52 protein-coding genes, 1 pseudogene and 1 riboswitch (2 of these 54 cut by a window edge) are annotated in these 57,671 nt (G+C 42.3%); of the genes and pseudogenes, 40 read left to right on the top strand and 13 right to left on the bottom strand.

Annotated elements, in window-relative coordinates:
- The 13 genes and pseudogenes from QMF37_RS09215 to QMF37_RS09155 form a co-directional block, all read left to right on the top strand.
- A protein-coding gene (locus QMF37_RS09215) for an SDR family NAD(P)-dependent oxidoreductase (RefSeq protein WP_283478029.1) crosses the window boundary here: on the top strand, positions 1 to 498 show its 3' portion. It extends 264 nt beyond the left edge of the window; the window shows 498 of its 762 coding nt (coding positions 265-762); its start codon lies beyond the left edge, outside the window; it ends in the stop codon at positions 496 to 498.
- Between the two features lie 194 nt (positions 499 to 692).
- Positions 693 to 1,268 (top strand): TetR/AcrR family transcriptional regulator, encoded by a 576-nt coding sequence (locus QMF37_RS09210; protein ID WP_078080131.1) that lies wholly within the window; start codon positions 693 to 695, stop codon positions 1,266 to 1,268.
- Between the two features lie 57 nt (positions 1,269 to 1,325).
- A complete protein-coding gene (locus QMF37_RS09205; protein WP_078080812.1) occupies positions 1,326 to 2,654 on the top strand; it encodes an MATE family efflux transporter in 1,329 nt (442 codons plus the stop codon).
- A 361-nt stretch (positions 2,655 to 3,015) separates the two neighbouring features.
- Positions 3,016 to 4,734 carry a hypothetical protein gene (locus QMF37_RS09200; protein ID WP_071154638.1) on the top strand — a complete coding sequence of 573 codons (1,719 nt, stop codon included), beginning with the start codon at positions 3,016 to 3,018 and terminating at the stop codon, positions 4,732 to 4,734.
- Entirely contained in the window at positions 4,731 to 5,753 is a 1,023-nt protein-coding gene (locus QMF37_RS09195; protein WP_071154637.1) for a membrane dipeptidase, read from the top strand. The genes QMF37_RS09200 and QMF37_RS09195 overlap by 4 nt, the downstream gene beginning before the upstream one ends.
- Positions 5,735 to 6,526: a DUF3726 domain-containing protein gene (locus QMF37_RS09190; protein WP_058386347.1), complete on the top strand. Its 792-nt coding sequence runs from the start codon at positions 5,735 to 5,737 to the stop codon at positions 6,524 to 6,526. Before QMF37_RS09195 ends, QMF37_RS09190 begins: the two co-directional genes overlap by 19 nt.
- 28 nt (positions 6,527 to 6,554) lie before the next feature.
- Positions 6,555 to 8,027 carry an aldehyde dehydrogenase family protein gene (locus QMF37_RS09185; protein ID WP_237150185.1) on the top strand — a complete coding sequence of 491 codons (1,473 nt, stop codon included), beginning with the start codon at positions 6,555 to 6,557 and terminating at the stop codon, positions 8,025 to 8,027.
- A 95-nt stretch (positions 8,028 to 8,122) separates the two neighbouring features.
- Complete coding sequence (locus QMF37_RS09180) at positions 8,123 to 8,863, top strand: IclR family transcriptional regulator (RefSeq protein WP_071154636.1); 741 nt, start codon at positions 8,123 to 8,125, stop codon at positions 8,861 to 8,863.
- Positions 8,864 to 8,882: 19 nt separating this feature from the next.
- The gene (locus QMF37_RS09175) at positions 8,883 to 9,326 is read left to right on the top strand and encodes a RidA family protein (RefSeq protein ID WP_071154635.1); all 444 of its coding nucleotides are present in this window, start codon (positions 8,883 to 8,885) and stop codon (positions 9,324 to 9,326) included.
- A gap of 60 nt (positions 9,327 to 9,386) precedes the next feature.
- A pseudogene (locus QMF37_RS09170) lies at positions 9,387 to 10,880 on the top strand (BCCT family transporter); the annotation flags it as partial.
- Positions 10,881 to 11,255: 375 nt separating this feature from the next.
- Positions 11,256 to 11,762, top strand: coding sequence for a GNAT family N-acetyltransferase (locus QMF37_RS09165; RefSeq protein ID WP_169835255.1), 507 nt, complete (start codon positions 11,256 to 11,258; stop codon positions 11,760 to 11,762).
- A 550-nt stretch (positions 11,763 to 12,312) separates the two neighbouring features.
- Positions 12,313 to 13,902 (top strand): BCCT family transporter, encoded by a 1,590-nt coding sequence (locus tag QMF37_RS09160; RefSeq protein ID WP_283478002.1) that lies wholly within the window; start codon positions 12,313 to 12,315, stop codon positions 13,900 to 13,902.
- 265 nt (positions 13,903 to 14,167) lie between these two features.
- Positions 14,168 to 15,013: a DegV family protein gene (locus QMF37_RS09155; protein ID WP_058386341.1), complete on the top strand. Its 846-nt coding sequence runs from the start codon at positions 14,168 to 14,170 to the stop codon at positions 15,011 to 15,013.
- A 69-nt stretch (positions 15,014 to 15,082) separates the two neighbouring features.
- Here QMF37_RS09155 and QMF37_RS09150 read toward each other — a convergent pair whose 3' ends face one another.
- From QMF37_RS09150 to QMF37_RS09135, 4 genes are all read right to left on the bottom strand, one after another.
- A complete protein-coding gene (locus QMF37_RS09150; RefSeq protein WP_149457086.1) occupies positions 15,083 to 15,430 on the bottom strand; it encodes a DUF6568 family protein in 348 nt (115 codons plus the stop codon).
- A gap of 163 nt (positions 15,431 to 15,593) precedes the next feature.
- Complete coding sequence (locus QMF37_RS09145; protein ID WP_078080138.1) at positions 15,594 to 16,688, bottom strand: NAD/NADP-dependent octopine/nopaline dehydrogenase family protein; 1,095 nt, start codon at positions 16,686 to 16,688, stop codon at positions 15,594 to 15,596.
- Positions 16,689 to 16,732: 44 nt separating this feature from the next.
- The gene (locus tag QMF37_RS09140) at positions 16,733 to 18,160 is read right to left on the bottom strand and encodes a YfcC family protein (RefSeq protein WP_169835256.1); all 1,428 of its coding nucleotides are present in this window, start codon (positions 18,158 to 18,160) and stop codon (positions 16,733 to 16,735) included.
- Positions 18,161 to 18,328: 168 nt separating this feature from the next.
- The gene (locus QMF37_RS09135) at positions 18,329 to 19,051 is read right to left on the bottom strand and encodes a GntR family transcriptional regulator (protein ID WP_078080140.1); all 723 of its coding nucleotides are present in this window, start codon (positions 19,049 to 19,051) and stop codon (positions 18,329 to 18,331) included.
- A 379-nt stretch (positions 19,052 to 19,430) separates the two neighbouring features.
- Between QMF37_RS09135 and QMF37_RS09130 the strand changes: the two genes are divergently transcribed.
- The 3 genes from QMF37_RS09130 to QMF37_RS09120 all read left to right on the top strand — a co-directional run bounded on the left by QMF37_RS09130 (position 19,431) and on the right by QMF37_RS09120 (position 22,316).
- Positions 19,431 to 20,387: a sensor domain-containing protein gene (locus QMF37_RS09130; RefSeq protein WP_071153000.1), complete on the top strand. Its 957-nt coding sequence runs from the start codon at positions 19,431 to 19,433 to the stop codon at positions 20,385 to 20,387.
- Between the two features lie 286 nt (positions 20,388 to 20,673).
- Complete coding sequence (locus QMF37_RS09125; protein ID WP_071153001.1) at positions 20,674 to 21,657, top strand: tRNA dihydrouridine synthase; 984 nt, start codon at positions 20,674 to 20,676, stop codon at positions 21,655 to 21,657.
- Between the two features lie 194 nt (positions 21,658 to 21,851).
- Positions 21,852 to 22,316, top strand: a complete 465-nt coding sequence (locus QMF37_RS09120) for a MarR family winged helix-turn-helix transcriptional regulator (RefSeq protein WP_078080141.1) — start codon at positions 21,852 to 21,854, stop codon at positions 22,314 to 22,316.
- A gap of 62 nt (positions 22,317 to 22,378) precedes the next feature.
- Here QMF37_RS09120 and QMF37_RS09115 read toward each other — a convergent pair whose 3' ends face one another.
- Complete coding sequence (locus QMF37_RS09115; RefSeq protein ID WP_058386334.1) at positions 22,379 to 22,891, bottom strand: CarD family transcriptional regulator; 513 nt, start codon at positions 22,889 to 22,891, stop codon at positions 22,379 to 22,381.
- A gap of 240 nt (positions 22,892 to 23,131) precedes the next feature.
- On the opposite strand from QMF37_RS09115, the gene QMF37_RS09110 reads away from it, so the two are divergent.
- The 5 genes from QMF37_RS09110 (at position 23,132) to metH (ending at position 30,703) form a co-directional block, all read left to right on the top strand.
- Positions 23,132 to 23,344: a hypothetical protein gene (locus tag QMF37_RS09110; protein WP_071153002.1), complete on the top strand. Its 213-nt coding sequence runs from the start codon at positions 23,132 to 23,134 to the stop codon at positions 23,342 to 23,344.
- Positions 23,345 to 23,462: 118 nt separating this feature from the next.
- Positions 23,463 to 23,981 carry a YehS family protein gene (locus QMF37_RS09105; protein ID WP_071153003.1) on the top strand — a complete coding sequence of 173 codons (519 nt, stop codon included), beginning with the start codon at positions 23,463 to 23,465 and terminating at the stop codon, positions 23,979 to 23,981.
- 174 nt (positions 23,982 to 24,155) lie between these two features.
- A complete protein-coding gene (locus QMF37_RS09100; protein ID WP_283477991.1) occupies positions 24,156 to 24,743 on the top strand; it encodes a hypothetical protein in 588 nt (195 codons plus the stop codon).
- A gap of 506 nt (positions 24,744 to 25,249) precedes the next feature.
- Positions 25,250 to 25,354: riboswitch (SAM riboswitch) on the top strand.
- Positions 25,355 to 25,425: 71 nt separating this feature from the next.
- Entirely contained in the window at positions 25,426 to 27,285 is a 1,860-nt protein-coding gene (locus tag QMF37_RS09095) for a bifunctional homocysteine S-methyltransferase/methylenetetrahydrofolate reductase (RefSeq protein ID WP_283477989.1), read from the top strand.
- Entirely contained in the window at positions 27,266 to 30,703 is a 3,438-nt protein-coding gene (gene metH / locus QMF37_RS09090) for a methionine synthase (RefSeq protein WP_283477987.1), read from the top strand. Before QMF37_RS09095 ends, metH begins: the two co-directional genes overlap by 20 nt.
- A 611-nt stretch (positions 30,704 to 31,314) precedes the next feature.
- Here metH and msrA read toward each other — a convergent pair.
- Positions 31,315 to 32,454 carry a peptide-methionine (S)-S-oxide reductase MsrA gene (msrA, locus tag QMF37_RS09085; protein WP_078080144.1) on the bottom strand — a complete coding sequence of 380 codons (1,140 nt, stop codon included), beginning with the start codon at positions 32,452 to 32,454 and terminating at the stop codon, positions 31,315 to 31,317.
- Positions 32,455 to 32,703: 249 nt separating this feature from the next.
- On the opposite strand from msrA, the gene QMF37_RS09080 reads away from it, so the two are divergent.
- Both QMF37_RS09080 and QMF37_RS09075 read left to right on the top strand, forming a co-directional pair.
- Positions 32,704 to 33,711, top strand: a complete 1,008-nt coding sequence (locus QMF37_RS09080; RefSeq protein WP_071153998.1) for an LLM class flavin-dependent oxidoreductase — start codon at positions 32,704 to 32,706, stop codon at positions 33,709 to 33,711.
- 56 nt (positions 33,712 to 33,767) lie between these two features.
- Positions 33,768 to 33,899 carry a hypothetical protein gene (locus tag QMF37_RS09075; RefSeq protein ID WP_256204315.1) on the top strand — a complete coding sequence of 44 codons (132 nt, stop codon included), beginning with the start codon at positions 33,768 to 33,770 and terminating at the stop codon, positions 33,897 to 33,899.
- A 159-nt stretch (positions 33,900 to 34,058) separates the two neighbouring features.
- On the opposite strand, the gene QMF37_RS09070 is transcribed toward QMF37_RS09075, so the two are convergent.
- Positions 34,059 to 35,087 (bottom strand): NADP-dependent oxidoreductase, encoded by a 1,029-nt coding sequence (locus QMF37_RS09070; protein WP_071153997.1) that lies wholly within the window; start codon positions 35,085 to 35,087, stop codon positions 34,059 to 34,061.
- A gap of 182 nt (positions 35,088 to 35,269) precedes the next feature.
- On the opposite strand from QMF37_RS09070, the gene QMF37_RS09065 reads away from it, so the two are divergent.
- A complete protein-coding gene (locus QMF37_RS09065; protein ID WP_058386326.1) occupies positions 35,270 to 36,391 on the top strand; it encodes an NADH-dependent flavin oxidoreductase in 1,122 nt (373 codons plus the stop codon).
- Positions 36,392 to 36,502: 111 nt separating this feature from the next.
- On the opposite strand, the gene QMF37_RS09060 is transcribed toward QMF37_RS09065, so the two are convergent.
- Complete coding sequence (locus tag QMF37_RS09060) at positions 36,503 to 37,831, bottom strand: TrkH family potassium uptake protein (protein ID WP_078080145.1); 1,329 nt, start codon at positions 37,829 to 37,831, stop codon at positions 36,503 to 36,505.
- 178 nt (positions 37,832 to 38,009) lie between these two features.
- Between QMF37_RS09060 and QMF37_RS09055 the strand changes: the two genes are divergently transcribed.
- The 10 genes from QMF37_RS09055 (at position 38,010) to QMF37_RS09010 (ending at position 49,053) form a co-directional block, all read left to right on the top strand.
- A complete protein-coding gene (locus QMF37_RS09055) occupies positions 38,010 to 38,858 on the top strand; it encodes a MurR/RpiR family transcriptional regulator (protein ID WP_058386324.1) in 849 nt (282 codons plus the stop codon).
- A gap of 133 nt (positions 38,859 to 38,991) precedes the next feature.
- Positions 38,992 to 39,876 carry an N-acetylmuramic acid 6-phosphate etherase gene (gene murQ, locus QMF37_RS09050; protein ID WP_071153995.1) on the top strand — a complete coding sequence of 295 codons (885 nt, stop codon included), beginning with the start codon at positions 38,992 to 38,994 and terminating at the stop codon, positions 39,874 to 39,876.
- Positions 39,877 to 39,900: 24 nt separating this feature from the next.
- Positions 39,901 to 41,280, top strand: a complete 1,380-nt coding sequence (locus QMF37_RS09045; RefSeq protein ID WP_283477980.1) for a PTS transporter subunit EIIC — start codon at positions 39,901 to 39,903, stop codon at positions 41,278 to 41,280.
- A 47-nt stretch (positions 41,281 to 41,327) separates the two neighbouring features.
- On the top strand, positions 41,328 to 42,380 hold the full coding sequence (locus tag QMF37_RS09040) for a DUF871 domain-containing protein (protein WP_071153993.1): 1,053 nt from the start codon (positions 41,328 to 41,330) through the stop codon (positions 42,378 to 42,380).
- A 1,009-nt stretch (positions 42,381 to 43,389) separates the two neighbouring features.
- Complete coding sequence (nagE, locus tag QMF37_RS09035) at positions 43,390 to 45,306, top strand: N-acetylglucosamine-specific PTS transporter subunit IIBC (protein WP_283477977.1); 1,917 nt, start codon at positions 43,390 to 43,392, stop codon at positions 45,304 to 45,306.
- A gap of 64 nt (positions 45,307 to 45,370) precedes the next feature.
- Positions 45,371 to 46,540, top strand: a complete 1,170-nt coding sequence (nagA, locus tag QMF37_RS09030) for an N-acetylglucosamine-6-phosphate deacetylase (RefSeq protein WP_283477975.1) — start codon at positions 45,371 to 45,373, stop codon at positions 46,538 to 46,540.
- Positions 46,537 to 47,277 (top strand): glucosamine-6-phosphate deaminase, encoded by a 741-nt coding sequence (gene nagB / locus QMF37_RS09025; protein ID WP_071153989.1) that lies wholly within the window; start codon positions 46,537 to 46,539, stop codon positions 47,275 to 47,277. Before nagA ends, nagB begins: the two co-directional genes overlap by 4 nt.
- 5 nt (positions 47,278 to 47,282) lie before the next feature.
- Positions 47,283 to 48,005 (top strand): GntR family transcriptional regulator, encoded by a 723-nt coding sequence (locus QMF37_RS09020; protein WP_058386316.1) that lies wholly within the window; start codon positions 47,283 to 47,285, stop codon positions 48,003 to 48,005.
- Positions 48,006 to 48,023: 18 nt separating this feature from the next.
- On the top strand, positions 48,024 to 48,293 hold the full coding sequence (locus tag QMF37_RS09015) for a phosphocarrier protein HPr (protein WP_006828617.1): 270 nt from the start codon (positions 48,024 to 48,026) through the stop codon (positions 48,291 to 48,293).
- Between the two features lie 25 nt (positions 48,294 to 48,318).
- Positions 48,319 to 49,053 (top strand): SIS domain-containing protein, encoded by a 735-nt coding sequence (locus QMF37_RS09010; protein ID WP_149457074.1) that lies wholly within the window; start codon positions 48,319 to 48,321, stop codon positions 49,051 to 49,053.
- 420 nt (positions 49,054 to 49,473) lie between these two features.
- On the opposite strand, the gene QMF37_RS09005 is transcribed toward QMF37_RS09010, so the two are convergent.
- Positions 49,474 to 50,079: a YdhK family protein gene (locus tag QMF37_RS09005; protein WP_071153986.1), complete on the bottom strand. Its 606-nt coding sequence runs from the start codon at positions 50,077 to 50,079 to the stop codon at positions 49,474 to 49,476.
- Positions 50,080 to 50,212: 133 nt separating this feature from the next.
- Between QMF37_RS09005 and QMF37_RS09000 the strand changes: the two genes are divergently transcribed.
- The 3 genes from QMF37_RS09000 to QMF37_RS08990 are packed head-to-tail and all read left to right on the top strand — an operon-like array spanning position 50,213 to position 53,223.
- Positions 50,213 to 51,139 carry a F510_1955 family glycosylhydrolase gene (locus QMF37_RS09000; protein WP_283477970.1) on the top strand — a complete coding sequence of 309 codons (927 nt, stop codon included), beginning with the start codon at positions 50,213 to 50,215 and terminating at the stop codon, positions 51,137 to 51,139.
- A 34-nt stretch (positions 51,140 to 51,173) separates the two neighbouring features.
- Positions 51,174 to 52,562 carry a sensor histidine kinase gene (locus QMF37_RS08995; RefSeq protein WP_071153984.1) on the top strand — a complete coding sequence of 463 codons (1,389 nt, stop codon included), beginning with the start codon at positions 51,174 to 51,176 and terminating at the stop codon, positions 52,560 to 52,562.
- Positions 52,555 to 53,223: a response regulator transcription factor gene (locus tag QMF37_RS08990; RefSeq protein WP_177167588.1), complete on the top strand. Its 669-nt coding sequence runs from the start codon at positions 52,555 to 52,557 to the stop codon at positions 53,221 to 53,223. The genes QMF37_RS08995 and QMF37_RS08990 overlap by 8 nt, the downstream gene beginning before the upstream one ends.
- A gap of 34 nt (positions 53,224 to 53,257) precedes the next feature.
- Here the strand turns inward: QMF37_RS08990 and QMF37_RS08985 are convergent, their stop codons facing one another.
- From QMF37_RS08985 to QMF37_RS08970, 4 genes are all read right to left on the bottom strand, one after another.
- Positions 53,258 to 54,736 carry a phytoene desaturase family protein gene (locus QMF37_RS08985; protein WP_071153983.1) on the bottom strand — a complete coding sequence of 493 codons (1,479 nt, stop codon included), beginning with the start codon at positions 54,734 to 54,736 and terminating at the stop codon, positions 53,258 to 53,260.
- Positions 54,737 to 54,843: 107 nt separating this feature from the next.
- Complete coding sequence (locus QMF37_RS08980; RefSeq protein ID WP_283477967.1) at positions 54,844 to 55,170, bottom strand: four-helix bundle copper-binding protein; 327 nt, start codon at positions 55,168 to 55,170, stop codon at positions 54,844 to 54,846.
- Positions 55,171 to 55,269: 99 nt separating this feature from the next.
- The gene (locus QMF37_RS08975; RefSeq protein WP_071154006.1) at positions 55,270 to 55,524 is read right to left on the bottom strand and encodes an SHOCT domain-containing protein; all 255 of its coding nucleotides are present in this window, start codon (positions 55,522 to 55,524) and stop codon (positions 55,270 to 55,272) included.
- A 31-nt stretch (positions 55,525 to 55,555) separates the two neighbouring features.
- Complete coding sequence (locus QMF37_RS08970) at positions 55,556 to 55,795, bottom strand: hypothetical protein (protein ID WP_071153981.1); 240 nt, start codon at positions 55,793 to 55,795, stop codon at positions 55,556 to 55,558.
- A gap of 173 nt (positions 55,796 to 55,968) precedes the next feature.
- Here QMF37_RS08970 and QMF37_RS08965 point away from each other — a divergent pair, with 173 nt between their 5' ends.
- From QMF37_RS08965 to QMF37_RS08955, 3 genes are all read left to right on the top strand, one after another.
- On the top strand, positions 55,969 to 56,523 hold the full coding sequence (locus tag QMF37_RS08965; RefSeq protein WP_071153980.1) for a GNAT family N-acetyltransferase: 555 nt from the start codon (positions 55,969 to 55,971) through the stop codon (positions 56,521 to 56,523).
- A gap of 82 nt (positions 56,524 to 56,605) precedes the next feature.
- The gene (locus QMF37_RS08960) at positions 56,606 to 57,331 is read left to right on the top strand and encodes an ABC transporter ATP-binding protein (RefSeq protein WP_078080146.1); all 726 of its coding nucleotides are present in this window, start codon (positions 56,606 to 56,608) and stop codon (positions 57,329 to 57,331) included.
- Positions 57,328 to 57,671: the start of an ABC transporter permease gene (locus QMF37_RS08955; protein ID WP_283477963.1), read on the top strand. It continues 679 nt past the right edge of the window; the window shows 344 of its 1,023 coding nt (coding positions 1-344); the start codon lies at positions 57,328 to 57,330; the stop codon falls past the right edge of the window. Before QMF37_RS08960 ends, QMF37_RS08955 begins: the two co-directional genes overlap by 4 nt.

Raw genomic sequence — 57,671 nt, 5'->3', positions numbered from 1 at the left:
CATAATAACGCTGGAATTGGTGCGCCATCTTTGCCGATTGCAGAAACGAAAACAGCCGACTGGGACCGTTGTATACAAATTACGCAAACTAGTTCGTACTTTTCATTAAAACACCAAATTCCAGCAATGCTCGATTCTGGTGGAGGAAATATTGTGAATACCGCTTCTACATCAGGTCTGATTGGATCAGAAAACTTAGCAACTTATAGTGCTGCAAAGTGGGCGGTCAATGGACTGACGAAATCAGTCGCGCTAGAATATGCAAAAAAAGGAATTCGCGTCAATTCAATTTGTCCAGGGATGACGCTAACTCCTGCTGTAGAGGCGTGGGCAAAAGAAGTACCTGACCAAGCAAAATACGTAGAAAATGATATTCCGCTTGGTCGCATGGCCCTCCCGGATGAACAAGCACAAGCGGCGTTATGGCTTTGTTCAGATCGATCTTCATACATCACGGGTGTAAATTTAGCAGTAGACGGTGGTCAAACTGCGAAATAACCAACTAACGCAGCTCGGCTAGTGCAACTAATCTCAGTACAAAACCTAATCCTCCTATGGATTAGGTTTTTTGAATCCCTCGAATACGAGGAAATGGCTTGGAGGCTTTTTTATAGACACAAGTTACAGATTATACTATTGTTAAACCAGGAAAACTAAAAAAGTTTTTAAAGTTTTTTGAGGAGGAGAATATATTGAAAGCACGAATCATACAAGCATTTATTGAGGAAACACGTTACAACGGGATCAAATTCACGATGGATGAGCTGGCAAAGCGCCTGGGCATAAGTAAGCGCACATTATACGAAAATTTTCCATCGAAAGTGGATATTCTTGATGCCATTATTGACAGTACACTTAATGAATTTGACTATCAGACTCGGCAAATAATCGATAACACAGATTGGACGCTTGCTGAAAAGATTAAAAAAACCATTGCTGTTTTACCGAAATACAATGAATTTTACGATTTGCGCATTCTGGAGCAATTAAAACGCACCTATCCTGAACAGTGGGAGCGCGTAAATCGGGAGTTCAACCAGTGGGATGATATTAAGGGGCTTCTTGAAGAAGGTATTCGAACAGGGATTGTTAAGGATATAAACATCGACTTGTTGATCAGAGTGATTATAGAGGCTTCCAACATTACACTGGATAAACATTTCTTTTTAGTACATAGCATTACGGTAACAGAATCAGTTGAAACAATTGTGGACGTATTATTGACCGGAATTTTAACTGGAAAAAAGGATGAATGTCCTAATTCGTGATATACCAACCCCTTTTATGTTGGTAACGTAATTCTTAGATGAGGATTTGAATTGGTTATGGAAGAGAAACAAATAACAAATAGATTGGACATGGAATCAGTAGGAAAATCTTTCTTGAGGTACTTAATTCCGTCGATTGTTGGAATGTTGCTGATGGCTGTTAATATTGTTGCTGACGGGATTATGGTCGGTAACAAGTTAGGACCTATCGCTTTGGCTGGTGTCGGAATTGCGGGACCCGTATTCACTATTTTTGTAGCGATGTCCTTATGGATTGGTATTGGTGCTGCGACTCGATATTCGGCAATGATGGGTGCAAAACGTCCAGATCAAGCACGGATCATTTTTTCACATGCGATCACCTCTATCTTTGTCTTAACGATCATCATTGGACTGACTGCCTTTATCTTCAGAACAGAACTTGCTTATTTACTAGGTGCGAATGTGGATACGTTTGAATATACATCCGATTACTTGAACGTTATGTTGCTGTTTGGATTCGTCTTTACCGTAGAAAACACTTTTAGTATTTTAGTGCGAAATGATGGAGGTCCTAATACAGCAATGATTGCGCTGATTTCTACGTCAGTGGTCAATATCATATTGAACTATGTGTTTTTATTTATACTAGATTTTGGCGTAAAAGGTGCAGCTTTTGCAACGATACTTGGTGGACTTGTTGGTTTAGTGATTCTCAGTACGCATTTTTTTAGAAAAAAAAGCAACTTACGTTTGGTACGTTTCAAGTTTGATAAGAAGCTTACTCTTCTTATATTAGCGGTTGGGTTTCCAAGTTTTCTTGCAGAAGTCGGAATTTCAGTTTTTACGATTTCTCATAATCTTACCTTTAAATATCTTGCTGGAACTGTGGGTGTATCAGCTTTTACCATTTTGAACTATGTTCACAGTGTGATGTTGTTATTATTTCTCGGAATGGGTGCTGCTATCCAACCGTTGATCAGTTATTACAGCGGAGCCAAGGATGAAAAAAAGATAAAGCAAACGATACGTCTGGCAATAGCTACATCTCTAGCAGCGGGTATCTTCTTTATGCTCATTGGTCAATTTGCAGCAACTCAGATTGTCAGCTTGTTTGGTGACTTCCCAGAAGAAGTGCTGGCGTTAGCGGTATCGGGCATTAAACTATTTTTTATCGCCTATCTCTTTATGGGAACAAACTTTGTCATGATGACTTATTATCAATCTATTGGACATATTCGAATGGCGACCTGGATTACTGCAGCACGCGAAATGATTGTTTTGCTAATCTTACTGATGATTATGCCTCGACTATTTGGAATGACGGGTGTCTGGCTCGCGATTCCAACGTCCGAATTTATCGTTCTTGTGACAATTTACTTCTACCATAGAAAATGGCATAGCTAAGAGTTGATTTTGATGATATTCAGATCGTGTTCGACTTTACAGTTAGCTAAAATATATTAAAAGAGAGAAACCTTAGCGTATTTGGGTTCTCTCTTTTTTTGCATCGTGAAAATAGGAAGTGCAGAAATCAGATAAAATAGAACTGAATTACTAGTTTCTCAAATGAAGGAGCGGAAGCTTGGTATCACTCAAATAGGAGTGTAGAATATAAAAAAAATTGAACATTTCGTATCATTTTATACGAAATGATTGACAGAGTATTCAAACGGAATTATGATAAATGGAGTGATTCGGAAATGCATCCCGTTATTCGGAATTATATAAAAGTGCTGTAGGAGTAGAAAGATGGAGGATGGTTATTATGGTCAACCGAGCGATTGAAAATTGTGATGCACTTAGACCTGCATCTGAAGTAATGCAAATCCAAAGACTAGGAGTTATGCGCTCAACCAGTCTCAGTTTTTTACGAATTATGTTCCGCAAAATGATGCGCGAAGCTTGGGATATTAAACAAACATTATTCGATTTAGATAACGATGGCTACGGGGAAGCTTTATATAAAATTACAACTCCGCAAGGACATTATACGTTTGTTGCCTTGTCACGAGAAATTAGTGATGAAGTTCGAAGTGATCGTGTCATTTCAGAACGATGGGATATCACGTTCGCATTGTGTGAAGGCGAAGTTTCCGAAAAGAAATTAAAAAAAATGAAGCAAGAACTTCCAAAACAAGAAATGGGCAGAGGCGATGTAACGGATCTCGTTTGGTCAAGAGCTAATAAAAGTCAGCGTGTTTTCAAGCACGTTGTGGAAGCGCTATCAAAAGGAGAACAGCCAGACTTAAATATCCTATACGAAATTGGCTATTTGTTCAGAACGACAGCGGTTTATGGTAACGGCAAGTTTGGCATTGCGCCTTATGAAAAAGTGAAAGAACATCATACATTCAGCGGTGCATTTCAAGCGCAAATGTTCGCGGTGTATATGTTGCGTCATTTCAGCTTTGAAATGGTTGAACACATCGCGCGCAAACAGAATCCACAAGCGGCTCAACTGGGAGTAGAGGCAAAAAGATTAGTAGGCACAGGGAATGCAACGGGCCTTGGAATGGTTCCTTATGTGATTTCGCATCCAAAACTTCTTAACCAGTGGATGATGATTCGAGAAACGGCATTGGCGTGTGCAAAACAAAAAAACCCTTCACCTGAAGATTATAAGCGTTTCATTCGCAACTTAGATCGGGTTCATCACTTCTTTGAAAGTGCACCTATTCCGCACACATTGTTTTTTGAAAACCCGAGACACTTAGCTAATGAAGTCGAAGCCATTTTAACGTTAGTAAAAGATAGTAGTGAAACAGCAATTCGTTCAGGAGGCAATACTGAACAGACTTGGGTGCAACTGACGGACCGAGTAAAAGAGCAATTTACTGTCGAAGCACAAGAACTTATTAATTCTCAACTAATCGAATTATATCCAGAAATTATTGTAGACTTGGAGCAACAAACAAATGCAGATGATCGCATTCTCCTAGTACCTGAAATGACGATTGGAGCTCTGCGTTCAATTATCAAAAAGCAGTACGAGTGGGTATTCCAATATGATTTCAGTCAACCTGAGCAAAAACATTATTTCTGGTATCGATCAGTCGAAAAAGAAGAACCTCGTCTAGGTGAACACGGAGTCGATCCCGGCGCTGAACTCGCAATGCCAATGAATATCGCCGAGCAAGTTCAACAACTCACAGCAGAACTAGCAACATGTGAAGATGAGCAGTCAGTTGCGTTATTCTTATTTGAAAAGCCAGAATTAAGAGGAATTGTTAGAAGAATTCAATCCCTTGAAGGATTACCATATGGTGAAGTACAAGCGAATTTAACAGGGGCTGATTTACTGCCAGTGTACTTGTTGCGATGTAAGCTAGCGATTTTTGGAGCAGAACGATTTGATCCGAAGTCGAATCGGTGGGTTCGCATTACATTATTCCAAGGTGCTCCATTAGTTGAAGAAATCGGAACCTCTGCATTTAATGATGATTGGTTCTATCCATTATTACCAAATTCGGAGGAGATCAAATGACGATTGATATAAAAGACATGATGGTTATAGACGCACTAGAACTAAGTAAATGGGACCGAGATTTTGTAGTGATGCTGCAAAAGGGTGGCGTTACGTGTGTGCATGCTTGTGTTGGATTGTGGGAGAATGCTCGTGAAACTTTGACCAAAGTGGCGGAATGGCATCGATTCTTTGCGGATCACAACGACCTAGTAATGGCTGTAAAAACAGGAGAAGATATTGCTACAGCGAAGCGTATCGGAAAACTGGGCATCATTCTTGGTGCACAAAATACATCTGCTTTAGAAGATGAACTGGGATTAGTATCGGTATTCAATCAACTTGGTGTGAAAATTATGCAATTAACATACAATAATCAAAATCTTGTCGGTAGCAGCTGTTATGAAGAAACAGATCCTGGTCTTTCAAGATACGGCAAGAACGTCATTGCCGAGATGAACCGCGTTGGAATGGTCATTGATTTGTCCCACGTGGGCAACAAAACATCATTAGACACACTGGCACTATCAAGTCGTCCAGTTGCGATTACCCATGCTAATCCAGATTGGATTTACCCAACAAAGCGTAACAAGTCAGAAGAAATTTTAACGGCATTACGTGACAACAAAGGTGTGCTTGGTGTGTGTGCTTATCCTCACTTGATCAACGGAGCAGGTACAACTTTAGAAGAGTTTTGCGATATGATTGCACGCACTGCAGATTTCATGGGGATTGATCACATCGGAATTGGCACCGATTTGACGCATAACATGTCTGTTGATTTTCTGGCATGGATGAGAATGGGAAGGTGGACGCATGAAATCGAGTATGGTGCGGGTTCAAAAGAAAATCCAGGTTGGCCGGATTGGCCAGAATGGTTCCAAACGCCACTGGATTTCCCGAATATTGTTCAAGGGTTATCTGCTCGTGGCATGACGTTTGATGAAATTTCTAAAATTATGGGTGGTAATTGGTACCGTTTCTTCGACGAAGGGTTTAAGGCGCAGAAGGAGTTGGTGACATGCGTGTCTCTCACATAGAATTATATACGCATTGCAAAAAAATCTTTCAAGCGTGTGGAGTTCCTTACGGATACGCAGAAGAAGGGGCAGAAACCGTTGCAAATGCCGAGTTTCTTGGGTTATATGGATTGCAGCAATTATCAGATGAGTTGCCAAACTTACAAAGCCAACTAGAAGAATTGAAAATAGTAAGTGAAACAGCGCAACTGACAGTGATAAATGGGGGCAAACAAAGTGGAATGTTACTCGGAAAAGCGTGCGCGGATTACGTAATTGCACGTTTGCAAAATCAACAATCAACCGCTGTGTGCATTAAACAAACGACTCCGTCACGCGTACTGGCACAGCAAGCTATGTATATGTCAAAAAAAGGACTGGGAAGCATCATTTTGTATAAGTTAAGAGGTCACTCGTCGCTCATTATCGCGTCACCAAGTATGGAGTTTCCGGTGATGATTCATAAGCGAAACAATGCGGACATAGTGGAAATAATCAATAAACAATTGAGGCTTACTGGAGACAAAGCGCTCGTATTGCCGGAAACTTTTACAGACTTTTTCATGTTCGGAACAAAGTCTATAGAAGCCATAGATCAATTGATTGAGCAATTCGAACAAACAATCGACCCATCTTGCATTATCACAACAACTGAGGATTTTGAACAAAAATGGATTTCTTCATGGGAAAACGGCGCAGAAATCAACAAAGAATTGTGGATGGATTTAAACGAAACGGGCAAGCGAATGTTAGTCGAATCAACAGACCAATCCCGATCGCATGGAGCGGGCTAAACCATATAACAGTTGGAGGAGATTGTAAATGATGACAGTAAAAAATGAAGTACGCGTGTTAAAGAACTTTATCAATGGTGAATGGGTAGAAACATCAGGAACAGATATGCTTGAAATTAGAAACCCTGCAAACAAAGATGAAGTTGTGGTAAACGTTCGTCAGTCTAACGAAAAAGATGCGCAAGCAGCTATTGAAGCGGCAGCAGCAGCATTTCCAGCATGGAGTAAAACACCCTCTCCTGCAAGAGGCGAATACTTATTCAAAATTGCAGCGATCATGGAAGCAGAAGCAGAAGAAATTGCTCGCATCATTGTTCAAGAAGAAGGTAAAACATACGCAGATGCATTTAAAGAAGTGAATTACGCAGCAGGCATCGTGAAGTTTTATGCAGGTGAAGGACGCCGCATGACAGGGCGTATCATTGAATCGGATATGGCGGGCGTTCAAATTGAATTACACAAAGAAGCACTAGGTGTTGTATTGGTCGTAACACCATGGAACTTCCCATTGTCGATTCCAGCTTGGAAAATTGCGCCTGCTATTTTGAGCGGCAATACGGTTGTGTTAAAAGCTTCTTCTGAAACGCCATTGACAGCACAGAAATTTATGGAAATTGTTGAAAGAGCGGGTGTACCTTCAGGTGTCGTAAACCAATTAGTTGGACCGGGTCGCCTTGTAACGGAGATGATCAATCATCCTGCAGTTAAAGCCATTACATTTACAGGATCAAATCGTGTAGGAAACTTAATTTACGCAGAAGCCGCAAAAGAAATGAAACGTGTCTTGCTTGAAATGGGTGGCAAAAATCCATTGATCGTGATGGAAGATGCCGACGTGGATGCAGCAGTCGCACTTGCCGTAGCTGGTGGATACGGTCAAACGGGGCAAGCCTGTACAGCAACGAGTCGTGTAGTTATTCACAAAGACATTCGTCAAGAGTTTACGGATAAATTAGTGGCGAAGTCAAAAGAAATCAAAATAGGTAATGGCATGGATGAAGGCGTTACAATGGGTCCTCAAGTAAGTGAAGGAGAGCGTCAATCTACGTTAGATCTCATACAGAAAGCAATCGATGAAGGCGGCGAAGTATTAACGGGTGGCGGAATTCCAGAATTTGCAGGATCAGACAAAGGATTTTTTGTTGAACCAACTGTTATCGGTAGCGTAAAATCAGCGATGACCATTGCACAAGAAGAAGTATTTGGTCCTGTTATTAGCATTATAGAAATTGACTCAATTGATGAAGCAATTGAAGTAGCAAATGACGTGGCATTTGGTTTGTCAGCTGCTATTTGCACGAAAAACTTAACATACATGAACCGTGCACTTAGCGAAATTCAAGCCGGAATTGTCAAAGTGAATATGACGACAACAGGCACATTCTTCCAAGCACCATTTGGCGGCTACAAGCAGTCAAGCACAGGCACATATAAAGAGCTAGGCAGCGAAGCCGTTGAGTTTTATTGCCAAAACAAAACACGTTACATTAACAGTAACTAAGTAAAGAGTAGCAGCAGGGAAGGACGCAGCCTTCCCTTTCTATTTTACTAATTTGCATGTAACATAATGAGTCATAATAGAGTGCAAAGGAGTATATGAATGTGAAAAAAACACCGGAAGTATCAGCAACAGTAGTACGTGCCATATCAATTATTAATTATTTGAATGAAGGATCAGGTTCAAAAGGTGTCGGGGAAATTAGTAAAGACTTAGGGCTATCAACGACAATTGTTCATCGCTTGTTAACAACATTAAAAATTGAGGGCATGGTTTTTCAAGATCCTCGTTCTAAATTATATTCTTTAGGAACTGTATTTTTAGATTATGCCAATAAAATCTTAACGGAAGTGCCTATTGCCCCTGTGGTTGAACCGTGGCTGTTGTCGCTACGCAACGAAACAGAAGAAACAGTTGGATTTTATATGCCAACAGGCCAAATGCGCATATGTGTATTAGAGTATGAAAGTCAGCAAGAAATCAGACGTTCAGTTGGAATGGGCAAACGGTTACCGATTCATGTCGGTGCAAGCGGACGAGCGATTCTTGCATTTCAGTCAACTGAATTACAAGAGCGTGTGCTGTCAACACGCCCACTAGAAGAAAGAAGTCGAATCGAGCAATTGCTAGAAGAAACAAGAAATCAAGGATATGCAACAAATGAAGAAGAAATTACGACCAATGTAGCAGCGATATCGGCACCGGTATTTGATCCGCAGCACCGCGTTATTGGTGCAATCTCCATATCCGGTCCACTTTTTAGATGGAACCGTAAAACGATGGAGCCGCATATCTCGAATTTATTGGCTGCAACAAAAGAAATTGCATACTCACTCTAAAAAGGGCAAGGTGATCCAGATGAAACCAGAAGATAAATTAAAAGAACTAGGATTAGCGTTACCTGAAAAACGTGCAAAAGGGGGAAATTACATTTCTTGTGTTCGAACAGGAAATTTACTGTTTTTATCCGGTTCACTTTCTTATGATGTAATTGGAAAAGTAGGCGACACCTTAACGATTGAAGAAGGCTATGAAGCTTCAAGACAAGCGATTTTATTTGCGTTAACGACGATTAAAGAAGAAGTTGGAGAATTATCAAAAGTAAAGAAATTCGTCAAATTACTCGGCATGATCAACACGGCTTTTGATTTTACGGGTCAGGCAAAAGTTATGAACGGCGCATCAGACTTATTGGTTGAAGTGTTTGGTGAAGAAGTTGGCACGCATGCGCGAACTGCAGTTGGCATGATGTTGCCGCGCGGAGCAGCTGTTGAAATTGATATTATCGTTGAAGTGGAGTAAAATCTCTCCACTTTTAGAAAGTAAGCGGTTACAGACTGTGCGGATTGAGGGGGTTTTATTTTGAACAAATACAGATCGAGAACAGACTGGCCTGTACTGCTGATTAGTGGGGGATTACTCGTTGCTTTTGTACTTGCGGCATTTATCAACGTAGATTTTGTATCAAATATGGTCAATCAATCTTTTGCATTTGCTGTTAAATACTTCGGATCATTTTGGCAAATATTGCTGTTAGGCACGTTTTTTATTGCACTTTTTCTCGGGTTCTCAAAATACGGCAACATTCGTTTAGGGGGTCTTGAAAAGCCGGAAGTTGCTTATTTTAAATGGATTGCCATGATCATGACGACGTTACTAGCAGGTGGTGGGGTATTTTGGGCTGCTGCTGAACCGATGTATCACTTTCTTGATCCTTCCCCTAATTTTGCTGGGGCAAGTGTAGTGGGCGGTACAGAGAGCGCTGTTATTCCTGCATTTGCACAATCTTACTTGCACTGGGGTTTTCTGGCATGGTCGATTCTCGGAACGCTTGGAACGATTGTGTTGATGTATGCACATTACCAAAAAGGCATGCCGTTAAAGCCGCGTACTTTGCTGTATCCTTTACTCGGTGAAAAAATCATGAAAAACAATGCACTTGGGACGATTATTGATGCGTCTGCAGTCATTGCTGTAGCAGCAGGAACGATTGGACCGATTGGGTTTCTCGGCTTGCAAGCCGCTTACGGAATGGAAGCGTTGTTCGGGGTACCTAACACTTTGTTGACACAAGTAATCATTATCATCGCTGTAGTTGTCATCGCTACGATATCAGCTGTTACAGGTTTGCGTAAAGGAATCCAATTTCTTAGTAATTTAAATGTCATCATTACGCTAATCCTAATGGTTGCGATTTTACTACTGGGTCCAGGTGGATTTATTTTCGATACATTTCTCGCGGCATCAGGCGTTCACTTGCAAGAATTCCTTGCCATGAGTACGTTCCGCGGAGATTCGGTGTGGTTAGGATCTTGGACCATTTTTTTCTGGGGCTGGTTCCTTGGCTATGGTCCCATGATGGCGATCTTTATTTCAACGATTACGCGCGGACGTACGATTCGTGAATTGATTTTGGCGGTGTCCATTATCGCACCAGTCGTTACGGCATTTTGGTTTACGGTTGTCGGAGGTACGGGGATGTTTTATGAACTAGCTCAGCCAGGCGTTATTTCGGAGGCATTGAATGCATCAGGTACACCAGCTGCCATGGTAGCGATTACGCAACAATTGCCACTGAGTTCATTCATAGCACCGCTATTCCTGCTAGTTACCATTTTGTTCGTTGTCACGACTGCGGACTCGATGGCTTATACCATTTCAGTTGCGATAACAGGAGACGGTCATCCGCCAAAATCGATGCGTGTGTTCTGGGCAATTATTATGGGGGCAGTAGCGGTTGTGCTGTTAATGATTAGTGAAGGGGGAATTGAAGCGATTCAATCGTTTATTGTTGTTACAGCAATTCCGGTTTCCTTGCTGTTACTACCGACTTTTTGGGCTGCTCCAAAAGCAGCGAAAATCATGTATGAAGATCAGTTTGGAAAAGAAGTTAAAGAGAAGAAACCAGTGACAATAGCTGATGAACTGACTGCAAGTTCATTAGAAGACTAAGAAAGCTAGAAATTTCAATGGATTCGCATATGTTAGTTAGCAATATGCATTGCATCAAAAGGCCGCTAATCCAGTAATGGATTGACGGCCTTTTGAATGTTGTATTCACTACTGCTTATGTTGAAGTTCGGCTACTCGTTATTGAGGTATAGTAAGAGTGTTGATTTAAAAGCGAGTGTAACACGAGAATCTTTTTTGGAAGGTTGGTGAAACGTTTGCCAAACTTTGCAATCACCATCTTTGATAGAGCATTTAACGAATAGAAAGAAGGAAGTTATAGTGACCTATGCCATACGGAGTGCACAGCCAGAAGACGGTACGAAAATTATTGAGTTTTATAATAGAGTTGGTGGAGAGACAGACTATTTGTCATTTGGTCATGATGAATATTCCCTGTCTGCGGAGAGCCTGACACAAGTCATTGTACAAATGAAAAAATTCAAAGGTACTTGTATGTTTCTTGTAATAGAAGGAGAAGAGATTTTGGGGATCGGCACAATTGATTCTAGTTCTAAGCCTAGGTATCGCCATGTGGGAACACTGGGCATTGTGATTAGTCAGTCACATACAGGAAATGGACTAGGCCGCGTATTGATGAATACTTTAATCGATTGGGCTAAGACAAATGGACAAACCGAAAAAATTTCACTCGTCACGCGTGCAGATAATGAGCGTGCCATCGCACTTTATAAGAAAGTAGGGTTTGAGCAAGAAGGTACTTTTTATCGAGACGTCTATGACGGCGAACGTTATTACGATAACTTGTCCATGGCACTTTATTTATGAGGATAAAAATCCCTAGCATAAAAGCGTGTTAAAGACTTTTTGAATGTATTTACTAATAAAAGGAGCGGAAATGGTTTTAAGTAGAATTTAAAGGATAAACAAAAGAGAAACAAGCTAATGTTCAGAGATAACTACTTGGTTTTGGGCGTTTGTATGATAGAACTTCCGTAAAAAGGATGTTAACTGAATCTATCTCTTCAATTCATATTGTAAGTGATGAAAGAGTTGGTAAATTGTGTGTATATCATATACAATTGTATACTTATTGCAAAAAACCTTTCAAGTGAAAAGTTCTTTCTTTCTATGCAAAGTAAGAGTGGAAACAATTGAAACGATTACTGTTTATGGAGGTACAGCTTATCATATTTGCCAGGTCAATTGTCTAGTACACAGGATCGACAAAAGTAGATGGAAACAAAAATGGATGGTTGCTTAGACAATTGTGGATAGCGGATGCTGTCACTTGCGGCAACTATTAAAATGGATATCATAACCAAACAACAGCTAGAAATATGTATGTAGATTTTATGCGGATAAAGGAGGTTTTATTTTGAATAAATATAGATCGAGAACAGACTGGCCTGTACTGCTGATTAGTGGGGGATTACTCGTTGCTTTTGTACTTGCGTCATTTATCAATGTAGATTTTGTATCGAATATGGTCAATCAATCTTTTGCATTTGCTGTTAAATATTTCGGAGGATTTTGGCAAGTGCTGTTTTTAGGAACGTTTTTTATTGCACTTTTTCTCGGGTTCTCAAAATACGGCAACATTCGTTTAGGGGGTCTTGAAAAGCCGGAAGTTGCTTATTTTAAATGGATTGCCATGATCATGACGACGTTACTAGCAGGTGGTGGGGTATTTTGGGCTGCTGCTGAACCGATGTATCACTTTCTTGATCCTTCCCCTAATTTTGCTGGGGCAAGTGTAGTAGCTGCTACAGAGAGTGCTGTTATTCCTGCATTTGCACAATCTTACTTGCACTGGGGTTTTCTGGCATGGTCGATTCTCGGAACGCTTGGAACGATTGTGTTGATGTATGCGCATTACCAAAAAGGCATGCCGTTAAAGCCGCGTACTTTGCTGTATCCTTTACTCGGTGAAAAAATCATGAAAAACAATGCGCTTGGGACGATTATTGATGCGTCTGCAGTCATTGCTGTAGCAGCAGGGACAATTGGACCGATTGGGTTTCTCGGCTTGCAAGCGGCTTACGGAATGGAAGTATTGTTTGGAATTCCGAATAACTTGTTAACGCAGGTAATTATTATTATTGGTGTAGTGATAATCGCTACAATTTCGGCTATTTCAGGTTTACGTAAAGGGATCCAATTTCTTAGTAATTTAAATATTATTATTACACTGATCTTAATGGCTGCGATTTTGATACTAGGACCAGGTGGTTTTATCCTCAATACATTCCTGGCGGCGACAGGCGTTCATCTTCAAGAATTTCTTGCCATGAGTACGTTCCGTGGAGACTCAGTGTGGTTAGGTTCTTGGACCATCTTTTTCTGGGGCTGGTTCCTTGGTTATGGTCCAATGATGGCGATCTTTATTTCAACGATTACGCGCGGACGTACGATTCGTGAGTTGATTTTAGCAGTGTCTATCACAGCACCAATCGTCACGGCATTTTGGTTTACGGTTGTTGGAGGTACGGGGATGTTTTATGAGCTAGCCGAACCAGGCATTATTTCGGAGGCATTGAACACTTCGGGTATGCCAGCTGCGATGATGGCCATTACACAACAATTGCCACTCGATTCATTCATTGCACCGTTGTTCTTGTTGGTTACCATTTTGTTCGTTGTCACGACTGCGGATTCGATGGCCTATACCATTTCAGTTGCGATAACAGGAGACGGTCATCCGCCAAAATCGATGCGTATTTTCTGGGCAGTTATTATGGGGGCAGTCGCAATTGTGCTATTGATGATTAGTGAAGGGGGAATTGAAGCGATTCAATCGTTTATTGTCGTTACGGCGATTCCAGTTTCCCTGCTTTTAGTGACAACTTTTTGGTCTGCTCCAAAAGCAGCAAAAGTTATGTATGAAGATCAATTTGGCAGAACTGCTAAATTGAAAAATAGAGCCGTAGTCAGTAAGAAAACAAAAGATAATTCACTAAAAGACTAAGTTCATGCTCATCTTGTTAACGGATGTATGTTGAAAAACACACTAGAAATAACTACTCAAACAGCCAGCAACGGATCATCCGTTGCTGGCTGTTTTTTTGTCAAGAAAAAGCAAAAGGGTAGATATGTTCAAAATATGACAGCGCTTTTAAAACTTCTCCTATATATGACAACTGTCACTAGTGCGCTCGTTGTCAGTCAGGTAAGTTATCGTTAGTAGATAGCTAGTTCCAATATGAAACTTGTATGTAGAGGGGAAGTTTTTAATGAAAAAAATAGCTTGGATTACGGATACAGCTGCACAATTAGACGACGCTTTTATCCAAAAACATGATGTATACGTACTGCCTTTAAGTGTTGTTTTTTCTGATGGGTCATTTAGAGAATCCGTCGATCTCACACAAGAGGAGTTTTACGATAGATTACGCTTATCAAAATTTTCACCTAAAACTTCACAACCAGCAATTGGAGAAATGCTTGCTTTATACGAAAAACTAGAATTAGAAGGCTATGATTTTGCAGTTGCTGTACATCTATCAAGTGGACTTTCGGGGACAATTGACTGCGCACAGGCCGCTTCAAAAATGACCGACTTTAAAGTATATCCGATTGACTCGAAAATTGGTTCTTTTCCAATGATTAAAATGATTGAAATGGGTAGTAAACTGTTCGCAGAAGGCAAAGACGTAGAAGAAGTAGTGGCAACTATTACGAGAATGACAGATAAATCGAAGCTGTCTTTTATTCCTTCGAGCTTAAACCAATTACATAAAAGTGGGCGTGTTTCTGGAACACAAACCTTCATTAGTAATTTACTGAACATTAAAGTTGTTATCAGTTTTATAGATGGCAAACCCGTTATGACCGAAAAAGTGCGGTCAAATAAGCGGGCGAAAGATCATGTCCTGTCTTTATTGCGTGCAGATATGGCCATAGCCACGGTGCCAGAAATTGCTGTGATTCACTGTAATAACGAGGAAGACGCAACAACCTGGAAAGACGAGCTCGTGCAAGAGTTTCCTGATCTGAACGTACACGTGATGGCACTCAGTGTTTGTGTAGGTGTTCATGCGGGCGAAGGGACGACCGGATTGAGTTGGGTTACTTATTAAGTTTAAAAGACAAAAAGACCGCTGATTCCTACTAGGATCAGCGGTCTTTTCTTTTTTGTTGGAAGTAGCTTATTTATTCATATGAGCTTTGATTTCTGCTTCGTTCATAGATGAATCACATTTTACGTTTGTCGTGTCACCTTTTGTATAGATGAAACCAGGAACTGTTGGAATGTTGTATTGGTTACGGAATGCTGAAATGCCATCCATATCAGCTGCTTCTACGCTGTTCACGTAGTAGATATGCGTATTCGTTTGCTCCGAAACATCTTTTAGTTTTTTAACGAAAGTTTGGCAGAAAGGACATACAGCCTTGCCAACGTAGATGACGGCTTCGGTTTCCCCTTTTACCAATTCTTGTGCTTTCGCGGAATCAATTTTTTCAAAACCTGCTATGTTTTCTTCGTAAGTTGTCATTACCAAATCAATCTCCTCTCTCTATTATCTTCATTGTACAGGAGTACCTGTGCAGACGAAAAAAATATGCTTGAGCGGATGTAAGGGAATGGGAAATTCGAAATGGTCAGTCTGTTTTGAGACTCAACCACTCGGATGCGACTGCAAGGTATAAATCCAGTTTTTAAGATCGCTGACCCGTTTGGACATATTGCAAAAATTCTTCGGCGGTCATGTCGTCAATACCAAGATTTTCAAGCGTTCTTGCATGAGTCATTAAATCACGGTCAAGGACAAGTTGTGCCATCTCGATAATTACTTCCATTCGTGCTGTCGGTAATTGAAGCAACTTGCCAAGAGCGACGAAAGGCACAAGTCCCATAGGAATATCTTCTGATAAGTAACGCGTATCAAGCGTTTTTTGTCCTTTAATATCCTGATATACGCTATTATTCCGTACCGATTCTGCGAGACTATTTTCATAAACATCATACTCAACTTCAAGCTGCTGACGACACGATAATAACTCAAGACCTAAAGCACGTCCGATTGCAAGCCGTTCCTCATCCATGCTTTCAACAAATCGTCCAATGGATGGAGTAAAGCCATCAATATAAAAATGCCATTCGCGATCAGATTCGATTGTGCCCGCATTCAGCAATGTTGTCGCTGGGTGCAAAATCGGATTGGTGTTATCAAAGCTTGTTACCAAAATGCTATCGGCGGCTTCAAACTGCGGAAATGCCGTTTGCAGAGCTGCCACAACTCTTGGCGTTTCAGTAGCGGGAAGTGCCGCAATCAAAATGCGGTTTTTCAGTCCAAACACTTGAGTTCTACCGGCTTCGATAATGCGGCAACCATACAATAACGTGTTTGTTTCTGCCAGTGTTACATTTGCTGTACAGCCTTCGTCATGGAGAGTTTTTTCAAATGCTAATGATCCGAATGTGGCTGCTGGATTTAAGACAATAATTTGCCCATCTTTCAAATGCTTTGCACATGCCTTGGCAATTAAAGTATGTGCAGTAGCAGGTACTGTGATCAGTACGATATCAGCATCTTGCAATGCTTCTTCGATATTCGTTGTGGCACAGTTAACTTTGCCGAATCCAGTTAATGCATCTTCAAGAAAGACGCCACCTTGTTTTTTAATTGCTTGAATCGTATCTTCAAAAATATCATACAGTGTCACGTCGAATCCCATTATTCCTAAATGCCCAGCTGTTGTTTGCCCGCCGTTGCCGCCACCTAAGATCGTCCATTTTGTGCTTTTTTTCATCTTTATCTACTCCCAGTTCGCGATTTTTCTTTTACTAGTTGGAATCAAAATGGACCCCAGTCGATCCATACACCAATTGCTAAAATAATCATTGTCCAAATCGTCCATTTTAATACGAGTGGTCCTGCAAAACGAATCCATTTACCAAATGGAACAGCTGCAATGCCAAGTGCCGCCATCAGAACTGGATGTGTTGGAGTAATCATATTCCAATAGCCATCTCCAGATTGAAATGCCTGAACGGCAATTTGACGGTTAATGCCAATCACATCACTAATAGAAGACATAATCGGCATCACAACAGCAGCTTGTCCTGTAGATGACGGAATAACAAAGTTAATAAGTCCTTGTGAAAAGTACATGCCCCAAGCGGCAAAGACACTATGTAAGCCTGCTAGCGGCGTAGATACAGCATAAACGAAAGTATCAATAATCTGTCCTTCTTCCATGACGACAAGAATCGCACGAGAGAGGCCGATGATAAGAGCGGCAGCTGTTAATTCAGCAGCACCTTTCATAAATTCATCGGTAAATTGATTAAAGCTACCATTGAATGCAATAAGACCAACGATAATGCCCATCAGTAACATCAATGCAGAAATTTCTCCGAGATACCAGCCGTATTTCAATACACCGAACACGAGTGAAACAAGTGACAAGCCCAAAATAATCATAATGGCTTTGTGTTGCTTGGTCATGGTGAGATTATCCAGCAATGTAACGTTAGTTTCGACTTCGACTGTTTCTCCTGATAAGAGACTTGTTTTGGGATTCAGTTTTACTTTCTTGGCATATCTCAATGTGTGATGAATGGCGATGATCAATCCGCCAATCATTAGGATAGTACGCAAGCCGATACCTGAAAAAAGAGGCAATCCAGCGATAGCTTGTGCAATTCCAACGTTAAAAGGATTGAGAGGACCAGCAGAATATCCTGCATACACGCCGACGACCACAATCGATACTGCGACAATTCGGTCATAGCCCATCGCAATTGTTGCAGCGAGTACAATCGCAACAAAGGGCAAAGTCTCTTCGGCCATTCCGAACGTCGCACCGCCAATCGCAAATGCAGTCATGGCAATGACGATAAAAAGAGATTCTCTTCCTTTCAGGCGATGGATCAATCGAGCTAACGCCGCATTAATGGCGCCACTTTTAACGATGACCCCAAAGACGCCACCGACGATCAAGACAAATGCGATAATCTCAGCAGCGCCAACGATGCCGTTAAACACGGATGACAATACGCCACCAGGCCCAACAGGTGAAGATTCTGTATAAGAGAAGCTATCCGCAACGATTAATTCTCTACCGGTTTCATCATCCATTGCTCGCTCGTACTGACCTGCAGGTACGATATAAGTTAATAATGCGACAAGAACGATGATGAACATCAGTAATGCAGTTGTTGTAGGCGCTTTCAATTTCAACTTTCGTTTTTCTTTTTTCCCCTTGCTGTGCTTTTCCATGTAACCCACCATCCTTCTAAATGTATAAAAAACAGGTAACGCGGCTTTAAAATCATATTAACTTAATTAAGTATAATATTATAACTTTATATAATAATAGAAACTAAAATGATACTAGTTTCTATATAAAACGATGTAGGCAACATTAGAGATCACTTTTTCTATCGATCAAGTCAGTTCTAACTCTACATAGTACTTGTCTTTGTCTTGTTTCATAACGAATTTAGAATACTCAACAGGCTCTCCGGACGTGGAGTACGTAATGCGCTCCCAAACAAAGAGCGGCGTGTTCGAACGAACTCCAAGCAACTTCATTTCTTTTTCATTGGCGACTGCTGCAGAAAAGTAATTTTTCGAACGTGCTAGAGAAATTCCACATGTTTTTTTCAGAACGTCATAAACAAATGTATCCTTGTCGGGTGGCTGTTCGATAGCGGGCCAGATATTCTGAGGAATATAAGTGTACTCTAATGAAACCAGTTCTCCTTCTTCATAGCCAAGTCGCTCTAAATAGACGAATTCAGTGTCTGCAGGCAAACCTAACTGCTTAGCTACCCCAGGATAGGCTTGATGAAAACCACTTGCAAGTAAATTATGAGAACTGCTAATCTCTTCATTCATCTTGATAAACTCTGATTTGTGGATATTTTTCTCTGTTGGCAGTTTGGTTACAAAAGTTCCGCGTCCGCGTTGTCGCATGAGCATTCCTTTGTCCACTAAATTCATAATGGCTCGTTTGATGGTAATGTTGCTAACATCATGCGTTTCTGCCAATTCATTTTCTGTTGGAATCTGAAAACCTTCGTCCCAAACTCCTGTCAGAATCTTATCCTCTAAAATAACCTCTACTTGCGAATAAAGAGGAGTTGTTGCTGCTTTATCAATTTTCATGCATCCCACCCTCTATCTGGTGATTATAATATTATAACTATTCAGTTACTATATAAGAGAAATTCTCGATTGTAAAGCTTTTTTTATTGAGTCTTTAGGCAAAATTTATCTTTTATCAATAAAAAGCAAGCACAGATTCTCCGTCAATTGAACGATAAATGAGCTTTTTTTGGGTATTGCTATTTATTTCACTAGGCGTCTGACAAGAAACAAAGCTCTTAGATGTCTTCAATAATCACTTAGTGGGGCATTCAAGAGGCGGGCAAGTTGTTTAACAACCATTCGCTGTCTATGTTAAACTTTAGTGAGACTTATACGATTAAATGGATAGTTGGTTAACTTAAAAATACGGACATGACGACAATCGAGGTGCCTAACGATGACGATATTTCAAGAATTAGAAATGTACAAGAATTTTGATGAACTAGCTACTGACTTACTCGATCTCGCCAAAGAAATCTTGCCGGAGCAATTTATTTTTTTAAGTTCTATTAATGACACGCAGCAAGTGATTCTCAAGTTTTCAAATGATAATACAAGCATTGATGTCACTGAAGGTACGATTGTAAATCTTAATGATACCCTTTGTCAGCACATTGATTTTGGAACAAAACAACCGTTGATTTATGAAGACGTCAGTAAAGAAAGTAGTTTAGGTGATTTTAAGAATATACTAGAAAAAGCCAATATTAAATCTTATTTGGGGATCCCTATTTCTTTTGTTAATGGAGAGAAATTCGGAACATTGTGTGCAGTGAATGATCAAGTAAGCCGTTTTGATGAGAAAAGTATTCACTTGCTTCAACGAATTGTTCGGATGTTTTCTTATTACTTGGATTTAGAGCGTTTTGCTTATAGAGATGCGTTAACCAACCTATACAATAGACGTTATCTTGCTAAATTTTTCGAAGACCATCACGATTCTGGAGGAACAGTGTTCTTTCTAGATTTGGATGGCTTTAAAGGAGTCAACGATTTGTACGGTCATGACGCCGGAGACATGGTGTTAGAAGAAGTTGCATCCAGACTTCTGAAATTTATCGATGGGTATGAGGATGTTTTTGCTGTTAGATTAGGAGGAGATGAATTCGTTATCCATTTCTCTCAACCAACTAGCGCAGAACGACTGAGTGAAATGGCGACACGTTTACTGGATAGTTTGATGACTTGGGATGATGATTTTCAACTTTCTGCAAGTCTTGGAATTGCTACGTACTCAATTAACAGCGAAATTGACTTGAAAACACTCCTTAAAAATGCGGATTTCGCTTTATTTCAAGCGAAGAAATCAGGGAAAAACGCGTATCAGTTTTTTGAAACAGAAAAGATCGTGTGATCGTTGATTTCCAAGCTAAAAGCGTCAACTCTATAATCGAGTTGACGCTTTTATGATGAAAAGTAGTACGATGACTAGCCAATCTAAAGTCAGCAAGCGATTAAACAACGTAGCATTGTCAATACAACCCCCGCCACTTTCCACAAACGGACGATTCGTGTAAACTGTATAAGGTTAAGAAAAAATGAGATGACGATACAATAAGGATTGCTAGTATAAATCGAATAATAATGTTTGGATGAAGAATCGATCTTGCATCCTTTAATGAAAGGATTGGAACTTGAATATGAAAGAGAATTTTTGGCGTGATTTACCACGACCTTTTTTTGTATTGGCGCCGATGGAAGATGTTACGAATGTAGTGTTTCGCCATGTAATAGCAAAAGCGGCAAAACCGGATGTGTTTTTTACTGAGTTTACAAATACGGAAAGTTACTGTCACCCCGAAGGAATCTTTAGTGTGCGAGGGCGTTTGACCTTTACTGAAGACGAACAACCAATGGTGGCTCATATATGGGGCAATAAGCCTGAGCACTTCCGAGAGATGAGCATCGGAATGGCGAAACAAGGCTTTAAAGGAGTCGACATCAACATGGGTTGCCCTGTGCCAAATGTTGCGGCCAAAGGAAAAGGCAGTGGTTTGATCCGTTATCCGGACAACGCAGCTGATATTATCCAGGCAGCAAAAGCAGGCGGCTTGCCTGTCAGCGTCAAAACAAGAATTGGGTATACGGACGTGGACGAGTGGAAAGGCTGGCTGACTCATCTATTTGAGCAGGATATTGCCAATTTATCGATTCATTTGCGGACCAAAAAAGAAATGAGTGCAGTGCCTGCACATTGGGAATTGATTCCAGAAATCAAGAAACTTCGTGATGAAATCGCGCCAGATACTCTTTTGACGATCAACGGAGATATTCCGGATCGTCAAACGGGTCAGGAACTTGCCGATAAATATGGGGTTGACGGCGTTATGATCGGGCGAGGTGTTTTTCACAATCCCTTTGCTTTTGAACAAGAACCGACAGAACATAGCCCGAAAGAATTGTTTGACTTGCTGAGGCTACACCTAGACCTTCACGACCACTACTCAACAGAAAGTCAGCCCATCGCATTCAAACCGTTGCGCCGCTTCTTTAAAATTTATGTTCGTGGAGTACGGGGCGTTGGTGAATTGAGAAATCAGTTGATGTATACTGAAACGACAGATGAAGTACGTGCATTGCTGAACGACTTTGAGCAGCAGGAGCAAGAGCTGACATCTGTCTAATAGAACGCAATAGAGTTCTTTTGTGCAAGTGTTTTTGAAATGAAATAATGGTATCTTCATCATAAGAAACCGCCTGAGTATTCCAAAAAAGTGGAATGTCTAGGCGGTTTTTTAGGACGATATGACGAAGAGAAAGTTATGGAATCGTTAGTATTTTCACAAATTGACTTCATCTGATAGAATCGGTATATTAAATGGCGAAGCAAATGATTGGAGTGAACCGTTTGACCCCGTACGTGGAATTGCAGAATTTAGAGTTGATTGATTTATTGAGCGAACGCCATATTTCAACACAGAGAATTTCAGAGCGTGCATGGAACGACACGAGTGACATCCACATTTCAAACTCTGAATGGCAGATTATGGCACGCATTTATAAAAAGCAGCCCACTATTTCGTATGTTACCAAAAATGTAGACATCTCTCGCCAGGCCATCCATAAATTTATTAAAAACTTGGTGACTAAAGAATTGGTAGAAGTACAAAATGTTGAGAACAATAAAAAAGAAAAATGCATTCGACTCACGACGTTAGGGAAAGAATACTACGAAAAAAACGAAGCATTGAAAATTCAGTTGGAACATAAAATTGCAGAAAAAATTGGTGCTGATCAAATGAAAATGCTCAAAGATCTTTTAAAGACCGATTGGGGAATATAGTTTGGATGTTAAAAAAGATCTTGTTTCATCAATAAATTGATGAAACAAGATCTTTTTTTAGTCTAGTTAACAGTCGACGACGGTTGATCTTCTGTGATCAGGTCGTTAATCATTTGATTGATTTCTTCAAAGCTCGTGTCCATTGCATGAGCAAGTTCTTTAAAGAGCATGATCTGTGTGTTGTTAATCAGTTTATAGTCATGCGCGTAGAAAGTTTCTTTCTGAAGCTGCGTATCAAACTTCTTGCGCATTAGCGTATTAACAATTTCCGCAATTTGCATACGGTCTCCTGTATTAATGAGCTTAGGCTGTAACGCTTTAGCAGTTGACTGATCGGGCTCTACTCCAGGCTTTTTAAAAATTTCAATGATTTCGAGTGCTTGTTCTTTTTGGAGAAGCTTCAACATCACGACTTTATCGTTATCGACAGGCGTAGTGATGGTCACTAACGTATTCGCTAAAGGATGCAATTTATAATATTTCTTTGTGACACCTGAAACTGTTTCATCACGGATATCGTTAATTCTACATAGGCCATGTGTGGAATAAATGATGTGATCTCCAATGGTAAACATTTTTTTCCTCCTAAAATGTATCTCAACTAATTCTAGTATAGCACACATGCTCTAAATTGTAAACTTAGTTGACAATTCAAGAAAGGGGGCTGGGGTACAAGAGATGGATTCGTTACTTTTCCTTCTTTATTGAAGTTCGTGCAGACATAATACTGTCACAAAAAAAGGATTAAAGCATGAAGAAGTAGGGAATAAAGGGGAAAGCCTGTTCGCAGATTGTCGAAGTGGAGGTAACAAGAGATGAAGAGTATAGAAGAAGCAAAGCGTTTAATTGTCGCCGAAAAACTGAAACACTATAATGAACGTCTGGCAGATATGGAGCGAGATTTGCAGTTTTTCTATGAAGAGTCGACGAACGATAAAGAATCTTTGGACATTATTCAAGATATGAAAGAGAAAGTCGAACAATTAAAAGAAGTAAAAAATAAAGAAAACCGCGAGACAGTGTTCTAATCCTGTCTTTTTTGCTGTCTTCGCGTAAGCGCGATGACCCGGAGATTATGTGCTATCATTAGAATTGAATCGACTTCGGATAACGACGATAATGAGCAAGCTACAGGAGGAAGAAAAGATGGATAATAACGATTTATTGATCAGACTGCGTTATGCACTAGATATAAAAAATAGGGATATGGTCGAAATTTTCAAATTGGGTGGTATAGAACTTAGCAAAGATGAAGTATTAAAAGTGCTGACAAAAACCCCAGATAGCGAAGAGGAAGAGGAAGATCGTATTTGGATTGACCGGGAAGAAGAAGACTATATTAAGGCAGAAGACGCTCTATTTGAATCTTTTTTAAATGGATTTATCGTTTTCAAAAGAGGACGTCAAGAGCCCAAACCCGGGCAAACTGAAGTTTCTGCAGTGACCAATGAACGTTCTAACAACTTACTGCTGAAAAAAGTGAAAATTGCTTTACAGCTAACGAGTGAAGACATGTTGGAGATTTGGGATTTAGCTGGAGTTACGGTAACAAAAGGTGAACTTGGAGCGTTACTCCGAAAAGTTGGCCATAAAAATTACAAAGAATGCGGCGATCGCTATGCACGCAACTTCTTAAAAGGATTAGCAATCAGATTCAGAAAATAAAAAAAGCGTGTCTACGAGTCAGTGTTACTGATTTGTGGATAGGGTTTTTTTATTGTCGTAGACTGGATAGCTTAGAAGTAGACTTTCTTCATGGATAAAAAGAACTATCCCTTTCGTGTGAAAATGATATGATAGAAAGAAGAAATCATAGATGGGTGCAAAGGGGATAGCAGGATGAATTGGTTGCCGAAGAGAAAAAATAAAGTGGCGGCTTTTTGGGAATGGTTTGCAGACAATAAAGAGGTCTATAGTCGCTTGGATGAGTCGAGTAGAAGCAAACTATTAAATCAATTGGAAAAGAAATTGCACAAGGTTAACAAACATTTGGCGTTTGAACTTAGTGAACTTTTAATTAACGACAAACGACAATTCATCATCAGTGCGGACGGCATGGTTGAGGCATTTGATGACGTCATTGATCTAGTTGGTCAGGCTCCAGAATTTGAATCGTTTACGATTATCGCCTTTCGCCAGCGACAAGACGAAGAAGTATCGATCGAGTATGGCGATATTAAATTAGCATGGGAAGACATCTTTTGTACTTTTGAAAAAGATAACGCCAACGACGAAGTGAATTTAATTCTTTACATTAAAGGTTTTACTGAAGAAAATGAAGATGAATTTATCTCGGCTTCTTTTATTCTATTGGATACAGTTATCGGGGAATACAATGCTGGCATGCGCATTGGAGAAATTGAATTTATTAGTTACGAAGGACAAGCAGACGCTCGGCCGGTAAAGGATTTGCAAAGTCTTTTTTAAAGCAGAAGAAGACAGTATACTTATAGAAAAACCTATCGGAAGTTTTTAATCCAGATAGGTTTTTTGAGTCGCAAGCGAGCTGATGAAGTGGCAGCGGTGTTAGGCTTTTGCCCAAGTGTCTTGGCGAAACCAAGTGCATACATAACTGGATTCTGATCGGCCAGGGAAGCCTAGAACATTTTCATAATATACATAAAGGTGCTATTGTTTTTGATCGAACATTTTCCAAGTGACTGTATGTTACTGTCCTTATGAATAAACATGTAACTCTTCTTTTGATTTGATTATTGGTCCAGTATTTCCTGAAATGGTGTGTACAATAAATAAACAGATGTAGAGAGGAGAAAGAATAGGGAGGGCGGCGAAAAACGTTAACAGCTTCTAAAGAATAAAAGGATTCTATTTTTAAAGAAACTCACAGAAAGTTCATTTTTTTCTAACAAAACATATTGACCTGACCAATAGATACCTGTACTATACTAAGAATACTAAAACTGAATAGTGAATCTTTATCGAGAGAAGTTGAGGGACTGGCCCTGTGACGCTTCAGCAACCAGCCGAAAGGTCAGGTGCTAAATCCAGCAGGCAAGCGATTGCCTGACAGATGAAAAGGAACGAGTTTGATATCGTAAAGCCTTCTTTTTCATGGAGGCTTTTTTTGTATATATGGGGGGTTGAGTGGATGGGTTTATTAGACGAACTGAAGACGAAAATTTTGACGGCGGACGGTGGCATGGGAACCTTGCTGTATTCGTATGGCATTGAGTATTGCAACGAGGAATTGAATTTACAGCGGCCAGAAGTAATCGAAAAGATTCATCAAGACTATATCAAAGCTGGAGCAGATATCATTCAAACCAATACGTACGGGGCTAATGCACTCAAACTTGCTCGTTACGGATTAGAAGAACAAGTTGCAGACATCAACAAAGCTGCTATTGAAATTGCGAAACGTGCAGCAGCACCGGGGGGTCAATTTGTCTTTGGAACGATTGGCGGCATTCGCGGAATTCGTAAAAGTGACGCCACCTTGCAGGAAATCATTGCGATGGTCGACCAGCAAGCGAGTCAGTTGCTTGCGGGCGACCCCGATGGCCTACTACTTGAAACTTATTACGATTTTGAAGAATTAGTAGCAACTGTTAAACATTTGAAAGGCATCACAGATACCCCATTGATTGCACAAGTATCGATGCATGATCCGGGTATTTTGCAAAACGGCATGTCATTGAATGACGCTTTGCACCAATTAGAATCACTTGGAGCAGACATTGTTGGTGTCAATTGTCGTCTAGGACCGCATCATACAATTCAAGCTTTTGAAGAAGTAACCTTACCCGAAAAAGCTTTTCTTTCTGCATACCCAAATGCTAGCCTACTTGACGTAGAAGATGGGCGGATTGTTTACGAATCAGAAGCAGATTATTTCGGACGTGCTGCTTTATTGTTAAGACAAGAAGGCGTTCGCTTGATTGGCGGTTGCTGTGGTACAACACCAAAGCATATTGAAGCGGTGAAAAAACACCTCGGTAAGTTACCGCCGATTTTTTATAAAGAAGTAACCAAAAGAAAGCCGATTGTCATCCGAGAGGCCGAAGCGCTAGAAGTAAAGCCGCTTCACGAAAAAGCGAAAACACAACGAACGATTATTGTGGAACTCGATACGCCACGTCATTTGGACGTCACAAAATTTCTTGAAGGCTCTGTCGCTTTGCATGAAGAAGGTGTGGATGCTGTCACCATGGCCGATAATTCATTAGCGTCACCGCGTATTAGTAATATGGCGATGGGCTCGATTCTCAAGCACACAGAAAAAATTCGGCCGCTCGCTCATATTACGTGTCGCGACCGCAACTTAATTGGTTTGCAATCACATTTGATGGGACTCGATGCACTCGGTATGCACGACATTCTCGCTGTCACAGGCGATCCGACCAAAGTTGGAGATTTTCCAGGAGCGACAAGCGTTTATGACGTGTCCAGTATGGAATTGATTCAATTGATCAAAAAACTAAATGAAGGCATTTCGTTTTCTGGTAAACCGCTACGGAAAAAAGCTAATTTTTCTGTCGCTGCGGCGTTCAATCCGAATGTTCGTGTGCTTGACCGAGCCGTAGCAAGACTTGAGAAGAAAATTGAAAGCGGAGCGGATTATTTTATTTCGCAGCCCGTATACACAAAAGAAAAAATCGTTGAAATGTACGAAGCGACAAAGCATTTAAATACGCCCATTTTTATTGGGGTAATGCCGTTGACCAGTATTCGCAGTGCCGAATTTTTGCATCATGAAGTGCCGGGTATCAAGTTGTCAGAAGACGCACTTGAACGCATGCGTGCATGTGGAGATGACAAGGACCGAGCCACAACGGAAGGCATTCAAATCGCTAAAGAATTGATTGACACAGCAGCAGAGCTATTCAACGGTATTTACTTGATCACACCGTTTGTCCGTTACGACATGACCGTGGAATTGATTCGGTATATTCGACAACTAGATCAACAGAAAGAGAGCGATCGCAGCCATGTCCAAACATCTTATTGAACAACAGCTTAAAAAAAGAATCTTAATTATCGACGGAGCGATGGGGACGATGATTCAAAATGCCGATCTGTCACCTGAAGAATTTGGTGGAGAAGAATTTGACGGCTGCAATGAATACTTGAACATTGTCCGACCGAATGTTATTCAAGATATCCATACGGCTTATCTTGAAGCTGGAGCCGATATTCTTTGCACCAATACATTTGGAGGTACACCGATTGTTTTGGACGAATATGGAATCGGTGACCAAGCGGCGGATATTAATAGACGCGCAGTCGAAATTGCGAAACGAGCGGCTGCTGAATTTTCCACCCCGGAATGGCCTCGTTTTGTGGCAGGTGCGATTGGACCGACAACGAAAACTTTGTCTGTAACGGGTGGCGTCACATTTGATGTCATGCTGGAAAATTTTTACGTGCAAGCCAAGGCACTTGTTGAAGGCGGAGCAGATCTCATCTTGCTCGAGACCAGTCAAGACATGTTGAATGTGAAAGCGGCGACAATTGGCATTAAACAAGCTTTTGAAGAGACGGGAATCGAATTGCCGATTATGGTGTCCGGAACGATTGAACCGATGGGGACGACGCTTGCCGGTCAAAGCATTGAAGCGTTTTACATTTCCATTGAACATGTCAAGCCGCTATCCGTCGGGTTAAACTGTGCAACAGGTCCAGAATTTATGACAGACCATATTCGTTCGCTGTCAGAGCTGTCGGGCGGCTATGTTAGTTGTTACCCAAATGCAGGCTTGCCAGATGAAGACGGTCATTATCACGAAACACCCGAATCACTTGCGAAAAAATTAAAAGGTTTTGCAGATAAAGGGTGGCTGAACGTCGTCGGTGGTTGTTGCGGAACCACACCGGAACACATTAAAGCAGTGCGTTTGGCTATGGACGGATTGCCGCCGAGAAAACCAGACCCTGTTGAGCGCGGCCATGTCGTGTCTGGAATTGAGCCTTTGCAATACGACGAAACGATGCGTCCTTTGTTTATCGGAGAGCGGACGAATGTTATTGGTTCTCGTAAATTTAAACGATTAATAGTCGATGGCCAATTTGAAGAAGCATCTGAAATTGCTCGCGCACAGGTGAAAAACGGAGCGCACGTTATTGATATTTGTTTAGCAAATCCGGATCGTGACGAAGTTGAAGACATGACGAAATTCATGAAAGAAGTCGTCAAAAAAGTAAAAGTACCGCTCGTTATCGATTCTACAGACGAAGAAGTGATTGAAGTTGCATTGAAATTTTCACAAGGAAAAGCGATTATCAACTCGATTAATCTAGAAGACGGAGAAGAACGTTTTGATGCGGTAATGCCGCTCGTGAAAAAATACGGTGCGGCAGTCGTTGTGGGTACAATTGACGAAGTTGGGATGGCGGTCACGCGTGAGCGTAAGTTGGAAATAGCCGAACGGTCATATGACTTGCTGGTCCATAAATGGGGGCTTGCACCGGAAGACATCATTTTTGATCCACTGGTATTCCCAGTCGGTACGGGCGATCAGCAATACATTGGTTCTGCAGTAGAAACGATTGAAGGCATTCGGTTAATTAAAGAAAAACTGCCACGCGCATTGACGATTTTAGGTGTTAGTAACGTTTCATTCGGCTTACCACCGGTTGGTCGTGAAGTGTTAAATGCCGTGTATTTATATCATTGCACGCAGGCAGGTTTGGACTATGCCATCGTCAATACGGAAAAATTAGAGCGTTATGCATCCATTCCAAAACAGGAAATCGATATGGCTAATGAATTACTGTTTACGACAACAGATGAAACTTTAGCTGACTTTACGGCTTTTTACCGCGATAAGAAAAAAGAAAAAACAGAAGATGATATTCCGAAAACAGTACCAGATCGACTCGCTTACTATATTATAGAAGGAACAAAAGAAGGCTTGATACCTGATTTGGAAAAAGCGCTAGAGATGTATGATGAACCGCTTGATGTCATTAATGGACCGTTGATGAAAGGGATGGCCGAAGTAGGCCGTTTGTTTAATGACAACCAATTAATTGTTGCGGAAGTGTTGCAAAGTGCAGGCGTCATGAAAGCAGCCGTATCATTTCTTGAGCAGTTTATGGAGAAAAAAGAAGACGATTCTGGAAAAGGGAAAATCGTTTTGGCGACTGTTAAAGGCGATGTTCATGACATCGGCAAAAACTTAGTGGAGATTATCTTAAGCAATAACGGCTTTAAAGTGATTGATGTTGGAATTAAGGTGACACCGGCTACCTTGATCGAAGTGATTCGAAAAGAAAAACCAGACATGATTGGCTTGTCGGGGTTACTCGTTAAGTCGGCGAAGCAAATGGTCATCACCGCGCAAGACTTTAAAGAAGCGGGCATTGATGTACCCATTTTAGTGGGCGGGGCGGCATTGTCGAGACGCTTTACCGAAACCAAAATTTCAGCGGAATACGACGGGCCGGTCATTTACGCGAAAGATGCGATGCAAGGATTAGATCTAGCGAATCGGCTGCAAAGCGGTGCCGGAAAAGCAGAGTTGCTGCTAGAGTTGGATGCACAGCAAGAGAAACGCCAAGCATCTGAAGCCGTGCGTGCAGCCAAGCCCGCTGTAGCCGTTGCTGAGAAGCCAGTGAAAACAGTGCGCGAAGACGTCACGGTTCACGTGCCGAACGATTTGCGTCGTCACGTATTGAAAGAGTATTCTGTGGCTCATTTGTATCCATACGTCAACATGCGCACATTGATTGGTCATCACCTCGGATTAAAAGGCTATAACGATAATTCGTTAGCTAAAGGCGATCCGCGTGCTGTTCAGCTTCATGAACTGACGACCGAGTTTTTAGGGTCAGGACTGTTAAAACCATCAGGGCTGTATCAATTTTTCCCAGCTCAAAGTGACGGAGACGATGTCATCGTTTATGACCCTGCTGATGGCAAAACAGAAATCGAACGATTTACATTTCCACGCCAATCTGCGTTACCATTCTTATGCTTGTCCGATTACTTAAAATCAGTCGACAGTGGCGAAATGGATTACGTGGCCTTTATGCAAGTAACTGCAGGCTTTGGCGTACGCGAACAAGCAACACGCCTGAAAGAACAAGGCAAATTTTTAGAAAGCCATGCACTGCAAGCAACAGCACTTGAACTCGCAGAAGGTTTTGCTGAACGCATCCACCAAGAAATACGCGATCAATGGGGCTTCCCAGATACAACCGATTTCTCCATGCGCGACCGTTTTGCCGCCAAATACCAAGGCCAGCGCTTCTCATTCGGTTACCCCGCGTGCCCGAACTTAGAAGACCAAGCCAAATTATTTAACTTGATCAAACCCGAAGACATCGGCGTGCATTTAACCGAAGAATATATGATGGACCCCGAAGCATCCGTGTCCGCAATCGTATTTGCGCATCCAGATGCCAGGTATTTTATTGTGGATTGAGGATAGAAAAGCGGAAGTAGCCGTGTAGATTCGACGGGCATAAGACGCGCTGGCGAAGTGGCGTACTTTGCCGCACAGCCAGAGTGGCTTATGACCCTAGAATCTGGCTACTGGAGTCTGGACAAAGAAGAAAAGCGGAAGCGCCCGTGTAGCCACTGGCGATTCTATCTAAAGTGAGTATTTCTGAGACTCATAATTCACCAGCTATAAATAGAAAAAGGGCAGTCAGCTAAATGCTGACTGCCCTTAGACTGTAGACAAAGTCTATAAAAAATGAATAGTCGTGTATAATCCAACAGGTCCGGTCACTTTGCTTTCCGCGGTCTCAAATCAGCGAGAGTAACTAACGAATCTACTTTTCATAAGCACTCTCTCAAGGATTCGGAGCTCAATGCGGCGACTCCTGCGGAAGAACGAAGTGATGAGACCCCGCAGAAGCTTGCGACGAGAAGGCTCAGCGCTCTTCGTCCGCGGAAAGCGTCCGCATGGAGCACAGAATCCAGTATATACAAGATGCAATGACTATTTATTCTTTAACTAACGTAAATATTCTTTTGTCTACGACCTGAGGGCAGTCAGCTAAATGCTAACTGCCCTTTTGGCATTGTAAATCAATTTACTTTATCTAACAAAAAGCCGTAGCCTTCTGCTTCCATATCTGCTTCAGGTACAAACAATAGCGCTGCACCGTTCATGCAATAGCGTAAGCCACCTTTGTCTTCCGGACCGTCAGTAAAAACGTGGCCTAAATGATTATCGCCAGTGCGGCTTCTGATTTCGGTTTGTTGCAGGAAGAGAAAACCGTCATCATGCTCGGTGACAACTGCCGGATCGATTGGCTTCGTGAAACTCGGCCATCCTGTTGTGGAATCGTATTTATCTGCAGAAGAGAAAAGCGGTTCTCCAGTGGTGATATCTACATAAATACCGGGCTCATAAAAGCCGTCGTATTCGCTAGAAAAAGCGCGCTCCGTATCGTCTTTTTGTGTTACATCGTATTGAATATCAGTCAATGTTGCTTTTAGTTCTTCGTCACTCGGTTTCGGGTAAAGTGCCGGGTCGATTACCGACTGTGCGTCGCCTTCTACCTCTTGACCTTCTAACGTATCAAACTCAACATGACAGTAGCCATCTGGATTTTTTTCAAGGTAATCTTGATGGTATTCTTCAGCTAAATAATAATTATCCAGCAGTTCAACTTCTGTAACAATCGGCTCATCGTAGCGCTCTTTTTGGGCTGCGAAAACCTTATCGATAACAGCTCGATCATCTTCATTTTCATAATAAATTCCTGTGCGGTATTGTTCGCCGCGATCATTGCCTTGCTGATTCAAGAGTGTTGGATCGATAATCATGAAGTAATGGCCGAGTAGCTTCTCCAAATCGACACGCTCTGGGTCGTAACGAACATGAACGGTTTCAGCATGTCCAGTGTTTTCACGGATAACTTCTTCGTAAGTCGGATTTTCGGTATTGCCATTGGCATAACCTGACGTTACATCATAAACGCCGTAAACGCGTGCCATATAAGCTTCGACTCCCCAGAAGCAGCCGCCGGCCAAATAGATATCCTGCAATTTATCGGTATCGAACTCGAGGTCCACATTCGGATTATCCGGAAATTTAGAAGTGCTTGTATTGGTTGCTTGCCCAGAAGCTGAACTGCTAGACTCGGAAGCATTCGAAGTAGAACAGCCTGAAAGTACCAATAATACTAAAACAATAAAACCTGCAAATGAGAGTTTTTTCATAGTGAAGCTCCTGCCTTTCTTGGTGGAGGGACGTGTAAGCGCTTTTCCATTTTTATTATCTTTAGTGTAATAGAATGTCAGAAAAAGGGGAACTGAAGCGATTCGGAAATAACTGTTAAATTGCGGCAGCTGTCACAGAATAGATATATTAAGTTAGAAGTGTATCTGTAAGATTTGCGGGACAGCAAAGTAGAAAGGACATCGATTTGCATGCTAGGCTTTAAGTATAATGAAAAGGAGTGCAGGCAAATGGTTCTACTGAACGTCTTGGATTATTCACCTATTGATGAAGGACAGACAGCGTCAGTTGCGCTCAAACAAACGACTCAACTTGCACAGCTAGCAGAAAAGCTTGGATTCAAGCGTTTTTGGGTAGCTGAGCACCATAAAGTCGACTCAGTTGCTGGCAGCTCGCCCGAACTGTTGATGATGCATTTGGCGACTTCTACAAAAACCATTCGCATCGGTTCAGGTGGTGTCATGCTACCTCATTATAGTGCTTATAAAGTTGCAGAAAACTTTCGTCTACTTGAAGCCTTGCACCCGGAGCGCATCGATCTCGGCATCGGGCGTTCGCGCAGCTACCGAATCGTCAACGAAGCATTGAATGAAAGCAAAACAAAACGGTTGCCCTATGAACAACAGTTGACGGACCTTCAAAAGTATTTTTCAGATGATATAACGAGCGAACATCGTTTTCAAGCCTTACAAGTAATGCCGACGATTGAAACAGCACCTGAATTGTGGCTTCTTGGTACAGGATTTGGAAGTGCCCGGCTTGCTGCTGAAAAAGGGATGAGTTATGCCTATGCGCATTTCGCAAAACCGTCTGAACAAGCAGTGGATGTCATAAAAACTTATCGTTCAAACTTTCAGCCTTCGGTATTTTTACAGCAACCGCAAGTCATCATTGCTGTTTTTGCAGTAGTTGCCGAAACGATGGAACAAGCGGAGGCGTTGGCGACCGCGTTTGATTTGTGGTTATTGTTTATTGAGTCGGATTCACCACCGCCCTATTATCCATCGATTGAAACGGCTCGAAAACGTGGCTTTAGCGCAAGTGAGCAAGAAAAAATCGAACGCAATCGTAAGCGCATGTTGATTGGTACCGCTGAACAGGTGAAAGAGCAAATTGAAGAGATTGCTGAACGCTTTGAGCCAGATGAAATCACCATCATTCCAAACATTTCAGGTATAACGAATCGCATGAACGTATTGCGTTTATTGGCATCGGCATTCGATTTATCTGAAAAATGAAACCAATCCTTGCTTGCTACGTATAAAGTAAAAAAGTAGAAAGGGCGGCGTGGTAGATGGAAATCAAAACGAAGGAGAAAGAAAAGAAGAATCGCTGGTGGATTTTTGATGTGATTCTTGAAGGTCTGGAGATTTTATTTTATATCCCGCGTTTAGTTTTGCGAATCGTTTTGGAAGTGTACCGATAAGAGGGGATTTGACGATTCGGACAGTATTTCTTGAAATTGGACAGTATGTGGCTCAAATCGGACAGTATTCAAGACAAATCGGACAGTATTCCACGCATTCTCGACAGTATCGCCAATAAATGGAAAAAGCCGCCTAAACTAGGCGGCTTTTTCATCGTTTTATAGCTTAGCAAACTCAGGATCAGCGACTTTGACCAATTGTTTGCCGAGATTGGTGCCTTTAAATAGGCCGAGAAACGCATCCGGTGTATTTTCAAAGCCTTCGACAATCGTTTCATCGTATTTCAATTTACCTTCTTGTAGCCATTGCGTCAGTGCCACAACGCCTGTTGGTAAATCTTTGGCGTAATCGCCGAGTGTGAAGCCTTTCATCATTGCGCTTGTTTTGATGAATTGACCTTGAATGCGGGGGCCAACATCCCCATCTACAGAATTGTAAGAAGAAATTGCGCCGCACACGGTAACACGCGCATGCTTGTTTAACTCATTCATGACTGCATCGGAAATGTCACCACCGACATTATCAAAGTAAACATCAACACCATCTGGAAGAGCGGCTATTAAGTCTTCTTTAAAGCTGTCTTTTTTGTAATTAACAGCTGCGTCAAAACCGAGTTCGTTGATCAAGTAATCAATTTTGTCATCAGAGCCTGCGATGCCGATAGCACGTGCACCTTTGATTTTCGCCAATTGGCCAACGATAGAACCGACTGCACCTGCTGCGCCAGAAACAACAACCGTTTCACCAGCTTGAGGTTTAGCAATGTCGAGCAATCCGAAATAAGCAGTCAGTCCAGTCAATCCAAGAACACTCAAATGTGCTGTGATAGATGCTGCAGTTGGATCAACTTTTTGAAGTTTGGCGGCATTCGCCACGTTGTACTCCGACCAGCTAAGGTTGTTGCTGACAATGTCCCCTTTTTCAAATAAATCCGAATGTGATTCAACAACTTCAGCTAACACGCCACCGACTAAAGCTTCGTTTAGCTGGAATGGTGGAATGTATGATTTTATGTCTCTCATTCGACCGCGCATATACGGATCAACTGATAGGTAAAGAGTCTTCAATAGGACTTCGTTTTCGCCTGGTGTCGGAATTTCTTTCTCAACAAATTTGAAATCGTCGTTTGTCGGCATGCCCTCAGGACGATTCACTAAATGAATTTCTTTATATTTTTGAACGGTCATGGAAAATTCCTCCTTATGTATGTAGATTCGATGAAAAGCGTACCACTGGGAGTAGAGGTGGTCAAAAATAATGTACCGAAAAAAGAAGCGAGCGCGTATTCTTGATTCCTTAAAATTCATATGCTATTTTGAAATACCGATAGCTTTCGGAGAAGATGAGCACGAAGAAAAGAGGAACTTCCATGAAACCATTATATAAAGAGTTATTCCATGAAATTACTTTGCCAAACGGCGTAGTATTAAACGATCGTTTGGGTGTAGCCCCGATGACAACTTATTCGGGAAATAGAGACGGGACTGTTTCAGACGAAGAATTAACGTATTACAATCGTCGTGCAGGTTTAGGTAGTTTATACATTACAGCGTGCATCGCCGTTTCAGAAAATGGCATTGCGTTTCCAAACCAATTTATCGGGTTTGACGACAGCGCACTTCCACGCCTAAAACAATTGGCAAAAGAAATGAAATCAAAAGGCAGCAAAGCGATTTTGCAAATGCAGCATGGCGGACGTCAAGGACAGCCTGAATTGATAAAAGCCAATGAAACCGTAGCGCCAAGTGCTGTAGGAGAAGCGGGCAAGCCAACACCGCGCGAATTGACGGAAGAAGAAATCTACGCAATTATCGAAGATTTTGGGGCAACGACTAAAAGAGCAATCGAAGCGGGCTTTGATGGTGTGGAAATTCACGGCGCCAATACGTACTTGCTCCAGCAATTTGTATCGAAGGTTACCAATCAGCGTGAAGATCAATGGGGCGGCAGTCTAGTAAATCGTATGAGATTCCCACTTGCTGTCATGAAGAAAGTTCAAGACACGGTCGCAAAATATGCGGATGAGCAATTTATTGTCGGCTACCGTCTATCACCAGAAGAAAACAATGAAAAATCGACGGGCTATACAATAGAAGAAACGAAGATACTCGTCGAAGAATTGGTTCAACGTGGTATCCATTATATTCATGTATCGCTGTTCGAATTCAAGAAAACACCAAAAGGCGCTGAACAAGGCGATAGCATCGTTCGCATCTTAGCGGATCAAATCAATGGCCGTGCCGCTTTTGTAGCAGTCGGCAGCATTAAAACACCAGAAGATGCGGTAACGGCTTTGGCAGAAGGCGCAGATATTGTCGTCTTCGGACGTCAAGCGCTAATTGATCCTGAGTGGACGGATAAAGTAAGACAAGGAAAAGAACAAGAAATCCATCCGGCGATTACCCAACAAATGGTCGGTAAGTTGGATATTCCGCAAAATATGTGGAACTTGATTACTTCCTACGGAATGATTAAAGTCGCAGATAATTGATCTGACAAGGTTTAAGCGCTCAACTGTAATTGAACATTGCTCGTTAGCTAGCAGGAAATAGAGTAAATACAAAAACGCAGCTCCAGAAATACAGGGAGCTGCGTTTTTATATCATCCAGTAAATACAGGATCGTATGGATACCGATAATTTTCTTTGCGAGGTTTCATTAAAATAAAGAAAAGCGTCAATGGTCCAATGCGACCCGTAAACATCACGAGGCTCAAAAGCACTTCGCCGATACTACTCAAGTCTCCTGTGATGCCCATAGATAAGCCGACCGTACCAAAGGCGGATACCACTTCAAAGGCGAGCGGCAAAAACGGAATTTTTTCTGACACAGTCAACAAAAATAGGAAGAGAACGACGAGCAAGACGCTGATGGTAGTAATGGCAAGTGAACGAATGACCGTTTCAAGTCGAATTGAGCGACCGAAAAGCTCAGGTTCGCGGCGTGACTTCAAGAATGAAACAGTCGCTAAAATGACGACAATAAACGTAGTGAGTTTAATGCCCGAAGCTGTCGAAGCGCTACCACCACCAATAAACATTAACAACATCGTGAACAACAAAGTCGGGTCTTCAAGTTCGCCGTAGTTCAACATATTAAACCCGGCAGTTCGCGGGGTTACCGCACTAAAATAAGAAGTCGATAATTTTTCGTATAAGGACATGTTACCAAGTGTCCCAGGATTATTATACTCCAAAATGAAAATGACAATTGTCGCGACAGCATTCAAAATCAGAGTGCCCCCAATCATCAGTTTCGTGTGCAAAGACCAACGATGAAATGATTTTTTTTGTGCGATATCCATAACGACTGTAAATCCAATGCCCCCGATAATAAACAATGAGGATAGTAAGATAGTGACTAGTGGATCTCCAGCAAAGCTGATCATATTATCAGGAAACAATGAAAATCCTGCGTTGTTGAAAGCGGAAATGACGTGAAAGACACTGTAGTTGAGTGCATCTTTAAAGCCGAATTCAGGGGTCCAGTAAATAGTCAGTAAGACAGTCGCGACAGCTTCCACGGTTAAAGCAAATGTCAAAATCGATTTGACGAGCTTAACAACGCCGCCGATTGAACTTTGAGTTAACGATTCCTGCAGGTAAATTCGGTTTTGAAGGCCAACCTTTTTACGGAACAAGATGAGAATCGCAACCGCGAAAGTCATCAAGCCGATGCCGCCGCATTGAATCAATACCAATAGAACCAATTCGCCAAATCCGGTAAGAACCGTGGCGGGGTCAAAAACGCTAAGACCTGTCACGGTCGTAGCGGATGTAGCGGTAAATAAGGCATCAGTCCAAGAAATTGGCTGTGTTGTTGCGAAAGGGAGTTTCAGCAACAATGTGCCTGTCATAATCAAAAACAGAAAACTTCCGGAAATGACTAAAGGAGGAGAAATCGACATCCGCTTTTTTTTCCAGGACTGCATACCAGACACTTCCTCATCCTATAGAAATAAAATATGAGCCTACTCTATGCTTGTTTCAAGAAACTGTCAACAAAAAAATAGCTGACTACTAAAAAAATCGTGTATGCTATATAAGATGAGCAAAAGAGTTTAAGATAGTAGATTCAGCATATACAAACAGAATTACAGGAGGTTCAAAATGACTTCTTTAAGACAGAAAATCGAACAAGCGCTTTTGGAATTATCGGAAGCAGAGCGTCGCATTGGAGAGTATGTTCTTGGGAATTCTGAAGCGGTTCCTCATATGACGACAAAAGAACTTTCAAAAAAAGCAGCTGTGAGTGAAGCGACCATTATTCGTTTTTGTAAGTCTATCGGTATTGGAAGTTATAAATCTTTTAAGCTTGCTTTGATGAAAGACTTAACTTTAACAGATACAAGTTTAACGGATTTTTCAGTATTAAATAAAAAAGACTCGCCCTATGATCTTTTTCATAAAGTAATTCATGTCAACAAGTCAGCAATTGAATCTTGTGCCGATTCACTCGATCGCAAAGAGTTAACCAAAGCGGTAGATGCAATTCGCGATGCACGAAAAATCGTATTTTTTGGCGTTGGCGGTTCTTCAACAGCTGCAGTCGATGCGCAATATAAATTCACGAAACTTGGGTATCACTCGATTACTTCATTGGATTTCCATCATATGCTTTCTGTGATTCCGCATTTGACTGAAAAGGATGTTTTTGTTGCGATTAGTACATCCGGTAAAACAAAAGATGTGCTAGAGCTTACTCGATTCGCTCAAAGAAAAGGCGCGACTGTTATTGCTATCACCACACTTAGCAAATCTCCTTTATACAAAGAAGCGGATGTTCACTTATGTACACCAAACGTCGAACAAGATTTTCGCATTGGCAGTCTTGCTTCTCGTATGACGCAATTGACTGTGATCGATACCTTGTATTTGAGTATTTTCCATCATGTTGGAGAAAAAGTATTGCAGCAATATTATGATGCACGCGGTGAAATGGAACGCTTGAGAAGATAAGAGTCGATGATTCGGCTCTTTTTTTATAGAGTTTTATGAAATTAAAATTCATTATTTATTTAAAATATATTGACATTAAATTTCTTGAGGATAGAATGAAGACAACAAATAAATGCAAAGAAGGGGTGAGCTGATGCTGGAAAACTTGTCCACAGAAAAGCGTAACAACAACACCATGAAAATGGATGAAATGTCAGTGCTAGAAATATTGAAAACGATGAACCAGGAAGACAAAAGTGTTCCAGGAATCATTGAAAAAGAATTGGCGAGCATTGAAGAAGCGGTTGAAAAAGTAATCCATTCCTTTAAGGCGAAGGGCAGATTGATCTATATTGGCGCTGGAACGAGTGGGCGTTTAGGAATTTTGGATGCAGTTGAATGTGTGCCGACTTTTGGTGTCTCACCAAATCAAGTCGTTGGAATTATTGCAGGTGGTGCAGAAGCGATAAAGACAGCGATTGAAGGTGTGGAAGATAGTCGTCAATTCGGAATGGATGATTTGAAAGCGGTTTCTTTAACGAAAAATGATACAGTTGTCGGCATTGCAGCAAGTGGTCGTACACCCTATGTTATTGGCGCACTTCAATATGCTAAACAAATGGGTGCGGGGACAGTCGCCGTTTCCTGCAATACACAATCGGAAATCAGTGAATTTGCCGATACCGCAATCGAGATCGAAACAGGTGCAGAAGTATTAACGGGTTCTACACGTCTAAAAGCCGGAACTGCTCAAAAGCTCGTACTCAATATGATTTCAACAGCTGCGATGATTGGCGTAGGGAAAGTTTATGGGAATTTGATGGTTGATGTCCAAGCGACGAACGCAAAACTGATTGAGCGGTCCAAACGGATTATTATGGATGCAACGCAAGTCGATTACGATGCTGCAGAGCATTTTTATGAAAAAGCGGATGGTCACGTGAAGACAGCAATTGTGATGAGTTTACTAGATTGTACAAAAGAACAAGCAATTGAAAAACTGGAAATAGCAGGTGGATTTGTTCGCAAAGCTTTATAACAGTTAGGGGAGCGGAGGGGTTGTATGAAAAAAGAACAACAAATGGCGAAGGATATTCTCGAGAAAATTGGTGGGAAAGAGAATGTTCAGCAAGTCGCGCATTGTATGACACGATTGAGATTATCACTTAAAGATGACAGCAAAGTAAATCTTAATGAACTCAAGCGTGTAGACGGGGTAATGGGTGTTGTCGAAGACGATACGCTTCAAATTGTTATAGGCCCGGGTACGGTTAATAAAGTAGCGGCTGAAATGAGCAACGAAACGGGACTGGCCATTGGGGAAATGGCCGATGTTAATGAAGATAACATGAGTTTCGAAGAAAAAGCCGTGATGAAAAAAGCGAAATTAAAAGAAAAAAACAAAACACCTTTCAAATTGTTTTTGCGTAGTGTAGGAAATATCTTTATTCCATTGATTCCTGGATTAGTCGCTTCGGGACTGATTAACGGAGCAGCTAACTTTGCAATAAATGGTGGTGCTGATCGAACGGAAACATGGATGCAGATTTTATTATTGCTCGGCAGCACGGTATTTGCCTACTTAGCGATTTTAGTTGGGTGGAACACAGCAAAAGAATTTGGAGGAACACCGGTACTAGGCGCGATTGCCGGCGGAATTTTGTTTAATCCAATGCTTGCGGATATTGTGATTTACGGAGAACCATTAATTGTGGGCAGAGGCGGATTGTTTGGTGTCATCTTTGCTGCTTGGTTGATGACGTTTGTTGAGAAGAATGTTCGTAAAGTGATGCACAGTTCGGTCGATATTTTATTTACACCACTCTTTACGCTATTAATCGTCGGATTCTTCGCTCTTTATGCGATTGTACCAGTTGCAGGTGTTTTATCAGATGGCATCATGACCGTATTAACTTCTGTACTTGATGTTGGTGGCGCTCTAGCGGGTGCGGTTCTGGCAGGATTCTTCTTGCCGCTCGTTATGCTTGGTTTGCACCATGGACTGACACCGATTCACTTAGAGTTGATGAACACTGTAGGTGCGACAGCGTTACTGCCGATCTTAGCAATGGCTGGAGCAGGTCAAGTTGGTGCAACGATTGCGGTATTTGTGAAAACAAAAAATCAACGTTTAAAGAATATTATTAAAGGCGCATTGCCTGTAGGTTTTCTCGGTATCGGCGAACCGCTGCTTTACGGGGTGACATTACCACTGGGTCGACCGTTTATTACAGCTTGTATGGGAGCTGCATTTGGAGGCGCGTTCCAAGCAGTTATGCAGACCGCCGCTCTTGGAATCGGAGTATCTGGTATTTCATTGATTCCTTTAATTGCTGAAAATAAATATGTTTGGTACTTTGTTGGATTGGTTGTTTCGTATGTTTTTGGATTCATCTTTACATATCTGTTTGGATTCAAAGAAGAGATGGCAGAAGGTATTTAAAAAAGGGAGAGAAATCTCTCTTTTTTCTATTCAGAGGAGCTGACAAAATGCTTGGTATTTCGGTGTATTTGGGGGATAAGTCTTTCACACACTTAAAACCTTATATTGAACGGTTGAGCAAAAACGGATTTACCGCTATTTTTACTTCACTCCATATACCAGAGGACAATCCGCGCCTCTACAAAGAACGATTGCAGCAACTAGGAAACTGGGCGCAGCAATTTGATATGGAGTTAGTAGCAGACATTGCACCACAATCTTTGATATACCTTGGCTTTGATTGGGACAATGCAGAAGGTTTGTTGGACTGGGGCGTCACTGGTTTACGAATTGATTATGGAGTCGATGACCAAATAATTGCTGCTTTGTCGCACAAGATGAAAATTGCATTAAACGCCAGCACATTGACTAAAGAGGGACTTGCTGCACTAGTGGAATCAGGGATGCAGAAAGAAACTGTAGAAATGTGGCATAATTTTTATCCGCGACCAGAAACTGGGTTAGATGCTATGGAGTTTGTGAAAACAAATCTATGGTTAAAAAGCGAAGGCTTGACGGTAATGGCGTTTATCCCGGGAGACGAAACTCTTCGAGGCCCTTTGTACAAAGGGTTACCAACTTTAGAAGAACATCGGGGAATGGCTCCTTTTGAAGCGTATCTACATTTAAAAGAAAATGGGGCAGTGGATAAAGTACTGATTGGTGATATCACGCTCAGCGAGAAAAGCTTGCAGCAATTTGAGGTGTTTGGGCAAGGTGTAATTTTTCTAAGAGCAAAGAATTTTGTGCAACTAGATGAGATGCCGGCTCAAACCAATCGGTGGGATGCTGCTCGTGATTGCATTCGGTCAATGGAATCTCGTCAATATGGCTTGGTCGGCACTCATTTACTAAAGCCCGAAAACACTATTTTTCGAAGTAAAGGAAGCATCACCGTGGATAATGAACAGTACGGACGCTATAGAGGTGAGCTGCAAATTACAAAAAGGGATTTGCCAGCTGATGATAAAGTGAATGTGATTGGCAAAGTGATAGAAGAAGATCTTGCTTTACTAGCATTCATAAAAGGCGGAGTTAAATTTCAAATAAAGTGGATTTGAAGAGAAATTAGCTTTTCAAACTGCAGCTAACTCGATTAGTTCGAGTTAGCTGCAGTTTTTTGCGGAGAAAATCTCGTTCGGTGTTGAGTGGGAGAGGGATATGCACGCTCCTGGAAAAATACGCACGCTCGGAAGAGGGATATGCACGCTCCTGGAAAAATACGCACGCTCGGAAGAGGGATACGCACGCTCCTGGAAAAATACGCACGTTCGGAAGAGGGATATGCACGCTCCTGGAAAAATACGCACGTTCGGAAGAGGGATATGCACGTTCCTGAGAAATACGCACGCTCCTGGAAAAATACGCACGCTCGGAAGATGGCTATGCACGCTCCTGGAAAAATACGCACGTTCGGAAGATGGCTATGCACGCTCCTGAAAATACGCGCGTTCAGAAGCTAGATACGCACGCTCCTGGAAAAATACGCACGTTCGGAAGCTGGCTATGCACGTTCCTGAAAAATACGCACGCTCGGAAGATGGATACGCACGCTCCTGGAAAAATACGCGCGTTCGGAAGCTGGATACGCACGCTCCTGGAAAAATACGCGCGTTCGGAAGCTGGATACGCACGCTCCTGAAAATACGCGCGTTCAGAAGCTGGATATGCACGCTCCAGGAGAAATACGCGCGTTCAGAAGCTGGATACGCACGCTCCTGGAAAAATACGCGCGTTCGGAAGCTGGATACGCACGCTCCTGGAAAAATACGCACGTTCGGAAGAGGGATACGCACGCTCCTGAGAAATACGCACGCTCTCCGCAATCCCCCAATTACACAAAAAAGCACGGCAGAAAAACATGCCGTGCGCTAAGAGCCAATCTCAAGACGCCCTAATTTTCTCGCTATCCGTGCCGTCCAAGTTCCGCTATATAAAAAAACGCCAAAGTTTTTCTGCATTCATAAGAAAACGCTTACTTTATTTTCATTAATTCTCAAATTGGTATAGACAACTATACCGATTGTGGCTATAGTGAAAATTAAGAATACATTAAAGGGGTGGAAATTTATGTTCAGCTTTCTACAGAAAATAGGGAAATCGTTGATGTTCCCGATTGCTACATTGCCTGCAGCTGCATTACTGTTGCGCTTCGGACAAGATGATTTGCTTGGTATTCCGTTTATGTCGGCTGCCGGTGCTGGTATTATCGATAACTTGGCCATCATTTTTGCGATTGGTATCGCCATGGGCCTTGCTCATGATGGTAACGGCGGAGCGGCTTTAGCCGGTGCGGTTGCTTATCTTGTACTGACTTCGTCGATCGTAACGATTAACGAAACAATCAATATGGGTGTTTTTGCTGGTATTTTATCCGGTATCGTCGGGGGTCTTTTATACAACAAATTCTACAATGTGAAATTCCCGCAATGGCTTGCGTTTTTCGGTGGACGGCGATTTGTGCCAATAATCACCGCTGCGACCATGACCATTTTAGCTGGGTTACTGGGTTATGCTTGGCCTCCGATTCAAGAAGGAATCGACAGTGCAGGGGAGTGGATTTTAAATGCAGGCATGTTCGGTGTAGGTGCTTATGGTTTCTTGAACCGTTTATTGCTACCGACTGGTTTGCATCACGTCATCAACACGGTTGTCTGGTTTGATTTCGGAACATTTACCGATGCTTCTGGAGAAGTTGTGCGCGGAGAAATTAACCGTTTCCTAAAAGGTGACCCAACAGCGGGTCCATTCCTATCTGGTTTCTTCCCGATTATGATGTTTGGTCTACCTGCAGCGTGTCTCGCTATGTATGCAACTGCTAAAAAAGAACGCAAAGCGATCGTTGGGGGTATGTTGTTCAGTATCGCTTTTACATCGTTTTTAACAGGAATTACAGAACCAATTGAGTTCTCGTTCATGTTCTTATCTCCAATTTTATATGTTGTCCATGCATTGTTAACCGGTGGTTCGATGATGGTTGCTTATGCATTGGATATCCATCACGGTTTCGGTTTCTCTGCCGGAGCGATTGACTTTGTCTTGAACTATGGCTTAGCCAAAAATCCATTGCTGCTACTGGTCATGGGGTTAGTGGTCGGCGTTATTTACTTCTTTATCTTCTACTTCTTGATTCTTAAATTGGATTTGAAAACGCCTGGTCGTGAAGATGAGGACGAAGAGGGTGCAGAAAATGCAAGCTCAAGCAATACAGCAGTTGATGTAAGAGCCTACCACACAATTGAAGGACTTGGCGGTGTCGATAATATTACTGCAGTCGGCTATTGTACGACACGCCTTCGCATGACTGTTAAAGATTCTGATTTGGTCAATGAAAAAGAATTGAAACGTCATGGTGCTATGGGCGTTATGAAAATCAATAAAACAAACGTACAAGTCGTAATCGGCACAGCTGTTGAATTTCTAGGAGATGCCATGAAGCCGCGCTTAGCAAATGGCAATCCAGCTCCAGCTGCTAGTTCTGAAGCTGCTGATACGAAAAACGAAACAACAGAAGAACCTGCAATGAAACAAATTATTGCTAAAGATTTTGAAATGCCGATTCAAGGAGAAATTATTCCACTATCAGAAGTGCCAGATGATGTATTTGCACAAGGCATGATGGGGCAAGGCTTTGCGATTATGCCAACAGGCAACGTTCTCCATTCGCCAGTTGATGGTCGTATTGTTAGCGTATTCCCAACAAAACATGCCATTGGTATCGAAACAGATACCGGAATTGAATTATTGATTCATGTTGGTTTGGATACTGTAAAACTTAAAGGTGAAGGTTTTGAGACTTTGGTAGAACAAGGTCAACTTGTTCAACGCGGAGATGCCTTGCTGAAACTAGATTTAACATTCTTAAAAGCCAATGCGCCGTCTATTGCGACGCCTGTGATTTTCACAAACTTAACAGAACAAAAAGTAACGATGTTAAAAAATGGTTTCCAAGAACAAGGAACAGCTTCGATTTTGAAAGTCGAATAATACGAGCCGGAAAACCAGGGACATCCACCGCGATTTTCCTGGTTTTTCGCAAGGAGTGGTCTACATGAAGAACAGTATATTAATTTCAGGCATTACCATTGCAGATGCTATTAACCAAAGCTTCGTTGGGGATATCCTCATTGAAGACGGAAAAATAAGTCGAGTTGCTGAAAAAATCGATGCCCAAGCAGATAGCTATGTAGACGCAATCGGCAAAAATTGGACAGCGTTTCCTGGATTTATTGACATTCATATTCACGGAGCTGCAGGACACGATACGATGGATGCAACACCGGAAGCGTTAGCAGGATTAGCCGGGGCATTGCCAAAAGAAGGCACAACGAGTTTTCTGGCAACGACGATGACTCAAACAGACAGCGCAATTTCAGCGGCTTTGCAAAACATCGAGAAGTTTCAAGCACAGGATGGACAAGCCGAAATGCTGGGTGTCCATTTAGAAGGACCGTTCATTTCCGATAAACGAGCCGGAGCACAGCCAATTGAACATATTATCGAGCCGTCTTTAACACAATTCCAAAACTGGCAAAAACTTAGCGGCAACCAAATTCGTTTGCTGACAATTGCTCCAGAAACGACAAATGGATTGGCTGTGATTAAAAGTTTGACGGATGAGGGCATCATTGCATCGATTGGCCATTCAGATGCTACATTTGAGGAAGTGCAAGCAGCGGTTCGTTCAGGTGCCAGTCACGTGACGCATCTGTACAACCAAATGAGTCCATTTCATCACCGCAATCCAGGGGTAGTCGGTGCGGCGTTAGTAGAAGAAAGCTTAACCGTAGAAGTAATTGCTGATTTCATTCACAGTCATGCCTCTTCTGTTGAACTAGCTTTCCGCCAAAAAGGAGCAGAACGACTGATCCTTATCACCGATGCCATGCGCGCCAAAGGTCTACCACCGGGTGTTTATGACTTGGGTGGACAAGATGTACAAGTTACTAACAAAGATGCACGGCTTGCCGATGGGACGTTGGCCGGCAGCATTCTGACGATGGAAAAAGCTGTTCAAAATGTCCAGTCACTCACAGGCTGTAGCTTAAACGAGCTGGTGGCAATGACTTCAGCCAACGCAGCAAAAGATCTCAAGCTTTCGAATAAAGGCAAGATACAAGTTGATCTGGACGCCGATATAGCGATACTAGACAACAGCTTCACAGTCCAAATGACCATTTGCAAAGGAACTATCGCTTACCAGAAGGAGTGTCAAAAATGAAACTGATCTGCGTCGAAAACTACGAAGAGATGAGCAGCAAGGCGGCACAATTAGTCGAACAACAAATCCAAAGAAATGACCATTCGGTGCTGGGGCTTGCAACAGGCTCGACTCCACTTGGTCTTTATGAAAAATTGATTCAAGGGGTCAACGAACGGAACATTTCTTACAAGCATATCCGGACCGTCAATTTGGACGAGTACCGTGGATTGTCAGGAGACCACCCGAATAGTTACCGCTATTTTATGAATGAAAAATTATTTCAACATATCGATATTATGTTTGAAAACACTTATGTTCCAAATGGCAAAGCGGTTCCAGTAGAAGCGGAATGCCAACGTTATGAGGAGTTAATCGACAAAATCGGACCACCCGATTTACAAATTCTCGGCATGGGAATGAACGGTCATATCGGCTTTAATGAACCCGGTACACCTGAAACGAGTGTGACTCATTGTGTTCAACTTGAGGCTTCAACACGCAATAGCAATGCACGATTTTTCAGTGATCGTGACGAAGTACCAACTCATGCCATTACGATGGGCATCCAATCTATTTTAAAAAGTGAACAAATTGTCGTTCTGGCTTCTGGTAAAAACAAAGCACAGGCAGTAAAACGATTTTTAGAAGGCCGCATTAGCACCGATTTTCCGGCTTCATTTTTATGGGAACACAATCACGTCACACTGATTGTAGACAAAGATGCTTATAGCTTAGTGACGGCAAAAGAGGAGTGATCGCTGTGCTGGACAAACAATCGCCGATTCCGATTTACAGTCAGATAGAAGAACAGTTGAAGCAACAAATTCAGCAAGGCGACTTTCCTATCGGCACAGCAATTCCCTCTGAACGAGAACTGACCGAGCGTTTCGGCGTCAGCCGGATGACGGTACGTCAATCTATCACAAATTTAGTCAATGACGGTTTGTTGTACCGAGAAAAAGGACGTGGCACATTTGTGGCTTCTCCGAAAGTGGAGCAGCCATTAAATGGTTTGACGAGCTTTACGGAAGATATGAAGGCGCGTGGCATGGTACCGAGCAATAAAATAATTAGGTTTGAAATATTGGTGCCGGATATCGATATAGCGGCTGACTTGCGATTGGCTGCTGACGATCAAGTATATTTTATTGAACGTATTCGCTTTGCCGATGACAAAACGATGGCAATCGAACGAACGTATTTGCCAGTCGACCGATTTCCTGGACTGCAGCCAGATTTGCTGCAAGGGTCACTGTATGCGATGATTGAAAATAACCAGCACCTGAAAATTAGTCATGCTACCCAACGAATGGAAGCGGGACTGGTGAAAAAAGAAGATGCTGAGCTGTTGCAAATCAAATCACCTGCAGCTATTTTAATGATTGAACGCATCAGTTATTTAGCTGGTGATGTTCCATTTGAAGTGGTTCGTAGTACATATCGTGCAGATCGTTATAAATTTACAACAGACATTCAAAGATAATCAAAAGGAGAAATGAACATGATTGAAAAAACGTACACCATTACTAGCGACGAGGGACTTCACGCTCGTCCAGCATCCAAATTAGTCGGCGCAGTATCGCCATTTTCTGCAGACGTAAAAATGCTTTATAAAGAAAGAGAAGTCAATTTGAAATCAATTATGGGTGTTATGTCACTAGGTGTTTCAAAAGGCAACACGGTCAAAATTACGGCTGACGGCAGCGATGAAGAATCACTAATGGCTAAAGTTGACGAATTGATTGTGGCTGAAGGACTAGGAGAAGCATAAGTAAGTGTGCTGGAGGTAAATTACTATGTTGACTCGTTATTTCAAGCAAGTACAAGAACGTCTCGAGACTGTGGAAAAAAATGAAAAACCAGCAATGCTAGCGGCTGCCAAAAAAGTAGCGACCGCGATTCAAGCTGGGGGCATCATTCATTTGTTCGGTTGCGGTCATTCGCATGTTTTAACGGAAGAAGTGTTCTATCGTGCAGGAGGACTCGTGCCAATCAAACCGATTTTCGTCGAGCCGCTCATGCTTCACGAAGGGGCGGTTCAATCTTCCCTACTGGAACGTCAACATGATTACGCAGCAAGCTTCTTGCAAGATCAGGACTTTCGTCCAGGTGACATCGTCTTTGTTATTTCGACTTCAGGGCGTAACCCTGTGCCAATAGACGTAGCATTAGCTGCTCGAGAAAAAGGCGCGTTTGTTGTTGGCCTCACTTCACTCGAATATTCCAGAAGCCAGTCTTCACGGCACGAAACAGGCAAACACCTGTTTAATACGGTGGATCTGGTGATTGATAATCATTCGGTTTTGGGTGATGCGGTCTTAGCGTACGAAGGCGTTGAAATTCCATTTGGCCCTACGTCCACTGTCGTCGGAGCAACTATCCTGAATGCCATTTTCGCCGAAGCCATTAAAGAAATGGCGGACGCAGGCTTTGCCCCACCTATCTTCTTAAGTGGCAATATCGACGGAGCAGACGAGCATAATAGCAAATTGATCGAGACGTATAGTGAGCGTATTTCGCTGCTGTCCTGAAGGTCTGAGCGCACGGCAGGATTTTCCTGCCGTGCTTTTTTGTGTAATGGTGCTTTTTTTGAACGAGCGTAAGTGTTGTGGAACGTGCATATTTCGCGCTGAGCGCGCGTAAGTGTTGTGGAACGTGCATATTTCGCGTTGAGCGTGCATAAGTGTTGTGGAACGTGCATATTTCGCGCTGAGCGTGCGTAAGTGTTGTGGAACCGTGCATATTTCGCGCTGAGCGAGCGTAAGTTATGTGGAACGTGCATATTTCGCGCTGAGCGTGCGTAAGCAATGTGGAACGTGCATATTTCGCGTTGAGCGTGCGTAAGCGGTGTGGAACCGTGCATATTTCGCACTGAGCGAGCGTAACCAAACGTCAGCGCACAACCAAGCGCATTAAAAAATCCCCTACGCAAAAAGCAGGGGATTTTTGATTTATTTAGCGGATAATTCGCTTTGGGTTACCCATTTATGATTGGTCACTTTCTCGCCACTATCGGTAGTCGTAAAGTCGACCATGTAAACGGTGGTTTCTTCGGCAGAGTCGATTGTCGCTTCGGCACCATCCATGCCTGCCATGTGATCCGCGGCAATAACAGCTTTGTCACCCGCTGCTAGTGGCGTGTCGCCCACATCTTTTAACTCTTCGTGAATGACCCATTTGTGATTTTCAATAGGCTCACCACCAGTAGTAGGTGTAAAACTCAACGCATAAACCGTCGTGTCGTAAGCGCCGACGATGGTCGCCTCAGCACCATCCATGCCCGCCATGTGGTCAGCACTTATGCTAGCTTGGCTGCCAACTTCGAATGTGGGATTGGCAGATTCCATCAGTCCTTCGGGCACTTCGCCAGAACTCGAATGACTCATGTCTCCATGACCCATATCTTCTTCTGTATCTTTATCCATTTCTTCATTCATCTCGTTTTGATTATCAGGGTCGGCTGGATTCATTTCAGTTTCTTCTGTATCACCACAAGCTGCTAACGTAATGGCCGTTAAAGTTGACATGGTTACTAACAAAAACTTGTTTTTCATCATCTAAATCCCTCTTTCATTGTATGAATTATTTTACTTTACCCAGAAATTATGCAAATACTGTGCAGAATCTGCACCGAAACTCAAAACTTTTCCTCTATAATAAAAAAAATCAAGCGATGAAAGGTTGAGTGTAATGAATAAGAATGGGGTATGGCTTTTTTTACTGACAAGTTTGTTGCTTGCGGGTTGTGGAGAAACGGAGACGTCTACTGCCAAAGTCGACAAAAATACAGAGGAATTTGAAGTAGCATTCAACGACCAGATGGATCATGTTCATGGGATGAATTATATTGAAAATGAAGACGGCTTGTATTTTGCATCACACGAAGGCTTGAAAATTTACCGTGATGGGGAGTGGTTTGAGACGAGTGATAATACGCATGATTACATGGGATTTAATGCGGTGGATGATGGCTTTTATACATCAGGACACCCAGGATCCGGTTCAATGATGCAAAATCCGATGGGCATCCAGCGCAGCGATGACGGGGGTCGCTCGTTAAATCATATGGGTTTTGAAGGTGAAACCGATTTTCATGGCATGGCAGTTGGTTACCAAAGTCATCACATGTTTGTGATGAATCCACAGCAAAATTCAATGATGGGACCTGGGTATTTCCGCAGCGAAGATAAAGGGAAAGATTGGAGCCAAGTCGATGGATCTGGGTTACAAGGGGACATTTCTTCTTTTGCCATGCACCCAAGCGATTCTCAATTGATTGCTGCAGCGACGACGGCAGGAATTTTCTTATCGGAAGATGGCGGGGACACCTTCACATTGTTGACAGAAGAGGGCCTCACCGGAACTGCTGTGTTTTTCAGTGAAGACACTTTGTATTTTGCAACTTTCAGTACACAAGCAGAGCTCATCCAGTATACTTGGGGAAATGGTGAGCAGCAGATGCTCGAGTTGCCTGACCTGCCAGAAGACGGAGTTTTGTACATCGCGCAAAATCCGTCTGACGCAAAAGAACGGGTCATTTATACAGCAGCTGGCCACGCCTTTGTTTTTGAAAATGATAAGTGGCAGCAAATTCTGAAAGCTGGACAAGTGGAGTAATGAAGAGAGATGCTTCATAACGATGGAGGTTGCTATGTTCAATAAATTATCGTTGAAAATTGGGTTATTGTTTTTTGTTTTTATTTTAATTATTGAAGCATTTTTGTTTTCAACGCTGTATTTTACGTTAGTTGATGAACGCGTTGAAGAAGTGATGGAAAATCTATTAGCGCGTGGTGACACACATAGTGAAGTATTAGAAGACAGTTTTGAAGAAATGACGCTAGAACACGTAGGCATGATGGAAGCAGCAACTGACTTTATTGCGGTCATTACCGACGGAGAGGGCGAGATTTTAATCAATTCGGATGCCTTAGAACCAGAGATGTTGACAGTATTAAAACATACTGATTTTGCGGAAATGCCAATTTACGGTAAAATAGTTGAAAAAAATTGGCAAAAAAAGCGCTATATCGCAACAGACAGTCCAATTACGATTCACGACGAGCATGTGGGCCATGTCTTTATGTTCGCACCTACTAAAGATATCAAGCGCATTGTCGATCATTTGAAAAACCAATTTTTATTAGTCGGGATTATTACAGTTTTCTTAACGATCGTTACAATTTTGCTGTTGTCGCGGATCATTACACTGCCGCTAATCCGCATGAAAGAAGCGACTGAGCAATTGAGTCAAGGAGACAATCAAGTGGATTTGACGAGTGATCGAAACGATGAGCTTGGCGAATTAGCAAATGCCATCACCAAATTATCGACCGATCTTGATCGATTGAAAAATGCCCGCAATGAATTCCTATCGAGTATTTCACATGAACTGCGAACGCCACTGACTTATATTAAAGGGTATGCTGATATTCTGGACCGGTCAGACACGACAGAACGTGAACGTGAGGAATACATGGGCATCATCCGTGAAGAAGCGGCTCATTTGACCGTGTTGGTCGGAAATTTGTTTGAACTGGCGAAGCTCGACCGCAATCAATTCACGATTCAAAAACAAGACGTTTCCATTGTGGAATTATTGACCTCGATCGCAGTGTTGGTCAAGCCTGCATTTGATGACCAAGAAATCGAACTGTCAGTCAACTGCGAGGAAGATGTTCCGGCATCAATTGACCCGGAACGCATTCAACAAGTACTGTTGAACATTTTAGACAATGCTCGCAAACATTCTTTCGCCGGAGGACGCGTAACAATAGAATGCAGGCAAGAAGCAGGGGATATCACCATTTGCATTACCGATGAAGGTCAGGGAATACCTGAAGAAGAATTACCGTTTGTTTTTGATCGGTTATACCGTGTGGAAAAATCGAGATCGCGTGAACGTGGCGGATCGGGACTTGGACTAGCAATTGCCAAAGAAATTGTGGAATCGCACGGTGGACAAATTTGGATGGACAGTCAATTTGGAGAAGGTACAGCTGTCACTGTCCAATTGAAAAGGGGTGTGGACCATTCATAAAGTATTGTTAATAGACGATGAAAAACGGATGCTTGATTTAGTGGCGCTTTACTTGAAGCCACATGATTATATTTGCTCAAAAGCGGATAGCGGCAAGCAGGCGCTGGATTTACTGGAAAGCGAGGTGTTCGATTTGGTACTGTTAGACATCATGATGCCTGATATGGATGGCTTTGAAGTCTGTCGAAATATTCGTGAATTTTCTAATGTACCAATCATTATGCTGACAGCGCGCGAACAACAAGAAGATATTGTGAAAGGACTGCGCCTTGGTGCGGACGATTACATGACCAAACCTTTCGGTGAAGAAGAATTGCTAGCACGTATGGAAGCTTTACTACGCCGAACGATTCCTGCAAAACGAATCGAGTTAAAAGGATTGGTATGGGAAGAAGATCGTTTCGAGTTGAGCTATAATCACCAACTGATCCGTCTGACGCCGAAAGAGTTTTCAATGCTGGGACTGTTAATGAAAAATCCAAACAAAGTATTCGAACGTGACCGTCTTTTGGAATTGGTTTGGGGCTTCGACTCAGAAACAGAAGGACGGACGGTCGATTCACATGTTCGCAATGTCCGTGAAAAAGTGCGCCAAGCTGGCTTTCCTGTGGACGAACACTTCCAGACGGTGTGGGGAATCGGTTATAAATGGATCAATTAGAAAATGCCTGCAGAGTTTTCTGCAGGCATTTTTTTTATAGCAAGCGTTTGCCAGAAACCGAGCGTGCAGCGTGAATGCCGCTAGCTGCTGCGCCGATTGTTCCGCCACCTGGAAAAATGTGATCGCCGCAGACATACAGGTTCGGCAATCCAGAACGATGCGAAATCGAATGAAACAAAGCTGCATCCAAAGTTTGAGGAAATCCCCCGACTAACCCATTGGTCCGACCTGCAAACCGTTCCCAGGCTTTTGGTGCGCCACTTTCCATATGAACAATAGAAGCACGAAATTCTGGAATAAGCTTCTCAATGGCTTGGAGCATACGCTCTGTCAAAACCGTTCGACTCGACTCGTATTTTTCTTGTGTGTTCCAGTCCTCAATGCGCGAATGTGTAGAAATCGTCACGGTCTGAAAGCCTTCGGGCGCACGTAATTCGTCACCGGGAACAGAAGAAGACATGAAAAAATGACCACCTGCGTCAAGCCCATCCCCCGTAGAAATTTGACGGAACGGTGGTAAGGCCTCTTGAAGTTTTGTCGAATCGATTGCTAAATACAGCGTCATCGTCGTCCACGTTTCACCCGCAATGCCATCGCGTAGCGGAAATTTCAATTTGGCTACCAACTCGGGTGCCAAAATTTGGGGCAATTGCTGAATCGGCACATTGAGGATAACGTCGGTTGCTTCGTAGACATTGCCACGATGATCAGTCGCAATCCATTGTTCGCCTTGTTGTTCCAACTTTTCAAGGGTACGGCGTTTTTTGAGTACACCGCCGTTGTCTTTCAGGCTGTCGCCCATTATTTCAGCAAAACGATACAAGCCACCAGGAACGTAGTATGCACCTTCGTGATAAATATCGAGTGCCACCGCAGCCAATAAATACGCCACATTTTCACTACCGGTTTGCATGCTATCAATCAACAACCCATCAAGCATTTGGCGAAATTCTTTTAAGTCAGCAAGTCCATGTTTTTTTAGCCGCTGATCCAAGGTTTGATTGAAAAAAGGCAATAGCTTCAGGTGTTTTGGACGCATAGATGTTGTCAAAAACGCCCATTCTTTAACTGTTGTGGGAGGCAATACTGGGAGCGGGTCCATCAAGGTACGAACGATGGTCGCAGTATGAAAAATTTCTTTGTAGAATGCGTGGATTTGGTCGTTATGTTGAGGAAAGTGTGCTGTGACTTCATCGACGTGGCGCACGCGATCTTTATGAAAAACAAAAGTCGCTTCGGGATGGACCATTTCCATCACGCGTTCCAGCGGCTCAATCGTCAGCGGTTTGCCGAGGTAGCGAAAAACACGGTCGTGGATACCACCGGATTCAAGCCCCATGCCGAGCGTTGCACCGACAGGGAATAAATAGTGATTGCGTTTGAATTTGCTAGCGCAGCCGCCAAGTTCAGAAGAAGCTTCCAACAGCGTTACCGGCCAACCTGCTTTTGCGAGTAACGAACCAGCCGTTAATCCGCCAATACCAGCTCCTACTACTAATACCGTTCGTGCCATTCAGATCCACTCCTTTTTCTTCATTATGGCGAAAGATAATCATTCCTGCCAACACAAAAGCCCGGTGGCTAGAAATCATACTAGCCACCGGGCTTTAAATGAAGAAATTAGGCTACATTTTTACAGACTTCTGCGCATTTTGCACAGACTTCTGCACATTTCTGGCAGTGATCATGTTCGTGTTTTGAACATTCTGCTGCGCATGCTTCACAAATTACTGCGCATGCTTGTGCAAGTTCTGCCACAAATGGCGAATTGCGGGTAATCGCATGCTCTAGATATGCACACATATCCGCACATTCTCGGTCTAGACGAATACATCCCGCCATCATTTTCACGTCATCTTCTTGTAAGCACGCATCAAAACAATGGTTGCACGCCGCTGCGCAATCGTGCAAGGTCTGGATCAGTTCTGCATGTTGTTCATGTGCCATCAATAAAACCTCCAGTTTCAGTTTGTTGTTTCTCTTACTCACTTTCCCTTTTAATTGTCAATTAAACAGAAAGAGAGAAACTCCACAAAAACTGCACATTCAGTTCTTGGTTGGATTTTGCAAGTTCCGCAATTGCTCATCGTATTGCTCTTTCGTTATGTCACCGTTAACATAGCTCTGTCGCAACAAGTCAGTTGCTTTAGTTGTTTCATTTGGTTCGGTACTAGCTGCTTTTGTGCGTGCTTTGATTAGCGCAAACCAAAGCGCTGTTCCAATTGCAGTTAACAAAACCACAAATCCAACAGCAATGCTAATACCAAGTACTGGATTACCAGCTGTAAAAAATTCTCCCATTGTCTTCAACATCCCTTCCATAGTGAACTTTCTAGCGTCCAGTCGAGCGGTTTTTCAACTGCTTGATGCGGTGCTGAAATTCTTCTTCATTCATGTCTCCATTTTCATACTGTTGTTCCAAAAGTTTTACTTGTTTACTGTGCAGAGGCAGAATTTTACGGCTCGTGTAAACAATTAGCCCAATAAACGCCATCACCAAAAACACTAAGAATAGCAGCATCCACAGGTATAGCGGAATTACGAGATTTACGGAATTCACATCAGCTTCCATGCTTTTCACGCTCCTCCTCGAAATCAATCTACGCATTTAGTATAATGTTCATTTTACACGTTTCGGCCAACAAGTATTAGCGCATTTGAAAAATCATTAAAGTAAAATATTTTGGATGGAAAATTCTGATAATTATGTTACGATATGACGATAGAGAAAAAGGAGGGATGTCCATGTTTGTCCACAAAATCGATGAAGAACTATCACTGAAGCTTCAAGAACTACGGGATGCAGAACGGATTTTTGCATTGACTGATGCATCAAGAGATTATTTAAGAGAATGGCTACCTTGGCTCGATTTTACAACCGAGTTGCAAGACACGAAAGACTTCATTAAATCCGGCAGCCGTAATTTTGTTGAAGGAAAAAGTCTGGGGGCCGTCATTATTTACAAAGGGGAAATCGTCGGCATTGGCGGCTTCAACAACATCAATCATGTCAATAAAACCGCTTATATTGGCTACTGGCTCGGACAAGAATATCAAGGCAACGGCATCATGACGCGTGTCGCTAAAGCATTAACTGACTATGCACTGACCGAACTCAAGCTCAACAAAGTCGAAATTCGCGTAGCTGCTGAAAACCATAAGAGCCGCAGCATTCCGGAACGACTGGGTTATACACAAGAAGGTACCATTCGCCAAGCCGAATGGTTATACGATCATTATGTCGACCACGTCGTATATGGCATGCTTTCAGACGCGCATAACGGAACTTCAACAAAGTAGCAGAAATGCTACTTTGTTTTTTATGAAATGAGCGTACAATACAAAGTAACATGAAGCTTTTAATCGATTGGAGGAAATGTCCATGGACACGAGTATCTCCATCAGCAAGCTCAGCAAAATGTACAAAAAGACGACGGTATTAAAAAACGTAGATTTAACAGTTGCACGTGGTGAAATTTTTGGTTTGATTGGACCATCCGGGTCAGGTAAAACGACTTTGGTCAAGCTGATTGTTGGGATCGAATCGGCTAGCAGTGGAACAGTAGAAGTACTCGGAAAACAGATACCCAATTTGACCTTGCTCGAGAACATTGGATATATGGCACAATCGGATGCCTTATATCCAGAGTTGACAGGCAAAGAAAATTTGGTTTTTTTCGCTTCGATGTACGCCATGAAAAAAGCAGTATTGAAAGAACGAATTGCTTATGCAGCAGATTTAGTTCAACTGACTGACGAATTGAGTAAGAAGGTGTCGGCTTATTCAGGTGGCATGAAGCGGCGATTGTCTTTGGCAATTGCCTTGGTTCACGATCCGCAAATTTTGATTTTAGATGAGCCAACCGTCGGCATCGATCCGGAACTTCGCTTATCGATTTGGCGCGAATTGATGTTATTGAAAAGCGAGCAAGGCAAGACCATCATCGTGACGACGCATGTCATGGACGAAGCAGAAAAATGCGACCGTATTGCGATGGTTCGTGAAGGCGGAATTCTGGTCAGTGGAACACCGGGCGAATTGAAAGAGGCTTATGGTGCGGCAAATTTAGAAGAGGTCTTTTTGCGAGCAGGGAGGGCTGCACGATGAGAACTTTGGCATTGATCAAACGGATTATGTTGCAGCTGCTACGTGATAAAAGAACAATGGCGTTGTTATTTTTTGCGCCTCTACTTGTTCTGACCTTGATGTATTTTTTCTTTAACGGAGACTCTCAAAATCCGAAACTTGCTGTTGTCGGAGGAAATGAATCTTTGATTGCAGCAATGGAAGAGGTGTCGATTGAGGCGATTTCTTACGACACTGCTGACAATCAAACCATTATTACCGATGAATTAGCTGGACTGCTAAAAATAACAGAAGGCCATTTTCAGGTAGTTCTAGAAAATAATGATCCAACTACGTCTCGGACACTGCTAATGCGGATTAC

The sequence above is a fragment of the Planococcus sp. S3-L1 genome (genome assembly GCF_030063085.1).
Lineage (GTDB): Bacteria > Bacillota > Bacilli > Bacillales_A > Planococcaceae > Planococcus > Planococcus kocurii.
This window is presented reverse-complemented; position numbering and strand designations above follow the sequence as displayed.

Coding starts and splice junctions, on each gene's coding strand:
- QMF37_RS09060 (WP_078080145.1), bottom strand. CDS start 37,831: ATGCAGTCCTGGAAAAAAAAGCGGATGTCGATTTCTCCTCCTTTAGTC.
- QMF37_RS09120 (WP_078080141.1), top strand. CDS start 21,852: ATGGCGAAGCAAATGATTGGAGTGAACCGTTTGACCCCGTACGTGGAA.
- QMF37_RS09105 (WP_071153003.1), top strand. CDS start 23,463: ATGGATAATAACGATTTATTGATCAGACTGCGTTATGCACTAGATATA.
- QMF37_RS09190 (WP_058386347.1), top strand. CDS start 5,735: ATGCGTGTCTCTCACATAGAATTATATACGCATTGCAAAAAAATCTTT.
- QMF37_RS09095 (WP_283477989.1), top strand. CDS start 25,426: ATGGGTTTATTAGACGAACTGAAGACGAAAATTTTGACGGCGGACGGT.
- nagE (WP_283477977.1), top strand. CDS start 43,390: ATGTTCAGCTTTCTACAGAAAATAGGGAAATCGTTGATGTTCCCGATT.
- nagA (WP_283477975.1), top strand. CDS start 45,371: ATGAAGAACAGTATATTAATTTCAGGCATTACCATTGCAGATGCTATT.
- QMF37_RS09140 (WP_169835256.1), bottom strand. CDS start 18,160: ATGGAAAAGCACAGCAAGGGGAAAAAAGAAAAACGAAAGTTGAAATTG.
- QMF37_RS08965 (WP_071153980.1), top strand. CDS start 55,969: ATGTTTGTCCACAAAATCGATGAAGAACTATCACTGAAGCTTCAAGAA.
- QMF37_RS09005 (WP_071153986.1), bottom strand. CDS start 50,079: ATGATGAAAAACAAGTTTTTGTTAGTAACCATGTCAACTTTAACGGCC.
- QMF37_RS09000 (WP_283477970.1), top strand. CDS start 50,213: ATGAATAAGAATGGGGTATGGCTTTTTTTACTGACAAGTTTGTTGCTT.
- QMF37_RS08980 (WP_283477967.1), bottom strand. CDS start 55,170: ATGGCACATGAACAACATGCAGAACTGATCCAGACCTTGCACGATTGC.
- QMF37_RS08985 (WP_071153983.1), bottom strand. CDS start 54,736: ATGGCACGAACGGTATTAGTAGTAGGAGCTGGTATTGGCGGATTAACG.
- QMF37_RS09010 (WP_149457074.1), top strand. CDS start 48,319: ATGTTGACTCGTTATTTCAAGCAAGTACAAGAACGTCTCGAGACTGTG.
- QMF37_RS09195 (WP_071154637.1), top strand. CDS start 4,731: ATGACGATTGATATAAAAGACATGATGGTTATAGACGCACTAGAACTA.
- QMF37_RS09130 (WP_071153000.1), top strand. CDS start 19,431: ATGACGATATTTCAAGAATTAGAAATGTACAAGAATTTTGATGAACTA.
- murQ (WP_071153995.1), top strand. CDS start 38,992: ATGCTGGAAAACTTGTCCACAGAAAAGCGTAACAACAACACCATGAAA.
- QMF37_RS08970 (WP_071153981.1), bottom strand. CDS start 55,795: ATGGAAGCTGATGTGAATTCCGTAAATCTCGTAATTCCGCTATACCTG.
- QMF37_RS09145 (WP_078080138.1), bottom strand. CDS start 16,688: ATGAAAAAAAGCACAAAATGGACGATCTTAGGTGGCGGCAACGGCGGG.
- QMF37_RS09180 (WP_071154636.1), top strand. CDS start 8,123: ATGAATGTGAAAAAAACACCGGAAGTATCAGCAACAGTAGTACGTGCC.
- QMF37_RS08975 (WP_071154006.1), bottom strand. CDS start 55,524: ATGGGAGAATTTTTTACAGCTGGTAATCCAGTACTTGGTATTAGCATT.
- QMF37_RS09115 (WP_058386334.1), bottom strand. CDS start 22,891: ATGTTTACCATTGGAGATCACATCATTTATTCCACACATGGCCTATGT.
- QMF37_RS09110 (WP_071153002.1), top strand. CDS start 23,132: ATGAAGAGTATAGAAGAAGCAAAGCGTTTAATTGTCGCCGAAAAACTG.
- msrA (WP_078080144.1), bottom strand. CDS start 32,454: ATGAAAAAACTCTCATTTGCAGGTTTTATTGTTTTAGTATTATTGGTA.
- metH (WP_283477987.1), top strand. CDS start 27,266: ATGTCCAAACATCTTATTGAACAACAGCTTAAAAAAAGAATCTTAATT.
- QMF37_RS09175 (WP_071154635.1), top strand. CDS start 8,883: ATGAAACCAGAAGATAAATTAAAAGAACTAGGATTAGCGTTACCTGAA.
- QMF37_RS09125 (WP_071153001.1), top strand. CDS start 20,674: ATGAAAGAGAATTTTTGGCGTGATTTACCACGACCTTTTTTTGTATTG.
- QMF37_RS09200 (WP_071154638.1), top strand. CDS start 3,016: ATGGTCAACCGAGCGATTGAAAATTGTGATGCACTTAGACCTGCATCT.
- QMF37_RS09055 (WP_058386324.1), top strand. CDS start 38,010: ATGACTTCTTTAAGACAGAAAATCGAACAAGCGCTTTTGGAATTATCG.
- QMF37_RS09155 (WP_058386341.1), top strand. CDS start 14,168: ATGAAAAAAATAGCTTGGATTACGGATACAGCTGCACAATTAGACGAC.
- QMF37_RS09070 (WP_071153997.1), bottom strand. CDS start 35,087: ATGACCGTTCAAAAATATAAAGAAATTCATTTAGTGAATCGTCCTGAG.
- QMF37_RS09135 (WP_078080140.1), bottom strand. CDS start 19,051: ATGAAAATTGATAAAGCAGCAACAACTCCTCTTTATTCGCAAGTAGAG.
- QMF37_RS09205 (WP_078080812.1), top strand. CDS start 1,326: ATGGAAGAGAAACAAATAACAAATAGATTGGACATGGAATCAGTAGGA.
- QMF37_RS09185 (WP_237150185.1), top strand. CDS start 6,555: ATGATGACAGTAAAAAATGAAGTACGCGTGTTAAAGAACTTTATCAAT.
- QMF37_RS08995 (WP_071153984.1), top strand. CDS start 51,174: ATGTTCAATAAATTATCGTTGAAAATTGGGTTATTGTTTTTTGTTTTT.
- QMF37_RS09150 (WP_149457086.1), bottom strand. CDS start 15,430: ATGACAACTTACGAAGAAAACATAGCAGGTTTTGAAAAAATTGATTCC.
- QMF37_RS09045 (WP_283477980.1), top strand. CDS start 39,901: ATGAAAAAAGAACAACAAATGGCGAAGGATATTCTCGAGAAAATTGGT.
- QMF37_RS09080 (WP_071153998.1), top strand. CDS start 32,704: ATGGTTCTACTGAACGTCTTGGATTATTCACCTATTGATGAAGGACAG.
- nagB (WP_071153989.1), top strand. CDS start 46,537: ATGAAACTGATCTGCGTCGAAAACTACGAAGAGATGAGCAGCAAGGCG.
- QMF37_RS09075 (WP_256204315.1), top strand. CDS start 33,768: ATGGAAATCAAAACGAAGGAGAAAGAAAAGAAGAATCGCTGGTGGATT.
- QMF37_RS09040 (WP_071153993.1), top strand. CDS start 41,328: ATGCTTGGTATTTCGGTGTATTTGGGGGATAAGTCTTTCACACACTTA.
- QMF37_RS08960 (WP_078080146.1), top strand. CDS start 56,606: ATGGACACGAGTATCTCCATCAGCAAGCTCAGCAAAATGTACAAAAAG.
- QMF37_RS09015 (WP_006828617.1), top strand. CDS start 48,024: ATGATTGAAAAAACGTACACCATTACTAGCGACGAGGGACTTCACGCT.
- QMF37_RS09065 (WP_058386326.1), top strand. CDS start 35,270: ATGAAACCATTATATAAAGAGTTATTCCATGAAATTACTTTGCCAAAC.
- QMF37_RS09100 (WP_283477991.1), top strand. CDS start 24,156: ATGAATTGGTTGCCGAAGAGAAAAAATAAAGTGGCGGCTTTTTGGGAA.